Annotated in this window: 47 protein-coding genes, 1 tRNA gene, 1 rRNA gene, 5 pseudogenes and 1 riboswitch (1 of these 55 running past the window's edge); of the genes and pseudogenes, 41 read left to right on the top strand and 13 right to left on the bottom strand. The window is 72.4% G+C overall.

Annotated elements, in window-relative coordinates:
* A 5S ribosomal RNA gene (rrf, locus tag AB0M79_RS32185) occupies positions 1–90 on the top strand; the annotation flags it as partial.
* Between the two features lie 97 nt (positions 91–187).
* Here the strand turns inward: rrf and AB0M79_RS32190 are convergent.
* Positions 188–1645, bottom strand: a complete 1458-nt coding sequence (locus AB0M79_RS32190) for a hypothetical protein (RefSeq protein WP_364221189.1) — start codon at positions 1643–1645, stop codon at positions 188–190.
* A gap of 120 nt (positions 1646–1765) precedes the next feature.
* On the opposite strand from AB0M79_RS32190, the gene AB0M79_RS32195 reads away from it, so the two are divergent.
* Both AB0M79_RS32195 and AB0M79_RS32200 read left to right on the top strand, forming a co-directional pair.
* Positions 1766–2806: a Replicase polyprotein 1ab gene (locus AB0M79_RS32195; protein WP_364221361.1), complete on the top strand. Its 1041-nt coding sequence runs from the start codon at positions 1766–1768 to the stop codon at positions 2804–2806.
* Entirely contained in the window at positions 2803–3852 is a 1050-nt protein-coding gene (locus tag AB0M79_RS32200; protein ID WP_364221192.1) for an HAD-IIA family hydrolase, read from the top strand. Before AB0M79_RS32195 ends, AB0M79_RS32200 begins: the two co-directional genes overlap by 4 nt.
* Before the next feature lie 6 nt (positions 3853–3858).
* Here AB0M79_RS32200 and AB0M79_RS32205 read toward each other — a convergent pair whose 3' ends face one another.
* Positions 3859–4197 (bottom strand): SCP2 sterol-binding domain-containing protein, encoded by a 339-nt coding sequence (locus AB0M79_RS32205; protein WP_357534522.1) that lies wholly within the window; start codon positions 4195–4197, stop codon positions 3859–3861.
* A gap of 184 nt (positions 4198–4381) precedes the next feature.
* Between AB0M79_RS32205 and AB0M79_RS32210 the strand changes: the two genes are divergently transcribed.
* From AB0M79_RS32210 to AB0M79_RS32270, 13 genes and pseudogenes are all read left to right on the top strand, one after another.
* Positions 4382–5068: a hypothetical protein gene (locus AB0M79_RS32210; RefSeq protein WP_364221196.1), complete on the top strand. Its 687-nt coding sequence runs from the start codon at positions 4382–4384 to the stop codon at positions 5066–5068.
* Between the two features lie 74 nt (positions 5069–5142).
* Positions 5143–5418: a hypothetical protein gene (locus tag AB0M79_RS32215; protein ID WP_364221364.1), complete on the top strand. Its 276-nt coding sequence runs from the start codon at positions 5143–5145 to the stop codon at positions 5416–5418.
* 25 nt (positions 5419–5443) lie between these two features.
* Positions 5444–6352, top strand: a complete 909-nt coding sequence (locus AB0M79_RS32220) for a TlyA family RNA methyltransferase (RefSeq protein ID WP_357534526.1) — start codon at positions 5444–5446, stop codon at positions 6350–6352.
* A complete protein-coding gene (locus AB0M79_RS32225; protein ID WP_357534528.1) occupies positions 6349–7233 on the top strand; it encodes an NAD kinase in 885 nt (294 codons plus the stop codon). Before AB0M79_RS32220 ends, AB0M79_RS32225 begins: the two co-directional genes overlap by 4 nt.
* 243 nt (positions 7234–7476) lie before the next feature.
* Positions 7477–9234: a DNA repair protein RecN gene (gene recN / locus AB0M79_RS32230; protein ID WP_364221200.1), complete on the top strand. Its 1758-nt coding sequence runs from the start codon at positions 7477–7479 to the stop codon at positions 9232–9234.
* 119 nt (positions 9235–9353) lie between these two features.
* The gene (gene steA, locus AB0M79_RS32235; protein WP_364221203.1) at positions 9354–10544 is read left to right on the top strand and encodes a putative cytokinetic ring protein SteA; all 1191 of its coding nucleotides are present in this window, start codon (positions 9354–9356) and stop codon (positions 10542–10544) included.
* A gap of 27 nt (positions 10545–10571) precedes the next feature.
* The gene (locus AB0M79_RS32240; protein ID WP_364221206.1) at positions 10572–11510 is read left to right on the top strand and encodes a copper transporter; all 939 of its coding nucleotides are present in this window, start codon (positions 10572–10574) and stop codon (positions 11508–11510) included.
* Positions 11507–12382 (top strand): hypothetical protein, encoded by an 876-nt coding sequence (locus tag AB0M79_RS32245; protein ID WP_364221209.1) that lies wholly within the window; start codon positions 11507–11509, stop codon positions 12380–12382. The genes AB0M79_RS32240 and AB0M79_RS32245 overlap by 4 nt, the downstream gene beginning before the upstream one ends.
* 1 nt (position 12383) lies before the next feature.
* Complete coding sequence (locus tag AB0M79_RS32250; RefSeq protein WP_364221212.1) at positions 12384–14084, top strand: lipid II flippase MurJ; 1701 nt, start codon at positions 12384–12386, stop codon at positions 14082–14084.
* Complete coding sequence (locus tag AB0M79_RS32255; protein ID WP_364221215.1) at positions 14081–15253, top strand: glycosyltransferase family 4 protein; 1173 nt, start codon at positions 14081–14083, stop codon at positions 15251–15253. Before AB0M79_RS32250 ends, AB0M79_RS32255 begins: the two co-directional genes overlap by 4 nt.
* Positions 15253–17349 (top strand): annotated as a pseudogene (locus AB0M79_RS32260) (hypothetical protein); the annotation flags it as partial. The gene AB0M79_RS32255 and the pseudogene AB0M79_RS32260, both read left to right, overlap by 1 nt.
* 299 nt (positions 17350–17648) lie before the next feature.
* A pseudogene (locus AB0M79_RS32265) lies at positions 17649–19322 on the top strand (CTP synthase); the annotation flags it as partial.
* A 149-nt stretch (positions 19323–19471) separates the two neighbouring features.
* On the top strand, positions 19472–20101 hold the full coding sequence (locus tag AB0M79_RS32270; protein ID WP_364221218.1) for an NUDIX hydrolase: 630 nt from the start codon (positions 19472–19474) through the stop codon (positions 20099–20101).
* 67 nt (positions 20102–20168) lie between these two features.
* Here the strand turns inward: AB0M79_RS32270 and AB0M79_RS32275 are convergent, their stop codons facing one another.
* Positions 20169–20435: a TM2 domain-containing protein gene (locus AB0M79_RS32275; RefSeq protein ID WP_212817211.1), complete on the bottom strand. Its 267-nt coding sequence runs from the start codon at positions 20433–20435 to the stop codon at positions 20169–20171.
* 324 nt (positions 20436–20759) lie between these two features.
* On the opposite strand from AB0M79_RS32275, the gene ald reads away from it, so the two are divergent.
* The 9 genes and pseudogenes from ald (at position 20760) to AB0M79_RS32320 (ending at position 29729) form a co-directional block, all read left to right on the top strand.
* Positions 20760–21875: an alanine dehydrogenase gene (gene ald / locus AB0M79_RS32280; RefSeq protein ID WP_364221221.1), complete on the top strand. Its 1116-nt coding sequence runs from the start codon at positions 20760–20762 to the stop codon at positions 21873–21875.
* Positions 21872–22870, top strand: coding sequence for a site-specific tyrosine recombinase XerD (locus AB0M79_RS32285; RefSeq protein ID WP_364221367.1), 999 nt, complete (start codon positions 21872–21874; stop codon positions 22868–22870). The genes ald and AB0M79_RS32285 overlap by 4 nt, the downstream gene beginning before the upstream one ends.
* 295 nt (positions 22871–23165) lie before the next feature.
* Positions 23166–24095 carry an AAA family ATPase gene (locus tag AB0M79_RS32290; RefSeq protein WP_364221224.1) on the top strand — a complete coding sequence of 310 codons (930 nt, stop codon included), beginning with the start codon at positions 23166–23168 and terminating at the stop codon, positions 24093–24095.
* A 41-nt stretch (positions 24096–24136) separates the two neighbouring features.
* Entirely contained in the window at positions 24137–25072 is a 936-nt protein-coding gene (locus AB0M79_RS32295; protein ID WP_364221227.1) for a segregation/condensation protein A, read from the top strand.
* A 515-nt stretch (positions 25073–25587) separates the two neighbouring features.
* A pseudogene (scpB, locus tag AB0M79_RS32300) lies at positions 25588–26313 on the top strand (SMC-Scp complex subunit ScpB); the annotation flags it as partial.
* Positions 26300–27040, top strand: a complete 741-nt coding sequence (locus AB0M79_RS32305; protein WP_364221230.1) for a pseudouridine synthase — start codon at positions 26300–26302, stop codon at positions 27038–27040. The pseudogene scpB and the gene AB0M79_RS32305, both read left to right, overlap by 14 nt.
* A 215-nt stretch (positions 27041–27255) precedes the next feature.
* Positions 27256–27936 (top strand): (d)CMP kinase, encoded by a 681-nt coding sequence (cmk, locus tag AB0M79_RS32310; protein WP_364221233.1) that lies wholly within the window; start codon positions 27256–27258, stop codon positions 27934–27936.
* A 58-nt stretch (positions 27937–27994) separates the two neighbouring features.
* Entirely contained in the window at positions 27995–29410 is a 1416-nt protein-coding gene (gene der / locus AB0M79_RS32315; RefSeq protein ID WP_364221236.1) for a ribosome biogenesis GTPase Der, read from the top strand.
* 245 nt (positions 29411–29655) lie between these two features.
* Positions 29656–29729 (top strand) — tRNA-Pro (locus AB0M79_RS32320).
* A 445-nt stretch (positions 29730–30174) separates the two neighbouring features.
* Here the strand turns inward: AB0M79_RS32320 and AB0M79_RS32325 are convergent.
* A complete protein-coding gene (locus AB0M79_RS32325; RefSeq protein ID WP_364221239.1) occupies positions 30175–33045 on the bottom strand; it encodes a BTAD domain-containing putative transcriptional regulator in 2871 nt (956 codons plus the stop codon).
* 92 nt (positions 33046–33137) lie between these two features.
* Here AB0M79_RS32325 and AB0M79_RS32330 point away from each other — a divergent pair, with 92 nt between their 5' ends.
* The 7 genes from AB0M79_RS32330 (at position 33138) to AB0M79_RS32360 (ending at position 39656) form a co-directional block, all read left to right on the top strand.
* Positions 33138–33857, top strand: a complete 720-nt coding sequence (locus AB0M79_RS32330; RefSeq protein ID WP_364221242.1) for a hypothetical protein — start codon at positions 33138–33140, stop codon at positions 33855–33857.
* 2 nt (positions 33858–33859) lie between these two features.
* Positions 33860–34501: a hypothetical protein gene (locus AB0M79_RS32335; RefSeq protein WP_364221245.1), complete on the top strand. Its 642-nt coding sequence runs from the start codon at positions 33860–33862 to the stop codon at positions 34499–34501.
* A gap of 63 nt (positions 34502–34564) precedes the next feature.
* The gene (locus AB0M79_RS32340; RefSeq protein ID WP_364221248.1) at positions 34565–36331 is read left to right on the top strand and encodes a C39 family peptidase; all 1767 of its coding nucleotides are present in this window, start codon (positions 34565–34567) and stop codon (positions 36329–36331) included.
* Positions 36319–37077, top strand: coding sequence for an SH3 domain-containing protein (locus AB0M79_RS32345; RefSeq protein WP_364221251.1), 759 nt, complete (start codon positions 36319–36321; stop codon positions 37075–37077). The genes AB0M79_RS32340 and AB0M79_RS32345 overlap by 13 nt, the downstream gene beginning before the upstream one ends.
* 274 nt (positions 37078–37351) lie before the next feature.
* The gene (locus AB0M79_RS32350) at positions 37352–37693 is read left to right on the top strand and encodes a metalloregulator ArsR/SmtB family transcription factor (protein WP_364221254.1); all 342 of its coding nucleotides are present in this window, start codon (positions 37352–37354) and stop codon (positions 37691–37693) included.
* Positions 37690–39384: a SulP family inorganic anion transporter gene (locus tag AB0M79_RS32355; protein WP_364221257.1), complete on the top strand. Its 1695-nt coding sequence runs from the start codon at positions 37690–37692 to the stop codon at positions 39382–39384. The genes AB0M79_RS32350 and AB0M79_RS32355 overlap by 4 nt, the downstream gene beginning before the upstream one ends.
* Before the next feature lie 89 nt (positions 39385–39473).
* Positions 39474–39656, top strand: a complete 183-nt coding sequence (locus AB0M79_RS32360; RefSeq protein ID WP_364221260.1) for a hypothetical protein — start codon at positions 39474–39476, stop codon at positions 39654–39656.
* A gap of 22 nt (positions 39657–39678) precedes the next feature.
* On the opposite strand, the gene AB0M79_RS32365 is transcribed toward AB0M79_RS32360, so the two are convergent.
* The 4 genes from AB0M79_RS32365 to AB0M79_RS32380 all read right to left on the bottom strand — a co-directional run bounded on the left by AB0M79_RS32365 (position 39679) and on the right by AB0M79_RS32380 (position 45647).
* Positions 39679–41430 carry an ABC transporter ATP-binding protein gene (locus AB0M79_RS32365; protein ID WP_364221263.1) on the bottom strand — a complete coding sequence of 584 codons (1752 nt, stop codon included), beginning with the start codon at positions 41428–41430 and terminating at the stop codon, positions 39679–39681.
* A complete protein-coding gene (locus AB0M79_RS32370; protein ID WP_364221266.1) occupies positions 41427–44201 on the bottom strand; it encodes an ABC transporter ATP-binding protein/permease in 2775 nt (924 codons plus the stop codon). The genes AB0M79_RS32365 and AB0M79_RS32370 overlap by 4 nt, the downstream gene beginning before the upstream one ends.
* Positions 44201–44827, bottom strand: a complete 627-nt coding sequence (locus AB0M79_RS32375) for a hypothetical protein (protein WP_364221269.1) — start codon at positions 44825–44827, stop codon at positions 44201–44203. The genes AB0M79_RS32370 and AB0M79_RS32375 overlap by 1 nt, the downstream gene beginning before the upstream one ends.
* Before the next feature lie 220 nt (positions 44828–45047).
* Complete coding sequence (locus AB0M79_RS32380) at positions 45048–45647, bottom strand: TetR family transcriptional regulator C-terminal domain-containing protein (RefSeq protein WP_364221272.1); 600 nt, start codon at positions 45645–45647, stop codon at positions 45048–45050.
* A gap of 96 nt (positions 45648–45743) precedes the next feature.
* Between AB0M79_RS32380 and AB0M79_RS32385 the strand changes: the two genes are divergently transcribed.
* The gene (locus AB0M79_RS32385; RefSeq protein WP_364221275.1) at positions 45744–47234 is read left to right on the top strand and encodes a carboxylesterase family protein; all 1491 of its coding nucleotides are present in this window, start codon (positions 45744–45746) and stop codon (positions 47232–47234) included.
* A 263-nt stretch (positions 47235–47497) separates the two neighbouring features.
* Here the strand turns inward: AB0M79_RS32385 and AB0M79_RS32390 are convergent, their stop codons facing one another.
* On the bottom strand, positions 47498–48142 hold the full coding sequence (locus AB0M79_RS32390) for a TetR/AcrR family transcriptional regulator (protein ID WP_364221278.1): 645 nt from the start codon (positions 48140–48142) through the stop codon (positions 47498–47500).
* A 145-nt stretch (positions 48143–48287) separates the two neighbouring features.
* Between AB0M79_RS32390 and AB0M79_RS32395 the strand changes: the two genes are divergently transcribed.
* The 4 genes and pseudogenes from AB0M79_RS32395 (at position 48288) to AB0M79_RS32410 (ending at position 51026) form a co-directional block, all read left to right on the top strand.
* Positions 48288–49067 carry a glucose 1-dehydrogenase gene (locus AB0M79_RS32395; RefSeq protein WP_364221280.1) on the top strand — a complete coding sequence of 260 codons (780 nt, stop codon included), beginning with the start codon at positions 48288–48290 and terminating at the stop codon, positions 49065–49067.
* On the top strand, positions 49064–49540 hold the full coding sequence (locus AB0M79_RS32400) for a nitroreductase/quinone reductase family protein (protein WP_364221283.1): 477 nt from the start codon (positions 49064–49066) through the stop codon (positions 49538–49540). The genes AB0M79_RS32395 and AB0M79_RS32400 overlap by 4 nt, the downstream gene beginning before the upstream one ends.
* Before the next feature lie 244 nt (positions 49541–49784).
* Positions 49785–50069, top strand: a pseudogene (locus AB0M79_RS32405) (transposase); the annotation flags it as partial.
* A gap of 155 nt (positions 50070–50224) precedes the next feature.
* Positions 50225–50373, top strand: a riboswitch (cobalamin riboswitch).
* A 143-nt stretch (positions 50374–50516) separates the two neighbouring features.
* Positions 50517–51026: an acyl-CoA thioesterase gene (locus AB0M79_RS32410; protein WP_364221286.1), complete on the top strand. Its 510-nt coding sequence runs from the start codon at positions 50517–50519 to the stop codon at positions 51024–51026.
* Positions 51027–51074: 48 nt separating this feature from the next.
* Here the strand turns inward: AB0M79_RS32410 and AB0M79_RS32415 are convergent, their stop codons facing one another.
* The gene (locus tag AB0M79_RS32415) at positions 51075–51419 is read right to left on the bottom strand and encodes an FAD-dependent monooxygenase (protein WP_364221289.1); all 345 of its coding nucleotides are present in this window, start codon (positions 51417–51419) and stop codon (positions 51075–51077) included.
* 470 nt (positions 51420–51889) lie between these two features.
* On the opposite strand from AB0M79_RS32415, the gene AB0M79_RS32420 reads away from it, so the two are divergent.
* Complete coding sequence (locus AB0M79_RS32420) at positions 51890–52351, top strand: restriction endonuclease (RefSeq protein ID WP_364221370.1); 462 nt, start codon at positions 51890–51892, stop codon at positions 52349–52351.
* Positions 52352–52936: 585 nt separating this feature from the next.
* On the opposite strand, the gene AB0M79_RS32425 is transcribed toward AB0M79_RS32420, so the two are convergent.
* The 3 genes and pseudogenes from AB0M79_RS32425 to AB0M79_RS32435 form a co-directional block, all read right to left on the bottom strand.
* Positions 52937–53269, bottom strand: a complete 333-nt coding sequence (locus tag AB0M79_RS32425) for a hypothetical protein (RefSeq protein WP_364221292.1) — start codon at positions 53267–53269, stop codon at positions 52937–52939.
* A 193-nt stretch (positions 53270–53462) separates the two neighbouring features.
* Positions 53463–53576, bottom strand: a pseudogene (locus AB0M79_RS32430) (IS3 family transposase); the annotation flags it as partial.
* Between the two features lie 133 nt (positions 53577–53709).
* Entirely contained in the window at positions 53710–55200 is a 1491-nt protein-coding gene (locus tag AB0M79_RS32435; RefSeq protein WP_364221295.1) for an MFS transporter, read from the bottom strand.
* A gap of 183 nt (positions 55201–55383) precedes the next feature.
* Here AB0M79_RS32435 and AB0M79_RS32440 point away from each other — a divergent pair, with 183 nt between their 5' ends.
* The 3 genes from AB0M79_RS32440 to AB0M79_RS32450 form a co-directional block, all read left to right on the top strand.
* Positions 55384–55983: a TetR/AcrR family transcriptional regulator gene (locus AB0M79_RS32440; protein WP_364221298.1), complete on the top strand. Its 600-nt coding sequence runs from the start codon at positions 55384–55386 to the stop codon at positions 55981–55983.
* A 139-nt stretch (positions 55984–56122) separates the two neighbouring features.
* On the top strand, positions 56123–56977 hold the full coding sequence (locus tag AB0M79_RS32445) for an enoyl-CoA hydratase/isomerase family protein (RefSeq protein WP_364221301.1): 855 nt from the start codon (positions 56123–56125) through the stop codon (positions 56975–56977).
* Between the two features lie 5 nt (positions 56978–56982).
* A protein-coding gene (locus AB0M79_RS32450) for an alpha/beta fold hydrolase (RefSeq protein ID WP_364221304.1) crosses the window boundary here: on the top strand, positions 56983–57671 show its 5' portion. The gene runs 103 nt beyond the window's last position; only the first 689 of its 792 coding nucleotides appear in the window; it begins with the start codon at positions 56983–56985; its stop codon lies off the right edge, out of view.

Raw genomic sequence — 57671 nt, forward strand, 5'->3', positions numbered from 1 at the left:
CCCGGTTACATTCCGAACCCGGAAGCTAAGCCCTCCAGCGCCGATGGTACTGCACTCGTGAGGGTGTGGGAGAGTAGGACACCGCCGGACTTCTTATAGTTGAGGGCCGCCCCCTTTCCCGGGGTCGGCCCTCAACTGCGTTAGGCCGCCGTCGACGGACGGCCCGAGGAAGGACATAGCTGTGAGTTCAGGACCGGAGGGCGGCAACCGCCCTCGTCGCGACGACGAGCGACCCGATCGTGGCCGTGACGGGTCTTCTTCGCGGGGCGACCGTCCGCCGTACCGAGGTGACCGGGACCGGGGCGGCTACTCGGGTGGCCAGCGTGGCGGCTACCGCGACGATCGTGACTCCCGGGGCGGAGCCCGCGACGGCGGCCGCCAGGGCGGCTACGGCGGCGGCTTCCGTGGCGGCGACCGCGACCGTGGTCCGCGTGATGGCGGCGATCGTTCCGGTGGCTTCCGTGGTGACCGGGACCGTGGTCCGCGTGACGGTGGTGGGTTCCGGTCGGGGGACCGTGACGGTGGATACCGTTCCGGTCCGCCGCGTGACGGTGCCGACCGTGGCTACCGTGGCGGCGACCGCGACTCCCAGGGCGGCGGCTTCCGCGGCCGAGACCGTGCGGAAGGTTTCCGCTCGGGGCCGCCGCGTGAGGGTGGGTTCCGTTCCGGCGACCGGGACCGTGGCCCCCGTGAGGGCGGCTTCCGGGGCGGGGACCGGGATCGGGACGGTGGATACCGCTCCGGGCCGCGTGATGGCGGCGACCGGTCCGGTGGCTTCCGTGGTGACCGGGACCGTGGTCCGCGTGACGGTGGCGGGTTCCGGTCGGGGGACCGTGACGGTGGATACCGTTCCGGTCCGCCGCGTGACGGTGCCGACCGTGGCTACCGTGGCGGCGACCGCGACTCCCAGGGCGGCGGCTTCCGTTCCGGTGACCGGGACCGTGGCCCCCGTGAGGGCGGCTTCCGGGGCGGCGACCGGGACTCGCGTGGCAGCGGTTTCCGTGGTGACCGCGACCGTGGTCCGCGTGAGGGTGGCTTCCGTGGCGGCGACCGCAAGGACGGCTTCCGTTCCGGGCCGCCGCGTGAGGGCGGGTTCCGTGCCGGCGACCGGGACCGTGGCCCCCGTGAGGGCGGCTTCCGTGGCGGCGACCGGGACTCGCGTGGCGGCGGTTTCCGTGAGGGTGGCTTCCGTGGCGACCGCGACCGTGGTCCGCGTGAGGGCGGTTTCCGCGGTGGTGACCGCGATGGTGGCTTCCGTACCGAACGGCCGCGTGAAGGCGGTTTCCGTGGCGGCGACCGCGACGGTGGTTACCGCCCGGGGCAGCGCGACGGCGGTGACCGGCCGGGTGGCTTCCGGGGCGGCGACCGGGACCGTGGCCCCCGTGAGGGCGGCTTCCGCGGTGGGGATCGCGACCGTGGCCCCCGTGAGGGTGGTTTCCGGGGCGGTGACCGTGAGGGCGGCTTCCGTTCGGAGCGGCCGCGGGGCGGTGACCGGCCGGGTGGCTTCCGTGGCGACCGGGACCGCGGTCCGCGTGAGGGCGGGTTCCGTGGCGACCGGGAGCGTGGCCCGCGTGAGGGTGGCTTCCGGGGCGGGGACGACCGGCGTGGCCGGTTCGACCGTGACGAACGCCGCGACGGCGGGCACCGCGACCAGGGCGAGTACCGCCCGGCCGGCGAGCCGGAGCGGGCCTCGGCGCCGGGCGCTCCCGAGCTCTCCGACGAGATCGTGGCCAGCGACCTCGACAAGGACGTACGCGCCGAACTGCTGTCGCTCGCGAAGCCGGTCGCCGAGACGGTTGCCCGGCACCTCGTGGCGACCGGCCTGCTGATCGACGACGAGCCCGAGGAGGCGCTCGCGCACGCGCTCGCCGCCCGCCGGCTGGCGTCGCGGATCGCGGCCGTACGCGAGGCGGTCGGACTGGCTGCGTACCGGGCCGGGGAGTGGCAGACCGCGATCGCGGAGCTGCGGACGTACCACCGGATGAGCGGGCGGCAGACGCACCTGGCGGTGCTCGCGGACAGTGAGCGGGCGCTCGGCCGGCCGGAGCGGGCGATCGACCTGTTCCGTGGCGCGGACCGGGACGCGCTCGACCCGGCGACCGCGATCGAGCTGCTCATCGTGGCCGCCGGTGCCCGGGGCGACCTCGGCCAGGGTGACGCCGCGGTGGCGATGTTGCAGGTACGCGAGCTGAGCGGCGGGGCCACCGAGCCGTGGGCCGGCCGGCTGCGGTACGCGTACGCGGACTCGCTGCTGGCGGTCGGCCGCCGGGACGAGGCCCGGGAGTGGTTCGCCCGGGCGGTGGAGGCCGACGAGGAGGGCGAGACCGACGCCGCCGAGCGGCTGCTCGAACTCGACGGCGTGCTGATCGAGGGCGACGACGAGGAGTTCGAGGACGGCGCGGAGGAGTCCGACGAGGAGGCCGAGGGGCGCGACGAGCGTTCCGGGTCCGAGGCGTCGGGCGTGGCGACGGACGGCGCGGACGTCGTACCGGCGGACGGCGAGACCGTCGAGGCGGTCGCCGCGGCCCGGGTGGTCGACGGCGGCCGGCGGGAGAGCGACGTCACGGAGGTGGAGGAGTCCGGGTACGCCGACAGCGGCGCTGTCACCGTGCAGGAGGACGAGAAGGACCTCCACGACGACGAGAAGGACCTGCCGGTCGAGGTGGACGACGAGCCGTCGGAGCACCAGAGCGGCCCGGCGGCGGCGGATGCCCCCACCGGCCCGGAGGCGGCCGACAGCGCCGTGACCGGCACCGGGGGCGACGAGGCGGCCGGCGGTGAGCGGCCCCGGCCGGCCGGTTCGTGAGCGGGCGGGGCGCGGGTCGGCTGGTCGACGCGTACGACCTGGTCATTTTTGATCTTGACGGGGTCGTCTACCTGATCGACGAGCCGATCCCCGGCGCGGTCGAGGCGATCGGTCGGCTGCACGACGAGGGGCGGTCGGTGTCGTACGCGACGAACAACGCCTCCCGGCGGGCCGCCGACGTCGCCGAGCTGCTGACCGGGATGGGCGTACCCGCCGGGGCGGACGAGGTGGTCACCTCGGCGGGTGCCGCCGCGGCGGTACTCGCCGGGCGGCTGGCTCCCGGCGACCGGGTGCTCGTCGTCGGCGCCGACGCGCTGCGGGACGAGATCGCCGAGGCGGGTCTCGTCCCGGTCACCCGTGCCGACGAGGAGCCGGTCGCGGTCGTCCAGGGCTACGGGCCGCGGGTCGGCTGGGCCGAACTGGCCGAGGCGGCGGTCGCGGTACGGGCCGGCGCGGTCTGGGTGGCGACGAACACCGACCGCACCCTGCCGAGCCCGCGCGGGCCGCTGCCCGGCAACGGGTCACTGGTGGCGGTGCTGCGTACGGCGCTGGACCGGGATCCGGACATCGTGGTCGGCAAGCCGGCTCCGGGGCTGTTCCGCACCGGTGCGCAGCGGGTCGGTTCGAGCCGGCCGCTGGTCGTCGGGGACCGGCTCGACACCGACATCGAGGGCGCGGTGCGGGCCGGCATGGATTCGCTGCTGGTGCTGACCGGGGTCAGCGACGTCCCGGAGCTGCTCGCCGCGCCGGCGGCGCGCCGGCCCACCTTCGTCGGGTACGACCTGGGTGGACTGTTCGACGTGGACGGTGCGGTGCGGGTGCCGGCGGGGGAGCCGGAAGCCGGTGGCTGGCGGGTGTCAAACGACGGCGGCGGGCTGCGGCTCGACGGGGCCGGTCCGATCCTCGACGCGCTCGCCGCGCTGTGCGCCGCGGCGTGGTCGCCTTCGCCGGACCGCGACGAGGGGACCGCCGGGCAGGCGGTGACGGTGGTCGGCGACTCGGAGCCGGCACGGGCGGCGTTGGGTGAACTCGGCCTGGCCGACTGACCGTCCTCAGAGGAGCTTGCGCAGCTTCAGCAGGTCGAACGGGTTGGCGTTGATCGAGATCCGCCGGGCGCCGAGGGCCTTGGCGACGTCGAGGTCGCCGCGGACGAGGGCGATCAGGTCGTCGCTGGAGGTGGTCAGCGCGACCTTGGCCTTGGGGTCGTCGCCGTCGGCGAGGTCGACGAGGTGGCCGTCGGTGAGCCGGCCGTGGAACGCGGTGCCGAGGTCGGTGATCCGGCAGGCGAGGGTGCGGTCGAGGTCGACCCGGTCGCGCACCTTGGCCGCGTTGGCGGCGAGCCGGGCCGCCAGATCGTGCAGAGCCTGCCGGCACTCGTCAACCGTGGCCACCTGTCGCCTCCATCGTCGTCTCGTCGTCGGGGCCGGAACGGCGCCGGCCGGGCGGGTGGTCGCGCTCCGATCGGCGTACGTCGTCACGGCGCGCCCCGTCCTGCGCACCGTACCGCACCGTCCCGGTGGCGGCGCCCGGTAGCGTGACACCCGAAGGATTCGCCGATCGGGAAGGGGACCGGGCATGCCGGACGCGTGGCGGGCATACCTCGAGCTGGCCCTCGGGCTGACCGAGGCGTCGAAGAAGAAGGCCGAGCGGGTGGCCCGCAACCTCGTCGGCGCCGGTGGGGCGACCGCCGCCCAGTTGCAGGCGATGGCCGAGGAACTGGTGACCACGAGCGCGGCCAACCGGGAGGCGCTGACGAAGCTGGTCCGCTTCGAGGTGGACCGGACGCTGGGCGCGGTGGGGCTGGCCACGGCCGAGGAGGTCGCCGACCTGACGACCCGGGTACGTGACCTGGAACGCGAGCTGATCGAGACCCGGGCCCGCGCGGATGCCGCGGAGGCGGCCGGTGCCGCCCTGCTCCCGGCCGGTGGTGCCCCGCCGTCCGTACCCGGCGAGGCCGGACCGGCGAAGCCGGCGGCCGGCAAGACCGTCGCGAAGAAGACCGTCGCCAAGAAGACGGTGGCGAAGCGGCCCGAGGCGGGCAAGGCGGTGTCGCCGCTGTTCGAGCCGGCCCCGGCCGACCTGGTCACCGAGCCGCCGGTCAGCCGGACGTCCGCCGCCCCGACCCCGGCCGACCAGCCCGCCACCACAAAGGGGGTCGTCCCCAAGCGTGCCGCGGCGAAGAAGGCCGCGCCGGCCAAGAAGGCGGTCGCGAAGAAGGCGGTCAAGAAGGCGGCTCCGCCGGCCGGGAGCGCGGAGGCGTGACCGGGCCCGTACCCGGAAGGCCCGGACTGCCGCCCGGCGGCGCCCGGCCCGGACCGCCGCCCGGTCCCCGTCCCGTGCCGCCGTCCGGTGGGTTCCGGCCGGCCCCGCCGGCCGCCGGTCCGGCGGGCTCCCGGCCCGCCGCGCCGGCTGACGGCGGGTGGCAGTCCGGCCCGGAGGCGCCGGTCCTGCCGACGGTCGCCGGCCCGGGCGGCTCCGGCCATCCCGCCGTCGACGCGGCGATCCAGGCGATGGCCAACGCCGCCGACCTGCCGCCGGCGGACCAGATCGCCCAGTACGAGGCGGCGCACCGCACGCTCCAGGAAACCCTCGCCACCATCGACCACGGCTGACCGCCCGCCCCTCCCGGAGACACCCATGGCTCGCCGTACCCGGCTGGATGCCGAACTCGTCCGTCGTGGCCTGGCCCGTTCCCGCGAGCAGGCCGCCGCCCTCGTCGATGCCGGGCGGGTCCAGGTGCGCGGGGTCGTGGCCCGCAAGGTCGCGGCCATGGTCGACCCGGCCGACCCGGTCCGGGTCGTCGGCGACGACCCGAAACAGGAGTACGTCTCCCGGGGCGGCCACAAGCTGGCCGGCGCGCTGGCCGCGTTCGGGCCGGCCGGGCTGGCGGTGACCGGGCGACGGTGCCTGGACGCGGGCGCGTCCACCGGCGGGTTCACCGACGTGCTGCTGCGCGCGGGAGCGGCCGAGGTGGTCGCGGTCGACGTCGGCTACGGCCAGCTCGCCTGGTCGCTGCGCGGCGACGCCCGGGTACGGGTCTTCGAGCGCACCAACGTGCGGTCGCTGACCCCGGAACAGATCGGCGGCCCGGTCGACCTGACGGTGGCGGATCTGTCGTTCATCTCGCTGCGGCTGGTGCTGCCGGCGCTGGCGGCGTGCACACGTACCGACGGCGACCTGGCGCTGATGGTCAAGCCGCAGTTCGAGGTCGGACGGGAGCGGGTCGGCGCCGGCGGCGTGGTCCGCGACCCGGAGCTGCGGGCCGAGGCGGTACTGGACGTGGCGGCGGCAGCCGCGGCGCTCGGGCTCGGTCTCGCCGACGTGGTGGCCAGTCCGCTGCCGGGCCCGAGCGGGAACGTCGAGTTCTTCGTGTGGCTGCGTCGCGGCGCGGCCGGGGTGGGCGCGGAGCGGGTACGGGCGGTCGTCGCCGCCGGCCCGGCGACGGTGCCCGCCGAACCCCCCGAAGGTGGCGGGCCGGATGGTCCGGACGGCGTCGGTGTCGGGCCGGCGGCCGGTGGTGCGCGTACTGGGGAGGAGACCCGATGAGTCGGGTGGCTCTGCTGGTGACCCACACCGGGCGGCGGCGCAGCACCGAGCACGCCCGGACGGTGGCGGCCGACCTCATGGAGGCGGGCTTCGAGGTCCGGGTGGTGGCCGACGAGGCCGAGGACCTCGACCTGCCGGGGATCGTGCCGGTCGACGGGGACGCCCCGGCCGACGGCGCCGAGATCGTCTTCGCGCTCGGTGGCGACGGCACCTTCCTGCGCGCCGCCGACCTGGCCCGGCCGGCGAAGGCGCCGCTGCTCGGCATCAACCTCGGCAAGGTCGGCTTCCTGGCCGAGGCCGAGATCAACGACCTGGACCAGGCGGTACGTGACGTCGTCGAGCGGTCGTACACCGTGGACGAGCGGTTGACGCTGGACGTGCGGGCGGAGTTCGACGGCGGGCCGACGATCGAGTCGTGGGCGCTGAACGAGGTCAGTGTCGAGAAGGGCGAGCGGGCCCAGATGCTGGAGCTGCTGGTCGACGTCGACGGCCGGCCGCTGTCGAGGTACGGCTGCGACGGGGTGGTCTGCGCCACCCCGACCGGTTCGACGGCGTACGCGTTCTCGGCCGGCGGCCCGGTGGTGTGGCCGGAGGTGGAGGCGCTGCTGCTGGTGCCGATCAGCGCGCACGCCCTGTTCAGCCGGCCGCTGGTGACCGCGCCCACATCGACGTTCTCGATCACCGTCGACCCGTTCACCACGCTGGCCGTGTTGTGTTGCGACGGCCGGCGGGTCTACGACCTGCCGCCGGGGGCGCGGGTGACGGTGCAGCGGGGGGCGGTGCCGGTGCGGATCGTCCGGCTGCGGCCGCGGCCGTTCACCGACCGGCTGGTCGCGAAGTTCGCCCTGCCGGTGGCCGGCTGGCGCGGCAACCGCGGCTGATCCCACCGTCCGGGCCGACTCCCGCCAGGGGCGGCGGTGGTCCGGGCCGCCATGGTCCGGGCTGCGGTGGTCCGGGCGCGGCCACGGTCCGGGCGGCCCGGTCCTTGATCGGCGACACGCCCGGGACCGCCGGGCCGCCGCCGTGGAACCCCCGGTCGGACCCCGGGTGCGGGCGTACGCCGCCGCCGGGTGGCACGCCTGTGGCTGGTCAACCGTCGGACCGCGCCACTACTGTCATTGCCTGTGTTGGAAGAGCTTCGAATCACCGGGCTGGGCGTCATCGAGGACACCACGCTGCCGTTGACCGGCGGTATGAACGTCATCACCGGTGAGACCGGTGCGGGCAAGACGATGGTGGTCACCGGGCTCGGGCTGCTCTTCGGCGGCCGGGCCGACGCCGGCCGGGTGCGCGCCGAGCCGGGGCGCGCGGTCGTGGAGGGGCGGCTGCGGCTGTCCGAGCCGACCGCGACCGGGGTGCACACCCGGGTCGCCGACGCGGGTGGGGAGCCCGACGACGACGGCTGCCTGCTGTTGAGCCGTACGGTGACGGTCGAGGGCCGGTCGCGCGCGCACGTCGGGGGGCGCGCGATGCCGGTGTCGATGCTGGGCGAGATCGGCGAGCAGGTGGTGGCGGTCCACGGCCAGTCCGACCAGTTGCGGCTGCTGCGCCCGGCCGAGCAGCGGGGCGCGCTGGACCGGTTCGCCGGGCCGGAGCACGAGAAGCTGCTGGCGACGGCGCACGAGTCGTACGCGCAGTGGCGCCGGGTCGCCGACGACCTGGCCGACCGGCGGCGCAACGCGCGCGAGCGCAACCAGGAGGCCGACCTGCTGCGGCTGGGGCTGGACGAGATCAGCCGGGCCGATCCGCAGCCGGGCGAGGACGAGGAGCTGAAGGCCGAGGCGCAGCGCCTGGAACACGCCGAGGGGCTGCGTACGGCGGCGCAGGTGGCGTACGTGTCGCTGGCCGGTGCCGGTGACGTCGCCGACGAGACCCCGGACGTGACGAGCCTGCTGGGGATGGCGCGGCGCACCCTGGAGGCGCAGGCGGGGGTGGACCGCAAGCTCGGCGACCTCGGTGGCCGGCTGGAGGAGGCGGCGACCCTGGTCGGCGACGTCGTGGCGGAGCTGTCGTCCTATCTGGACTTGCTGGACGCCGATCCGGCCCGGTTGCAGACGGTCTACGAGCGGCGGGCGGTGCTGCGCGGGTTGACCCGTAAGTACGCCGACGACGTCGACGGTGTGGTCGCCTGGGCCGAGCGGGCCCGCACCCGGTTGTCCGAGCTGGACAGTTCCGACGACGTGCTGGAGGAACTGGAACGCGAGCGGACCCGGCTGGCGGCGGAGGTCGCCGACCTGGCGGTGCGGTTGACGGCGGCGCGGCGGGCCGCGGCGGCCCGGTTCGCCGACGAGGTGACGGTGGAGTTGGCCGGGCTGGCGATGCCGCACGCGCGTATCGAGGTGGCGGTGCTGCCGCGGCCGGTCGGGCGGGGCGAGCCGACGGTGACCGTCGACGGGGTCGAGGTCGGGATCGGGCCCGACGGGGCCGACGAGGTGGAGTTGCGGTTGCTGGCCCATCCGGGGGCGCCGTCGCTGCCGCTGCAACGGGGCGCGTCCGGCGGTGAGCTGTCGCGGGTGATGCTCGCGATCGAGGTGGTCTTCGCGGGGTCGGGCGGTCCGCCGACACTGGTCTTCGACGAGGTCGACTCCGGGGTCGGCGGGCAGGCGGCGGTGGAGATCGGTCGCCGGCTGGCCCGGCTGGCGCGCAGTCACCAGGTGCTGGTGGTGACGCACCTGCCGCAGGTGGCGGCGTTCGCCGACCGGCATCTGGTGGTGGCCAAGGACACCGGTGGGGCGGTCACCACCAGCGGGGTGCGGGTGGTCGAGGACACCGAGCGGGCCCGTGAGCTGGCCCGGATGCTGGCTGGTTTGCCGGATTCCGATCTGGGTATCGCACATGCCGAGGAACTGCTGGCGGTGGCGTCCCGGGAGCGGCGCCACTGAACGTCCTGTGTGACAATAGCCACACTGATTCCCGGTCCGGTGTGCTTCCCTGGAGGTTGCGACTCTGCTCGGGGCATGTCGCAACAGGAAACTGTGCCTCACATGCCAGGATGGTGCCGATGCGTCTACCCACCTTGCGCCGGACCCGGACCGTCGAACCGGGCATCGTCACCGGCACCGCGCGCCTCGACCGGCGGACGAAACGCCTGGTCGGGCGGCTGCGGCCGGGGGACATCGCGATCATCGACCATGTCGACCTGGACCGGGTGGCGGCCGACTCGCTGGTCGCCGTCGGGGTCGCCGCGGTGCTCAACGCCAAGCCGTCGGTCTCCGGTCGCTACCCGAACCTGGGTCCGGAGGTGCTGATCGAGGCCGGCATCCCGCTGCTCGACGACCTCGGCGAGACCGTGTTCCAGGCGGTCCGCGAGGGCGCCAACGTCCGGATCGACGGCAACACGGTGCTGCTGGACGGTGAGCCGGTGGCGCACGGTGTCCGGCAGGACGCCGAGACGGTCGCCAAGGCGATGGCCGACGCCCGGGAGGGCCTGTCGGTGCAGTTGGAGGCGTTCGCCGCCAACACGATGGAATACCTCAAGCAGGAACGCGACCTGCTGTTCGACGGGGTCGGCGTACCCGAGGTCGAGACCCGGATCGGCGGCCGGCACTGCCTGATCGTGGTCCGCGGCTACGACTACAAGGCCGACCTGGACGTCCTGCGGCCCTACATCCGTGAGTACAAGCCGGTCCTGATCGGGGTCGACGGGGGCGCGGACGCGCTGGTCGAGGCGGGCTACACCCCCGACATGATCATCGGCGACATGGACTCGGTCACCGACGACGTGCTGCGTTGCGGCGCCGAGGTCATCGTGCACGCCTATCCCGACGGGCGGGCCCCCGGCCTGGCCCGGGTGCAGCAGCTCGGCCTGTCGGCGGTGACCTTCCCGGCCGCGGCCACCAGCGAGGATCTGGCGATGCTGCTCGCCGACGAGAAGGGCGCGTCGCTGCTCGTGGCCGTCGGCACCCACGCGACCCTGGTGGAGTTCCTCGACAAGGGGCGCGGCGGCATGGCGTCGACGTTCCTCACCCGGCTCAAGGTCGGTGGCAAGCTGGTCGACGCCAAGGGCGTCAGCCGGCTCTACCGGCAGAACATCTCCGGATCGTCGCTGCTGCTGCTGGTGCTGTCGGCGGTGGCCGCCATGGCGTCGGCGGTGGCGGTGTCCACCGTCGGCAAGGCCTATCTCGGGGTCGCCTCCGAATGGTGGGACAATCTGGTCTTCCAGATCGGACAGCTTCTGGGACGGCTCTTCTAGTCCCCCGTTGCTCAAGGGGCTTCAGGCGTGATCAATTTCCGGTACCACGTGGTATCGCTCACCGCGGTGTTCCTGGCGCTGGCCATCGGCCTGGTCGTCGGCACAGCGGCGTTGAACGGACCGGTGGCGGACTCGCTGAAGGACAACGTCAACGCGTTGCGCAAGGACAACCAGCAGCTGCGGGAGTCGGTCAGCAGCCTCCAGCGGGAGGTCGACCTCGAGGAGGACTTCGTCGCCGAGGCCGCCCCGGTGATGCTCGCCGGCAAGCTCACCGACCGGCGCGTCGCGCTCGTGGTGCTGCCGTCCGGCCAGGACCACGTCGAGGGGGTCACCGCGATGCTCGAGACCGCCGGGGCCAGCGTGACCGGGCGGGTCGAGGTGCTGGACAAGTTCGTCGACCCGGAGAACGGCACCGAACTGCTCGAACTCGCCACCCGCGCGCTGCCGACCAGCGTGCCGGCCGCGGACCTGCCCCGCAACAGCGACGGCGTGGAGACATCGGCCGCGCTGCTGGCCAACGTGCTGCTCGAACGCCCGCAGGGCACCCCGCCGGTCACCGAGGCCGACGTCAAGTCGGTGCTCAGCGCCTACCGCACCGCCGGCTACATCAACGCCGACGAGCAGATCGGCACCCCGGCCCAGGCGGTCCTGCTGGTCACCGGCCAGCCGTACGTCGACCGGGACTTCGCCAAGAAGGACTCGGCCGTGGTCACCGTCGCCGTGCAGTTCGACCGGGTCGGGCCGCTCGTCGTCGCCGGCAGCGGTGCCAGTGGCGGCAACGTCGTCGCGGTCGTCCGCGGCGACCCCACCCTCTCCAAGACGATCTCGACCGTCGACCACGCCAACACGCTGCAGGGCCAGTTGGTCACCGCGCTCGCCCTGACCGAACAGTTCATGTTCAACCGGGCCGGCCAGTACGGCGTCAACAGCGGCGCCGCCTCGCTCGTGCCGAAGCTGACCGAGTGAACGCCCGACGTCTCGCCGGCCGCCTGCTGGTGGCCGGCGCCGGAGTGCTCGCCGCCCGGGCCGCGCTGGGGGCCGTGACCGCCACCCCACGGGCGCCGGCCCTGGACCGCACCAACTTCCGTGGCCGTACCGTGACCCTGGCCGCCGGCCCGGCGCTGGCCGTCGGGGCGTCGGTGGCGGCTGCCGCCGGGGCACCCGGCCCCGCGTCCGGTGCCGCCGCCGCGGTCGCCGGACTCGCGTCCGGGGCAGTCGGCCTCTACGACGACGTCGTCGGCGCCCGCCCCGACCAGAAGACGGCCAAGGGCTTCGCCGGCCACCTGTCCGCGCTGCGGGACGGGCGGGTCACCAGCGGCCTGGTGAAGATCGCCGGGGTGGGCGCGGCCGGACTCGCCGCCGCGACCCTGCTCGCCGCCGACCCGGCCGTACGCGGCCACCGGCACCGCCGCGGGCAGCGCCGGGCCGGCCGGGTCGTCGACGTGCTGCTCGGCGCCGGGGTCGTCGCCGGCACCGCCAACCTGGTCAACCTGCTCGACCTGCGCCCCGGCCGGGCGCTGAAGTCGGGGCTGCTGCTCGGCGCCCCGCTGGTGTCCGGCCCCGCCGGCGGGCTGGCCGCCGGGCCGGTCGGTGCCGCCGCCGCGCTGCTGCCCGACGACCTCGACGAGCGGGTCATGCTCGGCGACTCCGGCGCCAACGCGCTCGGCGCGCTGCTCGGGGTGGCGCTGGCCGCGCGCAGCGGGCCGCTGGGCCGGGCCGGGATCCTCGCGGTCGTCACCGCGCTGACCGCCGCCAGCGAGAAGGTCAGCTTCACCCAGGTGATCCAGCGCACCCCGGGACTGCGGGAGCTGGACGCGCTGGGCCGGCGCAGCGCCTGACGTGGGCACGCCGGGTACGGTCACCGGCGCCGGTCGGATCGCCGGCGCCGCCGCGCTGATCGCCGTACTGACCGTCGCGAGCCGGCTGGCCGGGTTCGCCCGTACCGGGGTGTTCACCTGGGTCGTCGGCGGCACCGACCTCGGCGGCGTCTACCTGATCGCCAACACCGTCCCCAACATCATTTTCGAGATCGTGGCCGGCGGGGCGCTGGCCAGTCTCGTCGTACCGCTGCTGGCCGGCGCGATCGCGGCCGGCGACCGGGCCGCGGTCGCGGCCACCACCGGCGCCCTGCTCACCTGGACGGTCACCCTGCTGGTGCCGCTGGCCGTCGTCGTCGCCGTGTTCGCCGGTCCGATCGTCGCCGCGATCGCCAACGACCCGACCCCGGCCGAGGTCGCCGTCGGCGCCCGGATGCTGCGGATCTTCGCCCCGCAGTTGCCGCTGTACGGCATCGGGATCGTGCTCACCGGCGTGCTGCAGGCACACCGCCGGTTCGCCTGGCCGGTCATCGCCCCGCTGCTGTCCAGCGTCACCGTCATGGCCGCCTACCTCGTCTTCGCCGGCACCCAGGGCCGCGGCGTCGACATCGCCGGCGTCGACCTGGCCGGCGAACTGATCCTCGCCGTCGGCACCACCGCCGGGGTGGTCGTACTGTCCCTGTCGCTGCTGATCCCGCTGCGCGCGCTGCGGCTGCGGCCGGCGCCGACGTACGCGTTCGACGCCGACGCCCGGCGCCGCGTCGGCGGGCTGGCGGTGGCCGGCGCGGTCACCGTCGCCGGGCAGCAGGTCGCCCTGCTGGTGTCGCTCAACCTGGTCTCCGGCGGCGCGACCGGCGTCGACGCCGTCGTGCCCTACAACCTGGCCCAGACGATCTACCTGCTGCCGTGGTCGGTGCTGGCGGTGCCGCTCGCGGTCGCCGCCTACCCGGCCCTGGCGGCCGCGCACACCACCGGCGACGAGGACGGCTACCGGGCCACCCTCGCCCCGACGGTCCGGCGGGTGCTGCTGCTGGCGACGCTCGGTGCCGCCGCGCTGACCGCCGTCGCCCGCCTGGTCGCCCAGTTCTTCTTCACCGGGGTGGCCGCCGAACAGGCCGCCGCCGGCATCGTCGGGTTCGCCCCCGGACTGCTCGGTTACGGCCTGTTCGCGGTGCTGTCCCGGGCGCTGTACGCCCGCGGCGACACCCGCGCCGCCGCCGTGGCGACCGGGCTCGGCTGGCTCGCCGTACCGGCCGCCGCCGTGCTGCTGGCCGCGGCCGTACCCGACGACCAGCGGGTGCCGGCGGTGACCGGCGCCAACTCGGTCGGGATGGTGGTGCTCGGCGCGGTGCTGGTCGTCGCCGTCGCCCGCCGGGCCGGGCCGGGCGCCGTCGCCGGCCTGCCCCGGGCGGCCGGCGTCGCCCTGCTGGCCGGTGGCCTCGCCGCGCTGGCCGGTACGGTGGTCGGCAACTGGCTGGCCGGGGCGGGCCTGAGCCTCTGGCCTGCGGCGGACGCCGGCGGCGGCACCCCGGCGCACACCGTCGCACTGCTGCAGGGCATGCTTGCCGGAGCCGTCGTGGCGCTCGTGTTCGCCGGTGTCGCCTACCCGCTGGACCGCCACGACCTGCGTCCGATGGTGGCAGCGGTCGGGCGCCGGCTGCGCGGGGGCCGTCGCGACGGCCCCGACCGGCACGACGACGCAGAGGGGACGGATCCGCGGTGACCGAGGCGGACGCAACGGTTACGCACTTCACGGGCGCGGTGGCGCTCGTCCTCGCCTCCAGCACCGGCGGCGTCGGCCAGCACGTCGCCTCCGTCGCCCGCGGGCTGGCCACCGCCGGCGCCTCCGTCACGGTGTGCGGCCCCGCCGGCACCGAGGAGCAGTTCCGGTTCACCGCGGCCGGGGCCCGCTTCGTCGCGGTGGAGATCCCGGCCAACCCGACCCCGGCCGACGGGCGGGCGGTCGCCGCGCTGCGCCGGGTGCTCGCCGGGCCGGTCGACGTCGTACACGCCCACGGGCTGCGCGCCGGCCTGGTCGCCGCCCTGGCCCGGCCGGCCCAGCCGCTCGTCGTCACCTGGCACAACGCGGTCCTCGCCACCGGCCTGCGCGGGCGGGTGTCGCGGCTGGTCGAGCGGGTCGTCGCCCGCGCCGCCCGGGTCGCGCTCGGCGCCTCGCAGGACCTCGTCGACCGGGCCCGCGCGCTCGGCGCCCGCGACGCCCGGCTCGCGCCGGTCGCCGCGCCGGCCCTGCCCGCGCCACGGCGCGGCCGGTCCGCCGTACGCGCCGAGTTCGGCGTCGCCGCCGGCCAGCCGCTGATCGTCTCGGTGGGCCGGCTGCACCCGCAGAAGCGCTACGACATCCTCGTCGACGCCGCCGCCCGCTGGCGGTCCCTGGACCCGCCGCCGGTCGTGGTGATCGCCGGCAGCGGCCCCAGCTACATCCAGCTCGCCGCCCGGGTCTCCGCCTCCCGGGCCCCGGTCACCCTGCTCGGGCACCGCACCGACATCGCCGACCTGCTCGCCGGCGCCGACCTGGCCCTGGTCACCAGCGACTGGGAGGCGCGGCAACTCTTCGCCCAGGAGGCGCTGCACGCCGGGGTGCCACTGGTCGCGACCGGGGTCGGCGGCATCCCCGACCTCGTCGGCGACGCCGCCGTGCTGGTGCCGCCCGGCGACGTCGACGCCGTCGACACGGCCGTACGCGACCTGCTCGCCGACGACGACCGCCGGGCCGAACTCGGCCGGCTGGGTCCGGAACGGGCCGCCACCTGGGCGCGCGAGGCCGACACCGTCGCGGAGCTCGCGGCCGTCTACGCCGAACTGGTCCCGGCCGGCGGGGGCGTCGCCGACCGGCGGGCCGGCGACGGCGGCACGGCCGGGGGACGCGCCTGATGCTGCGTCGCGTCCTGCCGATCCTGCTGACCGCCCTGGTGGTGGTCACCGCGATCGCGGCCCTGGTGGTACGGCCGGCCACCGGCGCGCCGCAGGGCTCCGCCGACTACGCGGTCGTCGTCGGGGTCGCCGGGCTGCGCTGGGACGACGTCAGCCAGGAGAACACCCCGACGTTGTGGGCGATGGCCGAACGCGGCTCGATCGGCTCGCTGGCCGTACGCTCGGCCCGCAAACCGACGTGCCCCGTCGACGGCTGGCTCACCCTGGGCGCCGGCAGCTACGCCGCCTGGGACGCCGACCCCGTCACCGGCGAGTGCCCGCCGTCGGACGTGGTCGTCGAGCAGCCCGACGGCATCGGCGCCAACCTGCCCGACCAGCGCACCGCGGTCCGTTACAACCAGGAGCGGCTGCCGTGGGGGACCGTGCCGGGGGCGCTGGCCGAGTCGATGCGCTGCACCGTCGCGGTCGGCCCGGGCGCCGCCGTCGCCGCCGCCCGCCCGTTCGGCCGGGTCGACCGGTACGAGCCGGAGCTGCCCGCCGACCCGGGCGACCTGCTGGCGTCGTGCGTACTGAGCATCGTCGACCTCGGCACGGTCAGCGGCGAGGACCCGGCGGAGCGGGCCGCGGCCGCCGCCCGCGCCGACGCCGAGCTGGCCCGGGTCCTCGACGCCCGGCCGGACCGGTCGCTGGTGCTGGTCGCCGGGGTCTCCGACACCGACCAGTCGTCGCGGCTGCACGTCGCGGTCGCCGACGGCCCGGGCTGGGAGGCGGGCTGGCTGACCTCGGCCAGCACCCAGCGCGACGGCTACCTGCAACTGGTCGACATCGCCCCGACCGTCGTCGCCGTGCTCGGCCGGCCGATGCCGGAGCGGCTCTTCGTCGGCCACCCCGCCAGCACCGTCGTCGGCCGCCCCGCCGACCTGCCCGAGGCGGTCGTCGCCCCCAACGACGCCGACCGGGAGGCCCGCGCCCAGCGGACCGTCGCCGACTGGTTCTTCGGCCTGCTCGCCGTCTTCCAGGTGCTGCTGGCCGTCGCCGTGGTGCCGCTGCTGCGCCGGGCCCGGCCGCACGGCGGGCCGCCCGGTCCGGCGCCGGTGCCGCCCCGGGTCGTGGCCGTCGTCGAGGTGCTGCTGGTCGCGGCGGCGCTGGCGATCCCGGCCGCCCTGCTGGCCGACGTCGTGCCCTGGTGGCGGGCCACCCACGCCGGGCTGCTCTTCGGCGCGGTGGCGCTGGTCACGCTGGCGCTGGCGACCGCGGTGGTGCGGCTGAGCCGGCCGTACCCGGCCACGCTCGGACCGATGGGTACGGCGGCGACGATCGCCGCCGTCGTGGTCGGCGTCGACGTGCTCACCGGCGCCCAGCTGCAACTCAACGGCGTCACCGGCTACTCCGCGCTGGAGGGCGGCCGGTACGCCGGTGTCGGCGTGGTCGGCCTCGGCGTCTTCGTCGCCGGGGTGCTGCTCGCCGCCGGCTGCCTGGCCCAGCAGGTACGGCGTACGTGGCGGCCGGCGGTCATGGTCGCCGTCGGCGGGATCGGGGTGGTCGTCGTCGGCAGCCCCTATCTGGGCGCCGACCCGGTCGGCGCGGTCGCGCTGACGGCCGGGGTCGCCATCGCCGCGGCGATCAGCACCGGCGGCTGGCTCAGCCTGGCCCGGGTCGCCTGGGCGACGATGGCCGGGCTGGCGGTCACGGCCGGGTTCGCGGTGATCGACCTGCGCCGGCCGGTCGCCGAGCGGGGCAGCCTCGGCCGGTTCCTCGGCGCGCTCGGTGACGGCACCAGCGGGATGACCGTGCAGCGTACGGCGACCGCGAACATGGAGGCGCTGGTCGGCAGCTCGCTGACGGTGATCGCGCTGGTCGGCGCGGTGCTGGTGTGGTTCGCGCTGCTGCGTACCTGGGGTGGCCTGAAGCGGCTGTTCGGCATCTACCCGGCGGTGCGGGCCGGGATGGGCGGTATCGCGGTCGCCACCGTGATCGGCGGCGTGATGGGCGGTTCGGCGTTCAACGTGGCGGGCGCGGCGGCGGCGACGACGGTGCCGCTGGCGGCGCTGGCGGCGTTGCGGGTGCTCGGCCACTCCGCCGACCGGACGAGGCCGCCGGTGCTGCCGCTGGTCGACGATCCGGCGTCGGCGTCTACGGCCGGCGGGTCCGGTGGCGTGGGCGCGGCGGCCGGGCCGGCGGCGGAGACCGCCGACGGCGGGCCGGACGGGCCCCGGCCCGACGCCCCGACCAGGGACGTTCCGGTCGGATCACCGTGAGCGACGGCCCTGACCTGCCGCGAGGCGGGCGTCGGGGGCCCGGCCCGAGGTGTTAGGGTGGAATCCCGTGGATGGCGTGATCACATTCCTGATCCGCTGGTCTGCACTACTGCAACAGACGACCACGGGAGCAGGCGTTGGCCCCTTCAGCACGGACGACCAGGCACATCTTCGTCACCGGGGGCGTTGCCTCCTCGCTCGGAAAGGGCCTGACCGCCTCCAGCCTCGGTAACCTGCTCACCGCCCGTGGGCTGCGGGTCGTGATGCAGAAGCTCGACCCCTATCTGAACGTCGACCCGGGGACGATGAACCCGTTCCAGCACGGTGAGGTCTTCGTCACCGACGACGGGGCCGAGACCGACCTCGACGTCGGGCACTACGAGCGGTTCCTCGACCGGGACCTGTCCGGCAAGGCGAACGTGACCACCGGCCAGATCTACTCGGCGGTGATCGCCAAGGAGCGGCGCGGCGAGTACCTCGGCGACACCGTCCAGGTGATCCCGCACATCACCAACGAGATCAAGGCCCGCATCCTCGCGATGGGCGACCCGGACGAGGACGGCCGAACACCCGATGTGGTGATCACCGAGGTCGGCGGCACGGTCGGCGACATCGAGTCGCTGCCGTTCCTGGAGGCGATCCGGCAGGTCCGCCACGACCTCGGCCGGGACAACTGCTTCTACCTGCATGTCTCGCTGGTGCCCTACCTGGCGCCGTCCGGGGAGCTGAAGACCAAGCCGACCCAGCACTCGGTCGCCCAGCTGCGCAACATCGGTATCCAGCCGGACGCGATCGTGTGCCGGTCGGACCGGGAGATCCCGGACAAGCTCAAGCACAAGCTGTCGCTGTACTGCGACGTCGACCGGGAGGCGGTCATCGCCGCGCCCGACGCGCCCAGCATCTACGACATCCCGAAGGTGCTGCACCGTGAGGGCCTCGACGCCTACGTCGTACGCCGGCTCGGGCTGTCGTTCCGGGACGTGGCCTGGAGCGGCTGGGACGACCTGCTCGACCGGGTGCACCACCCGCACCACACGGTGACGGTGGCGCTGGTCGGCAAGTACGTCGACCTGCCCGACGCCTACCTGTCGGTCAGCGAGGCGATCCGGGCGGCCGGGTTCCACCACCGGGCGCGGGTGCAGCTGCGGTGGGTGCCCAGCGACGACTGCGTCGACCCGGCCGGGGCGGCGGCCGCGCTGTCCGGCGTCGACGGGATCGTGATCCCCGGCGGCTTCGGCGTACGCGGCATCGAGGGCAAGGTCGGCGCGGCCCGCTTCGCGCGGGAGAACCGGGTGCCGATCCTCGGGCTGTGCCTCGGCCTGCAGTGCATGGCGATCGAGGTGGCCCGCCACGCGGCCGGCCTCGACGGGGCGAACTCGCTGGAGTTCGACGACCAGGCCACCCACCCGGTGATCTCGACGATGGCCGACCAGACCGACATCGTCGCCGGCAAGGGCGACCTCGGCGGCACGATGCGGCTGGGGGCGTACGACGCGAAGCTGGCCGAGGGGTCGATCGTCGCGCAGGCGTACGGCACCACGAAGGTCAGCGAGCGGCACCGGCACCGCTACGAGGTCAACAACGCCTACCGGGACGCGTTGACCGAGGCCGGGCTGCGGATCTCCGGCACGTCCCCGGACGGCCGGCTGGTGGAGTTCGTCGAACTCGACCGCGACCTGCACCCGTTCTTCGTCGCCACCCAGGCGCATCCGGAGCTGAAGAGCCGGCCGACCCGGCCGCACCCGCTGTTCGCGGCGTTCGTCGGCGCGGTCGTCAGGTACGCCTCGGCCGACCAGTTGCCGGTCGACCTCGGCGGCCCGCAGGAGGCCCGGCCCGGCGCCGAGGCACCGGAGCCGCCGGCGGTGCCGGGCGCGGTCGACCCGCACACCGGCGTCGCCGCGGACGGGTCGGTGGAGTTCGCCGGCCGCAACGGCGCCGCGAAGCCGGCGAAGGCCGGCAGGTGAGCACGCCGGACGGCGGGCACGTCTTCGAGGTCCGGTCCAGCGTCGAGCGGTTCGACGGGCCGGTGTTCTCGGTCGTCACCGACGAGGTGACGATGCCCGGCGGCGGGGTCGCGGCCCGTGACTACGTACGGCACGTCGGCGCGGTCGGTGTGGTCGCGCTCGACGCCGACGGCAGGGTGGTGCTGGTCGAGCAGTACCGGCATCCGGTGCGGCAGCGGCTGTGGGAGCTGCCGGCGGGCCTGATCGACGTGCGGGGGGAGGGGCTGCCCGAGGCGGCGCTGCGCGAGCTGGCGGAGGAGGCCGACCTGCGGGCCGGCCGGATCGACGTGCTCGCCGACCTGCACACCTCGCCGGGCTGTTCGAACGAGATGATCCGGGTCTTCCTGGCCCGGGACCTGACACCGGTTCCCGACGGGGAGCGGCACGAGCGGCACGGCGAGGAGGCCACGATGCGGGTGGCGCGGGTGGACCTCGATGAGGCGGTGGCGATGGTCTTCACCGGCGCGGTGACGAACGCGGCGGCGGTGGGTGGTCTGCTGGCCGCCGCGCGGGCCCGCGACGCCGGGTGGGCGCCGCTGCGGCCGGCCGACGCGCCGTTGCCCACGGCCGGCGCCGGCGAGCGGTAGCCGCGCCGGGGGTTTCGCGCCCCCGGGGGTCGACGGGTCGGTCCGTCACCCCCGGGGGCGTTTCGCGTCAGTCCCGCAGGGGGCGTCCCTGCGCGTCGGTGCCGCCGTTGACAAGGATGAGGATGCCGTCGATGAGGCCCCAGAGCGAGCCGAGACCGCAGGTGATGAGGGTGACGACGAGCTGGAGTACGCCGGTCTTGGTGTCGCCGATGTAGAACCGCCCGACGCCGAAGCCGCCGAGGAAGATGCCGAGCAAGCCGGCCACCAGCTTGCTTTTGTCCGAGTAGCCGCCGGCCGCGCCGGGGTACTGACCCGGGTATTGAGGGTTAGTCATGAGGCGGGAGCATAGTGATCTAGCCTCTCCGTGTCAGTGTGGAAATGCGGCACGTTTCCTGAATTGTTAAGAAGATCCCAGTACGGTTCATGTCGGATGGCCGACGCGAATGCCCGTGAGCTGCCGCGAAGGGCTTGCCGACGGGTTGCCCGCCGCCCGGGTGGCGGCACCCCGGCCGGGGTAACAAGATGTCAGGCGACGGGGCGGTTGGATACCAGCCTGATGCCCGACCGGTGCAGGTTATCGGTTCTAGACTGCCGCGGTCAGGTTCGGCGCAGACGGGCAACGAGGCGCGTCCGCCGCACGGATTGAGGGGTGTGCGTTGTGAAGGTCGGAATCCCGCGCGAGATCAAGAATCACGAGTACCGTGTGGCGATCACCCCCGCGGGGGTCCACGAGTTCACCCGCAACGGCCACCAGGTCTACGTCGAGACCGGCGCCGGCCTCGGCTCGTCGATCACCGACGACGAGTTCGCCGCCGCCGGCGCGACCATCGCGCCCAGCGCCGACGAGGTGTGGCAGACCGCCGACCTGGTCCTGAAGGTCAAGGAACCGATCACCGAGGAGCACCACCGGATGCGCCCCGGCCAGGTGCTGTTCACCTACCTGCACCTGGCCGCCTCCAAGGAGTGCACCGACGCCCTGATCGACCGGAAGGTCACCGGGATCGCGTACGAGACCGTCGAACTGCCCGACCGGTCGCTGCCGCTGCTCGCCCCGATGTCCGAGGTCGCCGGCCGCCTCGCCCCCCAGGTCGGGGCGTACCACCTGATGCGCTCCGGCGGCGGGCGCGGCGTGCTCATGGGCGGCGTCCCCGGCGTCTACGCGGCCAAGGTCGTCGTCATCGGCGCCGGTGTCTCCGGCATGAACGCCGCCGCCATCGCGCTCGGCATGCAGGCCGAGGTGCTGCTGCTGGACAAGAACATCGCCCGGCTGCGCGACGCCGACGCCGACTACCGCGGCCACCTGCAGACCGTCGCCTCCAACGCGTACGAGATCGAGCGGGCCGTCATCGACGCCGACCTGGTCATCGGCGCGGTCCTGGTGCCCGGCGCCAAGGCCCCGACCCTGATCTCCAACGAGCTGGTGTCCCGGATGAAGCCCGGCAGCGTACTGGTCGACATCTCCATCGACCAGGGCGGCTGCTTCGAGGACTCCCGCCCCACCACCCACGCCGACCCGGTCTACAAGGTCCACGACTCGCTGTTCTACTGCGTGGCCAACATGCCCGGCGCCGTCCCGCACACCAGCACGTACGCGCTGACCAACGTCACCCTGCCGTACGCGCTGGAACTGGCCAACCGCGGCTGGCGCGACGCGTTGCGCCGCGACCCCGCCCTCGCCCTGGGCCTGAACACCCACGACGGCCAGGTCACCTACGGCCCGGTCGCCGAGGCCCACGGCATGACCACCCTGCCGCTCGCGGAGGTGCTCGCCTGACGGCGTCGACCACGGCCGCGAAGGCCGGTGACCGGCCAGTCCCGGCACCGGCCCTGCGGCGTGCGGTCCGCACCTACCTCGACCACCTGACCGTCGAGCGCGGCCTGTCGGCGAACACCCTCACCTCGTACCGGCGGGACCTGGACCGCTACCTCGACACGCTGGCGGCCGATGGCGTCGACGACCTCGCCGCGATCGGGCCGGCCCAGGTCGCCGCGCACGTCGCCCGGCTGCGCGAGGGCGACACCGACCACCCGCCGCTGTCGGCCGCCTCCGCCGCCCGGGCCGCCAGCGCCGTACGCGGACTGCACCGCTTCGCCGTACGCGAGGGACTCGTCGGCCACGACGCCAGCCGCGACGTACGCCCGCCGGCACCGCCGCGCCGGCTGCCGAAGGCGCTCGACGTCACCGAGGTGGTCGCCCTGCTGGAGGCCGCCGGCCCGGACGGCACCGCCGCCGACGCCGCCCCGCTCGGCCTGCGCGACCGGGCCCTGCTGGAGTTCCTGTACGGCACCGGCGCGCGGATCTCCGAGGCGGTCGGTGCCGCCGTCGACGACCTCGACCTGCCGGCCGGCACCGCCACCCTGCACGGCAAGGGCGGCCGGACCCGGCTGGTGCCGATCGGCGGCTACGCCGTCGCCGCCCTCGACGCCTACCTGGTCCGGGCCCGGCCCGGCCTGGTCGCCGCCGGCCGGGGCACTTCGGCGGTCTTCCTCAACGCCAGGGGCGGGCCGCTGTCGCGGCAGAGCGCCTGGACCATCCTGCGCCGGGCCGCGCAACGTGCCGGTCTGCCCGTCGAGGGGGCCCGGGCGGTGTCGCCGCACACCCTGCGTCACTCGTACGCCACGCACCTGCTCGACGGCGGCGCCGACGTACGGGTCGTGCAGGAACTGCTCGGCCACGCCTCGGTGACCACCACCCAGGTCTACACCCTGGTGACCGTCGACCGGCTCCGTGAGGTGTACGCCACTTCCCACCCCCGCGCCCGCGGGTGACCACCGGCCCGATCCGCCCGGTGACCACGGGCCGGACCCGTTTCACCGGAGTGTCGACACGCCGACCCGGTGCCGGCGGAGGTCCCCGGACGTGGCGTACAGTCGCAGGCGGCGCGAGCGTCGCCGGCGGTGGCAACGGGAGGCTCGCCACGCCGTGAAGGTCACCACCGGTACACGGGTGACACCGGAACGACGGTGGCACCGGACCCGGGGGGTGCGGCCACGGCAGCGGGGTGTTCCAGGGCTCCGGTCGGGTCCGGCGCGCGGCGGTCGTCGGGAGGGGGCGTGACGTTCAATGGCTGGCAACGGTGACCGGGCCGAGGCGTGGACCTCCAGCCTCCGCGAACAGCAGGCCGGCCTGGACCTCGGTGCCGAACTCGGCCCCGCCGACCCGGCCGCCTACACGATGCGCAAACCCATCCCCGAACCGATGCCCACCGACCGGCACGGTCCGGCCCGCATCATCGCGATGGCCAACCAGAAGGGCGGCGTCGGCAAGACCACGACGACGATCAACCTGGGCGCCGCGCTGGCCGAATACGGCCGCAAGGTCCTGCTCGTCGACTTCGACCCGCAGGGCGCGCTGTCCGTCGGTCTCGGCGTCAACCCGCACAACCTCGACCTGTCGGTCTACAACCTGCTGATGCAGGACGACGTCACCGCCGAGGACGTCCTGATCAAGACCGACGTGGCCGGCCTGCACCTGCTGCCGGCCAACATCGACCTGTCGGCGGCGGAGATACAGCTCGTCAACGAGGTCGCCCGCGAGATGGCGCTGGCCCGGGTGCTGCGCTCCATCCGCAAGGAATACGACTACATCCTCATCGACTGCCAGCCTTCGCTGGGCCTGCTCGCCATCAACGCGCTCACCGTCGCCAACGGCGTGCTGATCCCGCTGGAATGCGAGTTCTTCAGCCTGCGCGGGGTCGCGCTGCTGCTGGACACCATCGACAAGGTCCGCGAACGGCTCAACTTCGACCTCGAACTCGAAGGCATCCTCGCCACCATGTACGACAGCCGCACCACCCACTGCCGGCAGGTGCTGCAACGCGTCGTGGAGGCGTTCGGTGACAAGGTCTACCAGACCGTCATCACCAAGACCGTCAAGTTCCCCGAGTCGACCGTCGCCGGCGCCCCGATCACCACGCTCGACCCGGCCTCGTCCGGAGCGCGCAACTACCGGCAACTGGCCCGCGAGGTGATCGCGCAGCAGTCCGCCCGTTGACCGCAGCGGAGGCCCCGATCACAGTGCACTACGGTCAGCAGGTGACCGCCCCCGACGCCGTACCCGCAGCACCGCCGGGCACCGACCCGGCGGCCGGGCCGGGCGGCGACGAGGCCGGCACCGGGTTCACGGTACGGCTGGAGAACTTCACCGGCCCGTTCGACCTGCTGCTGCAACTCATCGGCAAGCACAAGCTCGACGTCACCGAGGTCGCCCTGCACCGGGTCACCGACGAGTTCATCGCCTACATCCGGGCGATGGGCGACGAATGGGACCTCGACGAGGCCAGCGAGTTCCTGCTGGTCGCCGCGACCCTCCTCGACCTGAAGGCGGCCCGGCTGCTGCCCGCCGCCGACGTCGAGAACGAGGAGGACCTCGCCCTGCTCGAGGCGCGCGACCTGCTCTTCGCCCGGCTGCTGCAGTACAAGGCGTTCAAGGAGGCCGCCGCGCACATCGCCGAACTCGAGGCGGTCGGCGCCCGCCGCTACCCGCGGGCGGTCACCCTCGAGGACCGGTACGCCCAGGCGCTGCCCGAACTCGTCCTCGGCGTCGGCCCGCAGCGGCTGCTGAAACTCGCCGTCAAGGCGATGACGCCGAAACCGGTGCCGGTGGTGTCGATCGCGCACATCCACCAGGTCCGGGTCAGCGTCCGCGAACACGCCGCGATCCTGCGCGACCGGCTGCGACGGGCCGGCACCGCGACCTTCGACGTGCTCTGCGCCGACTGCGAGTCGACGCTGGAGGTGGTGGCGAGGTTCCTGGCCCTGCTGGAGCTCTACCGCGAGGGCCTGGTCGACTTCACCCAGGTGCAGGCGCTGGGGGAGCTGACCGTGCGGTGGAACGGCGGCCAGGACGCCGACGCCGAACTGGACATCGACGAGTACGCCGGCACCCCGGCCGCCGGGGACGGCCCGACCGCGGGCGGCGCCCCGGAGGCGGCCGGCGCCGGTGTGCGGGACGGGGAGGAGGCACGGTGAACGGCGACGAGCGCCGGGAGTCACTGGCCGAACAGGCGGCGGCGTGGGTGCCGCCGTGGGAACGGACCGCCGCCCCCCACAAGCCCGACGAGCAAGCCGACCGGGCTCTCGCCGACTCCGGCCCGGACGACCGGGCTCTCGCCGACTCCGGCCCGGACGACCGGGCTCCGGTCGGGACGGTCTCGGTCGACGTCTCCGGCGCCGAGCCGGACGGTGCGGCGCCCGCCGGCGAGCCCGCGGAACCGCTCCCCGGGACGCGCCCGGTCACCGACGTCGACGCCGACCCGACCACCGGCACCGCGACGACGCCCGCCGAACCGGTCGAGCCGTCGACCGAGCCGAGCGGACCGGTCGCGCCGGCCGGACCGACCGAGGCGACCGGACCCGCCGCCCCGGCGGTCCGGGACGAGCCCGCCGTACCGGACGAGCCCACCCCGCCGGCCGTGCGGGACCGGCCCGCCGCCGAGGACCCGCCACCGGCCGGGGAACCGGAGCCGACCGACCCCACGGGCGGGGACGCCGCGACGGCGGAGCCCAACGACTCCGGCCCGCCAGCTTCCGGCGAGCCCGCCGGCTCCGGCCCGCCGGCGCAACCGGCCGCCGGACCGGAGCCGGCGGTGCCCGTACCGGGAAGGAAGGGCAACCGGACCGCGGCGCGCGACCGGCGACCCGAACCCGAACTGCCGGCCCTGACCGACGACGCCGAGCTGCGCGGCGCCCTGGAGGCGATCCTGCTGGTCGTCGACCAGCCGGTCGCCGACGTCGTCCTCGCCCAGGTGCTGGAGCAGCCGACCGCCCGGGTCACCGCGACCCTGGAACGTATCTCGGCCGACTACACCACCGCCGGGCACGGCTTCGAACTGCGCCGCGCCGCCGGCGGCTGGCGGCTCTACACCCGGCCGGAATACGCCGCCTACGTCGAACGGTTCGTCCTCGACGGGCAGTCCGTCCGGCTCACCCAGGCCGCGCTGGAGACCCTCGCCGTGGTCGCCTACAAGCAGCCGGTGACCCGGTCGAGGATCTCCGCCATCCGGGGTGTCAACTGTGACGGGGTGCTCCGTACCCTGGTGACACGCGGACTCGTCGAGGAATGCGGCACCGAGTCCGAAACCGGGGCGTTCCTCTACCGGACGACCGTGCTGTTCCTGGAGAAACTGGGACTCGACACGGTCGACCAACTGCCGCCGCTCGCCCCGTTCCTGCCCGACGACGTGGAAGAGATAGCCGATGCCCAGCGATGAGACCCGCGGCCCCGAACGCCTCCAGAAGGTGCTCGCCGCCGCCGGGGTGGGATCCCGCCGCGCCTGCGAAGACCTGATCTTCCGCCGCCGGGTCACCGTCGACGGGCGGGTCGCGCAACTCGGCGACAAGGCCGACCCCAGGGTCGCCGAGATCCGCGTCGACGGCGAACGTCTGATCACCGACACCCGGCTGGTCTACCTGGCGCTGAACAAGCCCCGCGGCGTCGTCTCGACCATGGACGACGAGAAGGGCCGCACCGCGCTGGCCGACTTCCTCGACCGGGTCGAGGAGCGGGTCTACCACGTCGGGCGGCTCGACGCCGACAGCGAGGGCCTGCTGCTGCTCACCAACGACGGCACCCTGGCCAACAAGCTCATGCACCCGTCGTACGGGGTGCAGAAGACCTACCTGTGCGAGGTGGCCGGCCCGGTGCCGAAGAACCTCGGCAAGCGGCTCATGGCCGGCGTGGAGCTGTCGGACGGGCCGGCGCGGCTCGACGCGTTCCGGGTCGTCGACAGCCTCGGCCGCACCGCCCAGGTCGAGGTGACCCTGCACGAGGGCCGCAAGCACATCGTGCGGCGGCTGCTGGACGAGGTCGGCCACCCGGTGTCCCGGCTGATCCGCACCTCGATCGGCCCGATCCGCCTCGGCGACCTGCGGCCCGGCCGCAACCGCCGGCTCACCAACGCCGAGGTCGCCGCCCTCTTCAAGGCCGTCGGCGACTGACCTCCGCCCACCCCGCCCGCAGGCGTGGCCCCGTCGTGCCCGCTGACGTGCGGCGACGCCTTCCCGCCGGCCCGCGGCGCCGGCCCGGCCCCCGGTTGCCGGTGGCCGGCGTCGGTGCGTTCGGCGTACCGGGGCATGATGGACCAGGGAAACGGGCAGTCCGTGGGTGTCGGAACCGGTGAGTCCGTGGATGTCGAGACCGGCTAGGAGGAACGGTGGCGGAAAAGGTACGGGCCGGGCGATGTGTGATCGCCCTGGACGGGCCGTCCGGTTCGGGTAAGTCCACCGTCTCCCGCCGGCTGGCGGACGCGCTCGGCGCCCGCTACCTCGACACCGGCGCGATGTACCGGGCGGTCACCTGGGCGGTGCTGCGCAGCGACGTCGACCCGCAGGACGCCGACTCGGTGGCGAAGGTGGCCGCCGAACTCGACCTCGACATCGGGACCGACCCGCACGTGGCGCGCGTACGCGTCGACGACACCCCGGTCGAGACCGACATCCGTGGCCCGGAGGTCACCGCCGCGGTCTCCGCGGTGTCCGCCGTACCCGCCGTCCGCAAGCTCATGGTCGCCCGCCAACGGGAGATCATCGCGGCGGCCGGCTGGATCGTCGTCGAGGGCCGGGACATCGCCGCGGTGGTCGCTCCCGACGCCGAGCTGAAGGTCTACCTGACCGCGTCCGCCGACGCCCGCGCGCGGCGGCGCAGCGCCGAGTACGCCACCGACGTCGACGCCACCGCCGCCGACCTGGCCCGCCGGGACCGGCTCGACTCCACCCGGGCCGCCGATCCGCTACGGCAGTCGGTGGACGCGGTGGAACTGGACACCACCGAGATGGGCATCGACGAGGTCGTCGCCTACCTGCGGCAGCTCGTGGCCACCAAGGTGTCGCTGTGAGCGGTTTCGTGGTGTGTGCCGCCGCAGAAGAATCGAGCGAGGGTATGGGTGGGCTCAGGTGACCGACCGGGACGAGTGGGACGAGTGGGTAGAGCTGGAGGAGGAGTCCGAGGCCGACGCCGGTGAGCCGACCGGTCCCGTTCCGGTCGTCGCCGTGGTGGGACGGCCGAACGTCGGCAAGTCGACCCTGGTCAACCGGATCATCGGACGGCGGCAGGCGGTCGTCGAGGACACCCCCGGGGTGACCCGCGACCGGGTGCCGTACGACGCCCAGTGGATCGGCCGCCAGTTCACCGTAGTCGACACCGGCGGCTGGGAACCCGACGCCAAGGACCGGGCCGCCGCGATCGCCGCGCAGGCCGAGATCGCGATCGGCACCGCCGACGTCGTCGTCTTCGTCGTCGACGCCGTCGTCGGCTCCACCGACGTCGACGAGGCCGCCGTACGGATGCTGCGCCGCAGCGCCAAGCCGGTGCTGCTGGTCGCCAACAAGGTCGACAACGCGGCCCTGGAGGTCGAGGCGACGTCGCTGTGGTCCCTCGGGCTCGGCGAACCACACCCGGTGTCGGCACTGCACGGCCGCGGCTCCGGCGACCTGCTCGACGCGATCATCAAGGCGATGCCGGAGGCACCGCCGGTCAGCGAGCCCGGCGTACGCGGCCCGCGCCGGGTCGCCCTCGTCGGCCGGCCGAACGTCGGCAAGTCGAGCCTGCTCAACCGGGTGTCCCGCGAGGAGCGGGCGGTCGTCGACTCGGTCGCCGGCACCACCGTCGACCCGGTCGACAGCCTGGTCGAGATCGGCGGCCAGCCGTGGCAGTTCGTCGACACCGCCGGGCTGCGCAAGCGGGTGAGCCAGGCCAGCGGCACCGAGTACTACGCCAGCCTGCGTACCGCCGGCGCCATCGAGGCGGCCGAGGTCGCCGTCGTACTCCTCGACGCCGCCGAACCGATCAGCGAGCAGGACCAGCGGATCCTGACGATGGTGATCGAGGCCGGCCGGGCCCTGGTGATCGCCTTCAACAAGTGGGACCTGGTCGACGCCGACCGGCGCTACTACCTCGACAAGGAGATCGACCGGGAGCTGAAGCGGATCCCGTGGGCGATCCGGGTGAACATCTCGGCCAAGACCGGACGGGCCGTCGAGAAGCTCGCTCCCGCCCTGCGTACCGCCCTGGAGAGCTGGGAGACCCGGGTACCGACCGGGCAGCTCAACCAGTGGCTGACCGCGCTGGTGCAGGCGACCCCGCACCCGGTGCGCGGCGGCCGGGCACCGCGGATCCTCTTCGCGACCCAGGCCGGGGTGGCGCCGCCGCGGTTCGTGTTGTTCACCACCGGGCCGCTCGACGCCGGCTACCAGAGGTTCGTCGAGCGCAAGCTGCGCGAGGAGTTCGGCTTCGCCGGCAGTCCGGTGGAGGTCTCCGTACGCCCCCGCAAGCGCCTGGGCCCCGGCGGCCGAGGCAAAGCCCACGGCTGACGCTCTTTCGCCTTCTGCCCACCGCCCTGGCCCCTTGATCCGCGTGATCAGGGACCAGGGCGGGCGTGTCTCCGGTGTGTCTGGTCAGGATCCCTGATCAGGCTCTTTCGTGAGTACTAGCCTCCTAGGATGGCCTAGGGGGTGTGGTGGGCGGGTGGCGCGCGGGAGGGGGATACGGATGCGCGTCGTCGAAAGGTCTGCGCTACGCTGTACCGGCTGCCGCAAGGGGGACCATGCGACAGCAACGGGACGTGGCGCAGCTTGGTAGCGCACTTGACTGGGGGTCAAGGGGTCGTCGGTTCGAATCCGGCCGTCCCGACAAACAGAAAGCCCTGACCAGCGGCAATGCTGGTCAGGGCTTTGACTTTCTTCTATGAAGTTTTGAACCGCCCCCCGAATACACCCCGATTACCCGGGGCGGCAACCGGGTTTGTCATCGGTGTGCATCGTCGTGCGGTGCGGGTGTGTGTTGTCCGTCCGGGGCGGCGCCGAGGCGTTCGAGTACGTCGGAGACGTCGGGGGCTTGGATGGGCTTGGCGATGTAGTAGGTGTGGGTGACCTCTTCGCTGGAGTGTCCGGGCTGTGCCGCGGCGCTTTTGGTGTCGGTTTCCTGCTTGATGAGGGTGGCCCCGGTCTTGGGGCGTCGCCATTGACCTGCATGATGTAGGCGACGTCCCATCCAGTGCGGTGCGGAACTGACTGCTGTCGCGGTAGCCTGCGTCAGCGTCCAGCAGCGGCGGACGCAGCCCATGCCCGGCGCCGGGTTACGGCCGGATCGGCCGGGCCGCACGTAGTTCGGCGCGTACCTCGGCCGCTTCGGGTAGCTTCAGGTCGGTGAACAGGGCCAGGGCGAGCCGCAACTGTTCTATCCCGCGTCCCGGATCGCCGTGGGCGCACAGCATCCGGCCGGCCCGGCGCAGCGCGAGCGCCTCGCCGTGCCGGAAGTCCGCCCGGCGCATGGCCTCGACGGCAAGTTCCGCGTATCTGATCGCCGGACCGGGTCGTCCCGCGCCGAGGTAGGCGTCGGCGAGGGTGCCCATGATGCTGCCCCGGTTGCGCTCGTTGGCCGGCACCCCGGCGATGGCCAGGCTGCGCCGCAGGTACCGCAGCGCCGAACTGTAGCGGCCCAGCATGCACTGCACCTCACCGAGATTGCCCAGCGCGTTCACCTCCACCTCGGGGGCGGCGGCCCGCCGGGCCAGGCTCGCCGCCGCCCGGCAGTGCCGCACCGACTCCTCCAGGCGTCCGGCGAGGCGGTAGGCCATGCCGATGTTGCCCTGGGCCGCGGCACAGGACCGCTCGTCACCGAGCTTGCGGCGCAGCCGCAGGCTGTCCTTGAAGAACTCGGCGGCCCGTTCGTAGTCGCCGGCCATCCCGTGCAGCACACCGAACTGGTTCAGCGCCCTGGCCCGGCCCTCGTCGTCGCCGGCGGCCCGGCTGACCAGCAGGCTGTGCTCCAGATGCCGGGCCGCCTCGTCGGGGCGGTGCAAATAGAAGTACGCGACCGCGAGGTCGTGCCGCAGGCGGGCCTCGGTCACCCGGTCACCGAGTCGGACGGCCGCGTCGATGCCGGCCCGGTCGACGGTGAGCCAGTCCGCCACGTGCCCGGACATCTCGAAGAAGAGGAACAGGCTGTCGGCCAGGTCGGCGCCGTGGCGGGCGTGTGCCGTCGAGCCGGCGGCCTGCACGGTGGCCGCCACCAGGTTCGTCCGCTCGGTGGTCAGCCAGGCCAGCGCCGTGTCCGCGTCGGCGAAGCGCGGCGGGCCGGTGATCGGGGGCGTACGGGTGCCGGGCCGCAGCAGGCCCAACGCGTGTCGGGTCAGGTCGAGGTGGTGGGCCAGCATCCGGTCCACGGCCGCGTCCCGGTCGGCGGGTGGTTCGTCGCCGGCGCGTTCGCGGGCGAAGAGCCGGATCAGGTCGTGCATGGCGTAGCGCCCGGTCGCGGTCTCGTCGAGTAGCCGGGCGTCGACGAGTTCGTCGAGCGCGTCCAGGGCCTGCGGCGGGTCGACGTCCAGCAGCACCGCGGCGACCGGTGCGGTGACGTCCGGTCCGTCGACGGCACCGAGTAGCCGGAACAGCCGGGTCGCCATCGGGTCGGCCAGGTGCTGGTAGCTGACGAGGAAACTGGTCCGTACCGCGATGTCGCCCAGGCGCAGTTCGTGCAGCCGGCGCCGTTCGTCGTGCAGCCGGTCGGCGAGCGTGGCCAGCGTCCAGTTCGGCCGGGCGGCGAGCCGGGCACCGGCGATCCGGATCGCGAGCGGCAGGCCGCCGAGCCGGCGGACCAGCAGCGCCGCGGTGTCGGCCTCCGCGGCGACCCGGGGGCCGCCGGCAAGCCGGACGAGTAGTTCGACGGCGTCGGCGTCGGCGAGCACGTCGAGTTCCAGGTGGCCGGCACCGTCGACGTCGACCAGGTTGCGCCGGGAGGTGACCAGGACCGCGCAGCGGGTACCGGCCGGGATCAGGGGTCGTACCTGGGCAGCGTCGTGGGCGTTGTCGAGGACCAGGAGCAGCCGCCGGTCGGCCAGCAGCGACCGCAGGCGGGCCGACGCCTCGGCCACCTCGGCGGGGACCGCGTTGTCCGCCACCCCGAGCACCCGCAGGAACCGGCCGAGTACGTCGATCGGCGCGGCCGGCTGCAGGCCGGCGGTGGCGCCACGCAGGTCGGCGTACAACTGGCCGTCGGGGAAGGCGTCGGCGACCTGGTGGGCTGCCCGTATGGCCAGGGCCGACTTGCCGACCCCGGCCGGTCCGGTGACCACGCACAGCGGGATCGCCGGTCCCCGGCGGTCGGTGAGCCGTTCGCGCAGGACGCCGAGTTCCCGCTGGCGGCCGACGAATGCGGCGACGGTGTGCGGCAACTCCCGCAGCGCCGACCCTCGGGGGCCCGGGGCTGGCGGGTCGGCCGGGCCCCGGGCCAGTTCACCGAGGCGTTGTAGGACCGGGCCGGGCCGCAGCCCGAGTTCGTCGGCGAGCGTCCGGCGGCACCGCAGGTACGCGTCGACGGCCGCACCCCGCCGGCCGAGGTGGTGCAGCGTCGTCACCTGTTGCTCGGCGAACCGCTCGTGCAGCGGATAGCGGGTGACCAGGTCGTCGAGCAGTGGCAACACCGCCTGGTGCCGGTCCAGGTCGAGTTCCACGTCGACGTACTCCTCGTACGCCGCCAGGCGTAACCGGTCCAGCCGGGCGGCGCCGGCGCCGAAGGTGCCGATCCCGGCGACGTCGGCCAGCGGCTCGCCGCGCCACAGGTCCAGCGCCGACCGGTACAGCGCGCCGGCCCGCTCGCAACGGCCGGCCCGGACGGACGTCCGGGCCGCGCGGAGCAGGTCCTCGAACCGGGTGATGTCCAGGTCGGCCGGGTCGACCGCGATCCGGTAGCCGGGCGGGCTCGACACCAGCCGGTCGCCGAGAAGCTTGCGTAGGCGCCACACGTACAACTGGACGTTCTTGCGGGCGGTGCGTGGCGGCCCGGCTTCCCACAGCAGGTCGACGAGCTCGTCGACCGAGGTGACCCGGTTGGCGTGCAGGAGCAGCGCGGCCAGGACCGCACGCTGCATCGGTGGTCCGAGCACGACCGGCCGGTCGCCGGCCCACGCCTGTACGGAGCCGAGGAGACCGAACCGCAGCCGATCCTCCATGGCATCGAAGCATAGCGATCAGGTGCGCATATACCAGCCGTAGAACGGTGCCCGGAACACTCCACGACACCCCCGTCGAAAGGAGAACGTCGATGTCCGACCGACGTGCCCGGCTACCCGCCTGGGTTCCGGCCGTATGGCTCGCCGTGCTGGTCGCCGCACTGCTCGTACCAGCCGGCCCGGCCGCCGCGTCCCACCCGAACCCCAGCTCGCAGCGGCACCTGCACAACATGCACTTCGCCACCGCCGGCTCCGCCGCCGGCACCTACGACGAGCAGTTCTGCGTCGAGTCGCGGGACACGTCCAAGGTCAGCCACGCCGCCGCCCGCTCCTTCGTGAACCAGACCCTGACGCAGATGGGATCCGGCAGGGTCTGGGACGGCCTCGGCGAGTGGCGGATCGACCTGTGGCCGACCGACAGCCACTGCAGCTCGTACCCCGCCGCGACCCGGAACACCATCGAGATCGAGGTCCACTACGCCTGGGACTGGAGCGGCCGGTGCGGCGGCCCGGCCAACTACTACAACTGCGTCGTCCACGACAACCCGGTGTGGAATGCCACCCACGGCCACTACGACAGCCGGTGGGCATACGTCTACCTGGTCTTCAGCTCCGGCGGCCGGCTCGACAACACCGGTCGGGCGTTCATCAACCACGAGTTCGGGCACGTCTTCGGCCTGACCGACGACAACGGGGTCTGCAACCCGCCGAGCCTCATGCACAGCACGATCGTCGGCTACGGCTGCGGCAACTGGACCAACTGGTATCCGAGCCCATCGGACTTCCAGTCCGTACGGAACCTGATGGGCTGACCGTGGACCGGCGCTTTCCACCCACCCGACTCCTGACCGTGCTGACCGGGGCGGTCGTGGCGGCGCTGATCGCCGGCGGGATCGCGGTGGCGGCGACAGGCCGCGACAGCGGCCACGACCACGCCGACCACGCCCACCTCGACACCGCCAGCGGACTGCTCGTCACCACCCGGTCGGACCTGCGGATGTGTGTCGAGGCCGGACCGCGTTCGGACGCGCCGGACAGCGTCCGGACCGTCCTGCTCACCGCCCTGGACCGGGCCCGCCAGGCGCCAGGCTGGTCCGGTGCCTACGGCCGGTTCGGGTACGACCCGGCGACCGCGGTCCACCTCGGTTGCCCCGCACCGGCCCTGCCCGAGCGGTACGACCGCACCGTACTGGCCGGTCCGGGGCTGACCGACGACCCGAGCGCCTACCGGGTCTGGGTCTACGTCCTCGACGACCCGACCGCCGATCGGGTTCTCGGCCCCGACCGCCCAGCCGGGGCTGGCACGGCCGAACTCATGCGGGAGGCCGGCAACCTCTTCCCGGTCTCCACGGCACTGCTGGTACGGCAGAGCCGGTTCGCCGACCCGACCGCCCTCGCCCAGGACCTGCGCGAGGCACTCGGGCTCGAACCCCGGGCACCGGACCAGATCGGGTGAACCCGCTCCCGGCCGGCGGCGCTCCCGGCCGGGAGCCCCGACCAACCTGCGAAGGAGACGCACATGTCCCCACCCCGACCACCCGGACGCGGCTCGCGGGCAGTCCGCCCGATCCTGCTCGCCGGACTCTGCGCGGCGGCGTTGGCCACCACCGGCACGCCGCCGGCCACGGCCGGCGGCGTGCCGGCCGCCCCCGCCGACCACGGCATCCACACCGTACGGACCGCCGCCGGCTACGACGTCCGCGTCGACGGCGTCACCCGCGCCACGGTCGCGGTCAGCGACCCCGGCTTCTCGGTACGGGCCGTGCTCGACCCGACCGGAAGACACGCCGCCGTCATCACCGACTTCGACGGCCGGTACGGAGCCGGCCTGCTCGCCCTCGACGTCGACAGCGGACGGCTCACCCGGGTCGCCGCCGGCCGGGTAACCTCCGCCGCGTACACCACGGACGGCCGGCTCGGCTACGTCCTGGCCGGCACCGACTCCGGGCAGTTGCGGCTGCGCCCGGCGGAAGGTGCCGGCCCGGACCGCGCCGTCGCCCGGCTCACCGGCAGCGACGTACAACTGCTCGGCTGGGGCACCGGCGGGGCGGCGCTGGTCACCCACCGGCTGGCCGGGCCCGGGTCCGGGCCGTCACTGAGCCGGGTCGACCTGGCCACCGGCACCCACCGCACCGTACTGGCCAGCACCGGCGGCACCGTCTACCGCGACCTGCGCACCGTGACGGTCGGCGGGGCGGTGCGGGTGAGCGCGATCGTCGCCGACCACGTCTACCCGTGCGCCGGCACCTCCGCCAGCCTGCTGCTCGCCGACGAGCACGGTACGACGCTGACCCGGACCGGCACCACCACCGACTCCTACCGCGAGGCGGTGTGGAGCGGCGACGGGCGGGTCGCGTACGCCATCCAGGGCTGTGTCTCCCCGGACGAGAAGGCGGCCGGCCGGGGCCGGGCGCTGCAACGGCTCGACGACCTGAACGGCGTCTACGTCCGCGACCTGGAGACGGGCGGTATCGAACGTGTCGTCGCCGGCATCACCGCCAACTACCGCCTCGACGGATTCGCCGGCACCGGACTGCGGCTGGCCTCCGAACGCCTCGGGGTGCGGATCGTGGACGCCACCGACGCGGTGACCGCCGCGCACCTCGACGCCGCCGCCACCCCCACGACGGCCACCGTCACCAGCGGCGGGAAGGGCACCGGCACCGCAACCACCGGCGGTGCCGGCGTACAGGCGAAGATCGTCCCGTCGACCTTCATCCACCAGCTCTGGGACACCGCCGACAACTTCAACGGCAACTCCGCCTGCGGGCCGACCAGCGTGGTCATGGACCTCGCCGGCTACCAACTCGCCAACCAGAACGGCTACTACGTCAGTACCCCGTCACGGCACTGGTCACCGTACGGCGGATACATCACCCACCGGTACACCGCCTACGGCACCACCTACGACGCGGTGGCCCCGGACCCGAACTGGAACTACTTCGCCGGCGCGTACGGCTGGCTGGTGGACACTCCGAGCGTCGGCACCCTGCACCACTGGCTGCGGGACTACCTCGACCGCCACGTCTCGTACACGGTCGCCGAGACCGGCAATGTCACCTGGTCCTGGATCAAGTCCAAGATCGACGCCAACCTGATGGTCGTCGTCAGCGGCAACTTCGCCTACGGCAGGTACGGCCACATCGCCCTGATCACCGGCTACCTCGACGACGGTCGGGTCTACGTCAACGACCCGTACGGCGCCGGCACCGACGGGAGCTGGGACGGCAAGAACACCGCCTACACACTGGACTACATGAGGGGGTGGTACGCGTGGGCCGCGTGATCCGTACCGTGGTCGCGCTGGTGGCCGTACTCGGGCTGAACCTGACCGTGGCCGGGCCGGCCGCGGCGAGCCCGGCCGGGCCGGAGCCGGTCGCGGCCGGTGCCCGGACCGGGGACGGCGTGGGCACGCAGGCCAGCGCCCGTTCCGTACGCTGCGCCCAGCCGGCCCGTGCGGCCGGCTGGACCGGCGAGAACCTGGTCGTCGCGGTCGCCGTCGCCCTGGCCGAGTCCTGGTGCACCGCCGGCGCCCAGAACCGCAACGGCCCGACCGCCGGCTGCCCCAACGGGTCGCTCGACCGCGGCGGCTGGCAGATCAACAACTGCTACCACGCCTGGGTCAGCGACGCCTGCGCCTACGAGTTGTACTGCAACGCCCGTGCCGCCCACGACATCTGGGGCTGGTCCGGCTGGACCGCGTGGGCGACCTACACCAACGGCTCCTACCGCAACTACCTCGCCGAGGCCCGCGAGGGGGTCGGCAACCCTGGTGGCGGGGTCTACGGCACGGTCAACACCGGCGGCGACGCACTGAACGTGCGGTCCGGCCCCGGCACCTCGTACGCCGTGGTCGGCACCGTCGCCCACGGCGCGACCGTGCAGATCATCTGCCAGACCCGGGGCACCCGGGTCTGGAGCGACGTCTACCAGTACTGGACCGACATCTGGGACAAGATCGGCGATGGCGGGTACGTCTCCGACGGGTTCGTCCACACCGGATCGTCCGGCACGGTCGCCCCGAACTGTTGAGCGGAAACCCGGACGGCCTGGTGGAGGAGGACCGGGCCGACCGGGCCGAGGTCCCTCTGACGTGTCAAGTGGTCGAGGTGGGGTTCGCGGCGTCGATGAGGCTCTCGTCTCGATCGCCCAGCGGCCAGGGGAGTTGTCGGTGGGGGTCGCATCCCCGTCCGAATCGAATTAGCAATTGCATAATTTCGCAACTTGATGCACGATGTGGGAGCGTCGGGCGGCAGTGCTTCGGCGGTGGGGGTTTCAGTGATCAGATTTCAGTGATCGAGGTGGCATGCCGGTTCCGCTCTATCAGGCGAAGGCCGAGTTCTTCCGGATGCTGGGTCATCCGGTCCGGATCCGGGTCCTGGAGCTGCTGCAGGAACGGCCCATGCCGGTGCGGGACCTGCTGGCCGCCATCGACGTCGAGCCTCCGAACCTGTCGCAGCAGTTGGCGGTGCTTCGCCGGTCGGGCATCGTCACAGCCAGCCGCCAGGGCTCCACCGTCGTCTACGCCTTGGCCGGTGGGGACGTCGCCGACCTGATGCGAGCCGCGCGGCGGATCCTCACCGAGATGCTCGCCGGTCAGAACGAGCTTCTTGAGGAGCTACGGCAAGTCGGAGTCGACGCGAAGTGAAGCCGATCGGCAGGTCCTGGCGTCAGGTCAGGTCCCTGCTACCCGGTCGCGCAGACCTGGCAGCGATACGCCGTCAGCCGCGCCGCGACCTGCTGGCCGGACTCACGGTGGCCGTGGTCGCGCTTCCGCTCGCCCTCGGCTTCGGGGTCGCCTCGGGAATGGGCGCGGAAGCGGGACTGGCGACCGCGATCGTCGCGGGTGCTGTCGCCGCGGTGTTCGGCGGATCGAACCTGCAGGTCTCCGGGCCGACCGGGGCCATGACGGTCGTCCTGGTGCCGATCACCGCTCAGTACGGCGCCACCGGGGTGCTGACCGTCGGGTTGCTGGCCGGGCTGCTGCTGGTCGCGCTCGCGTTCGCCAGAGCCGGCCGCTACATGCGGTACGTCCCGGCGCCGGTGGTCGAGGGATTCACGTTCGGGATCGCCTGTGTGATCGGCCTGCAACAGATTCCCAACGCACTCGGCGTCCCCAAGCCGGAAGCCGACCAGATCCTGCTGGCCACCTGGCACGCCATGCGAGGATTCGTCGGCGCCCCGAACTGGGCGCCGGCCGGCATCACCGTCGGTGTGGCCGCGGTGATGCTTCTCGGTGCGAGATGGAAGCCCGCCATCCCGTTCTCCATTCTCGCCGTCATCGCCGCGACGATCGTGACCGAGGCGCTCGAGCTGGATGCGCAGACGATCGGCGCCCTACCCGCCGGCCTGCCCGCGCCGTCCCTGGGGTTCCTCGATCCGGACACGCTCACCGCGCTGCTGGCGCCGGCTCTTGCCGTCGCGACCCTCGCGGCTCTGGAGTCCCTGCTGTCGGCATCCGTGGCCGACGGCATGACGGTCGAGCAACGCCACGACCCCGACCGTGAACTGTTCGGCCAAGGACTGGCCAACATCGCGGCTCCGCTGTTCGGCGGGGTTCCGGCCACCGGCGCCATCGCCCGTACCGCCGTGAACGTGCGCTCCGGAGCCAGCTCCCGTCTGGCCGCACTCACCCACGCTGCGATACTTGCGCTCATCGTCCTCGCCGCGGCGCCGCTGGTCTCCCGTGTCCCACTCGCGGCCCTGGCCGGCGTACTGATCGCCACCGCGATCCGCATGGTCGAGGTCGGAAGCCTCAAGGCAATGGCCCGCGCCACCCGATCCGACGCCGTGGTCCTGGTCCTCACCGCTGCCGCGACAGTTGCCCTGGACCTGGTCTACGCCGTGATCATCGGCCTGATCGTCGCCGGCACCCTCGCCCTGCGGGCCGTGGCCAAGGACGCCCGCCTCGACCAGGTCGACGTGACACCGGACCTGCCCGACGCGCACGGCGAGGCCGAACACAAACTGCTCACCGAACACATCGTCGCCTACCGGATCGACGGCCCCCTGTTCTTCGCCGCCGCCCACCGCTTCCTGCTCGAACTGGCCGACGTCGCAGACGTCTCGGTGGTCATTCTCCGCATGTCCAAAGTGACCACCATCGACGCCTCAGGCGCGCTCATCCTCAAGGACGCCATCGAAAAACTCGAGGGGCGCGGCATCACCGTCTACGTCTCCGGCATCCGCGACGGCCACCACCGGCCACTGCAAGCCCTCGGCGTACTCACCCGCCTCGACAACGCCGGCCGGGTCCTTCCCACCACCCCCGACGCCATCAAAGCCGCCCGCGACATGCTCCAGACCAACGGAGCGATACCCACACAACCCCAGCCCTGACCAGGCTCGCGCAGGTTGGTCCCCTCCTCGCCGGACGCCCTTTCCGATCTCGCGCAAAAGCCCGTCTGGTAACGGTTTCAGGTCTTGGTGTGGCCGGCGAGATCGCCCCCCATCTGCATGTTGATGCCGAGACATCCAAGCCGCGCCATATCACGATCACCGCCACCGATGGCCGCCGGCACGAAGTCGTCGAAGTTCCGCGACGCCCGCCCTCACCAAGTCATGACCTGCTCGACGAGATGGCCCGGTTGGCCCGCCGGTGGCGGCGGTGAGTGCGCCGGCGCCGCGGCGGAATCAGCCGGCGGTGCGGCCCGCCGCGATGCGCCACCCGGCTACCGACTCCTGCCGCTGCCAGAACTGGGCGAACCGGCCACCTGCGGCGAGCAGTTCGTCGACGGGCCCGTCCTCGATGACGCGCCCGTTCTCGATCAGGACGACCCGGTCGGCGTGGCGGATGCTGCCGGGCCGGTGGGTGACGATGACCCGGGTGCGCGGCACCGGGTCGTCGGTGAGCGCCCGGACGACCGCGATTTCGTTCTCGGTGTCCAGGGCGCTGGTGGCCTCGTCCAGCAGTAGCACCGGTGCGGGCTTGAGCAGTGCCCGTGCGATGCTCACCCGTTGCCGTTCGCCGCCGGACAGGGCGGTGCCGGCCTCGCCGACGACGGTCTCCTCCCCGTCGGGCAGCCGGGCGGTCAACTCGTCGACACGGGCCAACGCCGCGGCCAGGGCGACGCGGTCAGCGTCGGCCGAGGTCTCGCCGGCGAGGATGTTGTCCCGGACCGTGCCGCCGAACAGGTACGGGTGTTGGAAGACCACGCTGACCAACCGGCGCCTGGCATCCGGATCCAGGGTGGCGACGTCGGCGTCGCCGATGCGGATGGCTCCGCTCGACGGTGTGTGCAGCCCTGCGAGCAGCGCCAGGACGGTGCTCTTGCCCGATGCGGAAGGGCCGACGATCGCGGTGGTGCTCCCCGGTTCGAAGGTCAGGTCCAGGCCGTCGAGGACGGGTGGGCCGTCCGGGTCGTAGCGGAATTCCACTGCGTCCAGCCGGATCCGGGGCGCCCCGGTCGGCGCGGACCCGTCCGCCGTGCCCCCGGTCGGGACCGGTGCGTTCAGGACGGCGTGCATCCGACGCAGGGTCGTCGTGGCGGTCTCAATGCCGGGGGAGAGGCCGCCGAGCGCGGCGAACGGCTCCAGGTAGCGTGCGATGACGACGATCAGCGCGATCGCCTCCGGAATGCCGAGGTCGCCCCGCACCGCAAGCACCGTCGTGGTGCCGGCCAGCAGCACCAGGGCGATCTGGCTTGCGAGGCTGAACAGCAACTGCCCCGGGATCTGCATGAGCACCAGCCGCATGGCCGCACCGTGCTGGGATTCCAGCGTGGCGCCGACGACACTGCGGGCTGGCTCGGCGCGCCGGGCCGCCCGCAAGGCTTGCTGGTTGCGGGCGAACTCGACGATCCGCTCGGTCAGCGAGGTGTTGCGTTCACCTGCGGTGCGGTCCGCGGCCCGGGTGATCCGCCCGGCCGCCCAGAACGCGCCGAGCAGCACCGGCACCCCGGCCAGTGCGGCGAGCCCGAGCGGTACGGAGATGGCGAGCAGCGCCAGCCCGATGATGACGGGCAGGGCGATCGCGCCGATCAGCGGGGTGACCAGGTAGACGATGATGCCGAACAGGTCCGGGCCGGTCGCCGCGATCGCCTGCCGGGCGGTGGCGGTGTTGTCGGCGGTGAACCAGGTCAGCTGGATCCGGGTGAGCCGGTCGGCGATCGTGTGCTGGGCGTTGTTGAGCAGCCCGTACCCGAGGTCGAAGCCGATCCGGGCGACACTCGCGTCGACGACCCATCCCACGACGGTTACCGCGGTCAGGGCACCCACCCACGGCCACGCCCGTCCGGGGTCGGGGCCGAACAGGGCAGCGACGAGCGGCACCAGCAGCACCGCGCCGACCGCGCGCAGGATGACGCCGACGACGGTCAGGGCGGTGTGGCCGGCGGCCCGGCGACGCTGGTCGGGAGGCAGCAGACGCACCAGGGTACGGATCATCGGGCCGCCCCCTCGATCTCGAACGACTGACCGGCCGGACGCGGCTGCCCGTCCGGGTCGGTCGCGGCGTCGTCGGCACTGCGTCCCTGTCCGGCGTCCCAGAGCCGCCGGTACCGGCCGCCGGCCGCGAGGAGTTCGTCGTGGGTGCCGGTCTCGGCGATGCGTCCCTCGTCGAGCACCACGATCCGGTCGACGCCGGTAATGGTGTGCAGCCGGTGGGCGATGACGAGCACGGTGCGGTCGGCGGTGAGCCGGTTGAGGGCCTGTTGCACGAGGTACTCCGATTCGGGGTCGGCGTAGGCGGTCGCCTCGTCGAGGACGAGGACCGGGGTGTCGGCGAGGATCGCGCGGGCGATGGTGAGGCGCTGGCGCTCCCCGCCGGACAGTGCCGCGTCGGGTCCGAGGACGGTGTCGTACCCGTCGGCCATGCGTTGGACGCGATCGTGGATGTGCGCCGCTCGGGCCGCGTCGACGACCTGCTCGCGGGTCGCGTCCGGCACGGCGAGGGCGATGTTGTCGTGCACCGTGCCGTGCACCAGTTGCGTCTGCTGGAACACGAAGCCGACCCGCTCGTACAGCGCGTCGACGCCGAGGTCGCGCACGTCGCGACCGCCGACGCGGATCGCGCCGGAGTCGACGTCGTAGAACCGGGCGAGCAGTGCGGCCAGCGTCGACTTGCCCGATCCGGACGGGCCGACGAGCGCGGTCACGGTGCCGGGGGTGAGGACGAGCGAGACGTCGGAGATCACCGGCACGCCGGGCCGGTAGGAGAACGTGACCCGGTCGAAGGTGACGGTCCCGGTGCGGTGGCGGGTGGAGTCGCCGTCTCCGATGACATCGACCTCCGCTGGGGCGGCGTGGGCGTCCTCCGCGGCGGTCCGCAGTTCGGGGCCGTCGATGGTGTTCTGTACGCGGCGGGCGGCGAGCAGCCCGGCGCGTAGCCCGCTCAGCCCGTAGCCGATGCCGAGCAGCCGGGCGCCGAACGTGGTTCCCAACAGCAGGAACGGCAGCAGCGTCACCGGCTCCATCGATCCGCCGGCGACGAAGGCGGTGCCGGCGGCGGCGATGACGAGCAGGAACGTCCCCGGCCGGGTGGCGAGGTCCATCAAAGTCTTCTTGTTGGTGAACGGCCGCTGCCAGTCGTTGAGGAACTGGATGTACTCGTCGAGCCGGGCGCGGAACGTCGACGCGGCAGCCCCACCGAAGACCCGGATCACCGGCTGTCCCTCCAGGTAGGCGCCGGCCTCAGCGGACATCCGCTCCGCCCACCGCTGGGATTGGCTGATCCTGGGTCCGGATTGGACGATCATGGCGTACATGGTGAACACGTAGACCAGCACCGGTACGAACAGCAGCAACGCCATCCGCCAGTCGACCACGAAGAGGTAACCGAGCACGGCCAGCGGCGCCACGATCGCGGCGACGGCGTCGGGGACGGCGTGGGTCACCAGGTAGTGCACGGCCAGGGTGTCGTCCTGCACCACCTGCTTGACGTGGCCGGAGCCGCGGGCGGTGAACCAGCCGAGCGGCAGCCGGGCCAGTTTGCCGAGCAGTCGCTGCCGCACGCCTCGCGCGAAGCGGGCGTCGACGAGGTGCAGCCACAGGGTGAGTACGCCGCTGAGCAGAGTGCCCACGCCGAGCAGGGCGACCGCCCACAGCCCGACCGTCCACAGCGCGTGGTCCGGCGCGCCGGCCAGCATCCGCCGGGCCAGCTCGACCAGCAGCACGAACGGGGCGAACTCCACCAGGGTCACCACCGCCTGCAACACCCCGGCCAGGATGAGGGTGCGCTTGAGCGGCGCAAGGAGTCGTCCGGCGGCCTGGGCCCGCCAGGCGCCCCGCACGTCCGGGTCGGCCGTGTCCGAATGCACGGACTCGGCCGGTGCTGTCGGGGCCGTCGTCGCGCCGGCCCCGTCCACGACGGGTGCGGCCGAGGCTACCAACGACGCGCGGTCGGCGGGCGTGTCGGCGGGGGAGGCGGTGGCCGCCTCCGCGGCCCGGACAGCCGCCCGTTCCTCCTTGCTGGCGCGCCACTTGCCCATGGAACGGCCGTAGATCCAGTACGACTGGCCGTACACCTCCGACTTCGGGAACCCGAACTCGTCCTTCAGCCGGGTCCGCAGGTGCTTGAGGGAGACGTGTTCGGTGCCGAGCCAGGCATACCAGTCCGACCAGTCACGTGCCTCGATCGCCCCGGCCAGCGAGGCCCCTCCGGCGCGCGGCACCCAGTGGACACGTGCCCGCGGGTGGGTGGCGAGCGGGATGAGCAGGTCCGCCTCGTCGTGCTGCTCGAGGTACACCTCCACCGGGACATCGGCGGGGAGCGCGCCGAGAATGCCGTTGATCGCCGGGATCGACGCCGAGTCGCCGATCAGCAGGTAGCCGGCAGGCAGGTCCTCCGGCACCTCGAACCGGGACGAGCCGAGCGAGGTCGCCATGACGGTCCATCCCGGCTGGGCGTTCTGCGCCCAGGTGGACGCGGCGCCGGCGGGCTCGTGCAGCACCATGTCGATGGCGAACTCGCCGGTCGACGTATCCGCCTCGGCGATCGTGTAGGCGCGTTGGTGCTCGGTCTCACCACCGTCCGGGTCGGGGAACCAGAACCGAAGCCAGGCTGTGGGGAAGACCTCCACCTCGTCGAAGAGCGTCGGCGAGATCAGCCGGATGCGCACCAGGTTCGGCGCACGCTGCTCCCGCCCGACCACGGTCGACTCATGGTCACGGGCGCCGAAGCTGCGCATGACCGCACCCTGGAATCCGCGTCTGCCCATCAAAGTTCCTCTCCGGTCGCGGCGAGGTCCGCGACGATCTCATGGACCGGCCGGCCGGGCGGCGCGACGTGGACCAGGCCACGGATCGCGCCGGTGAGCAGCAGCCGTACGTACTCGGGACGCGCGAACTGGGGCAGGGCAAGGTGCGCCGGCCCGAGGCGGTCGTCGACGGCGAGGTGGGTGACCGCGGACAGACGCTCCCGGTCGAGGCCGTCGGCGTCCTCGTTCTCGGCCGCGATGCTGACCTCCTCGGACGCCGCGAGCGCGATCGTCATCGAGGCGACCGCCCCGCAGACGACGATCGCCGCGTCCGGGGCGTAGCCACGCCGGACGAGCGCGGCGACCTCGTCGGCGAGCACCCGCCGCCCGGAGTCGCCGCGGGGGAAGAGTGTCTGCAGGTAGCTGGCTATGCCCGGGTGGATATGGGTGAAGGCCCGCAGTTGCAGCGCGAACGAGAGCAGGTGCCGCTCGATGCCGTGTGAGGGGTCGTCGGTCAGGGTCAGCTCGGCGAGGATGCTCTCCCCGACGAGTTGTTCGAGCGCCCACCGCCCGTCGACGTAGCGGTAGAGCGCGGTCGGGCTGACCCCGAGCTCGACGGCGACGGCCTTGACGCTGAGGGCGTCCATCCCGAGATCGCGACCGACCCGCACGATGTCGTCAACCCCGATCCGGCGTCGACGTTCGCCTACGCGCGCCACTGCACCTCCACCGCGAGTTATAGGGGGTAACTAAGGGCACCCTAAGTTAGGGCTCGCGGGAAAACAAGATCCCGGGGTCAAAGGTGACGGATCGACTCACGGGCGACCGGCGACGACCGACACACCTGCCCCCGTGTCCGGGGGCAGGTCATGTGCTCCTGAACAGCCGGTCCAGATGTACGTCGATCGCGGCGAGCGCGTCCTGGGGCCCGATCACGTCGAGTTCGATCAGGGAGGTGAAGCCGGTGAGGGCGAGGAGCAGGTTGGTCTCGGTCGCCGGGTCGCGGCCGGAGTCGATGTGCCCGTCGGCGATCGCCTGGCGGACCAACTGCTCGACGAGGGCCCGCCCTTGGACGAGGCCGCGGCGCGCCTGCTCGTGCACGGCCTCGTCGTGCAGCGCCTCCAGGGCGTAGGCGGCGCTCATCCGGCTGGTCGCGCGGGCGTCGGCGTGCAGGGGGAGCATTTCCGCGAGCGTCAGTCGCAGCACGTCACGGGGGTGCGGACGGTCACCGAGCTTTTCGAGCCCGTGGTGTACGCGCGCCGAGGTCTGCTCGGACGCGAAGTCCATGGCGAAGGAGAGCATGGCGGTCCGGGAGGCGAAGTAGTGCTGCAGCTGCCCGAGTGACATGCCCGCCTCCTGCGCGACCACGCGCATCGTCAGCTGTGTGACGCCGCGCTGCTCCACCACCCGCCACAGTGCGCGGGCGATCGCTTCGCGGCGTCCGCGGTGGTCCACCTGTTTCGGCATCGCCGGCCCCTCCCTCGTACCCGGGACTGTTCCAATACAGTTGACATAATACAACTGACCCATAATCCTGGGTTCCACTCGAGGGAAGGAATCGTCATGTGCGAACAGCCAAGGGTACGGACCACGGAAGGCGTGGTGCAGGGGCGCCGGCGGCAGGGGCACGCGGTGTTCCGCGGCATCCCCTACGCCCAGCCCCCGGTCGGAGCGCTCCGATTCGCCGCGCCCGCGCCGCCGCACCGCTGGGAGGGGACGAGGCAGGCGGTCGAGTTCGGCCCCGTGGTGCCGCTGTCCCTGCCGATCGACGTGCCGCCGCAGGGCACCGACTGGCTGACGCTCGACGTCGGCACTCCGGATCCCGGCGCGGCGGGACTGCCGGTGCTGGTGTGGATCCCCGTGGGCGGCTACCTCTCGGCGGCGTCGAGCGACCCGATGTACGACCCGGCAGCGCTGGCCGAGGCGGGAGTCGTCGTGGTGACCATCAACTGCCGCGTGGGCGCGGAGGGATTCGCGTTCCTCGACGACGTGCCGCCCAACCGCGGATTCCTCGACCAGATCGCGGCGCTGGAGTGGGTGCAGCGCAACATCGCCGCCTTCGGAGGCGACCCCGGCCGGGTCACCGTGGGCGGGGTGTCCGCCGGGGCGGGCTCGGTCGCCGCCCTGCTGACGATGAAGTCCGCGCGCGGCCTGTTCCGGTGGGCCATCGCCCATTCGGTGCCGGGGCTGCACAGCACCCCCGCGCTGGCACGGCAGGTCACCGCCGCGTTCGCGGACCGGCTCGGCGCGGCGGCCCCCACCGCCGAGGCCCTGCGCGACATCGACCCATGGCACCTGGCCGCCGCGCTCACCTCCTTCAACGCCGGCCTCCACGCGCACCGGGAGAGCTGGGGACGCCTCACGGAGACTGGCACCGCGCTGTGCCCCGTCGTCGACGGCGAGGTCCTCCCGGAAACGCCCTGGCCCGCGCTGACCGGCGCGCGCGCGAGCGGGACCGAACTGCTCGTCGGCCACACCCGGGACGAATTCCGGTACTTCAGCGTCATGAGCGGACGGTACGGCACCTTCGCCGAGGAGGACGCCCACGCAGCCCTGGAACTGCACGCCCCGCAGCCGGACGGCGCGCGGGCCTACCGTGCCGCGTTCCCGCAGGCAGGCCCGGAGGAGTTGGTGGAGACGGTGTACTCCGACGCCCTCTTCCGCATGCCGTCACAGAAGCTGGCCGAGGCGAACGCCGCAGCCGGCGGCACCTCATACCTGTTCGAACTGTGCTGGGTTGCCCCGGCCCTCGGCGGCATCCTGGGCGCCTGCCACAGCCTCGACGTGCCCCTGGCGTTCGGCACGCTGGACAGCCCCGTCGGCACCCAGCTCATCGGCGGGGAGCCCACTCCCGAGGCCGTCGCGCTCTCCCGCGAACTCCAGGAGGCATGGGTCCGCTTCGTCACCACCGGCGACGCGGGCTGGTCCGCTCACCGGCCCGGCGGGCACCTCACCCGCGTCCTGGACACCGAGTCGAAGACCCTGCCCTACCCCGAACAGGCATCCCGCCAGATCTGGGAAGGCCACTTCCCCGCCCCCTTCGATCTCTCGTAATTGTCCGGGTCGGCTCCTACGACTGCGACGCCGCCACTCACCTGCCCATCGGGGACAGCGCGAACTGACGTACAGCCCGCATCCACGATGTGATCACCACCGCGCGATGGGCGGACTTGGAACTGCTGGCTGACAAGGCTGATCGAGGTGGTCAACACATCGACACTCCCTCCTTCGGTGTCCGCCCCGGGATGCCCCGCGAACGCCCTTGGTGCCGACGGCCTCGATTGTTTAGGCATCAGCTCCTTTGGTGGCGGCGGGACTCAGTCGTTGGTGGACGCCCCTGGTCCAGTCGCGGCGTACCGGGCGGCGATGGTGCGGACGGCCTCGTCGACTACCTGCGCGACGCGTTCGGCGCTCACCTCCCAGCCCGGCACCAGGAGTGTTGGCCAGAAGACGTAGTTGGAGATCATGCCCAGGAACTGGGTGGCTGCGAGGTTTACGTCCTCGACCCGCACCGTTCCCGCCTCGTGCTCAGCCAGGAGGTAGCTGCGTACGGACTCGAAGTAGGGCATCTTCCCGTGCGAGAACTGCGCATGGGCCAGCTCCGGGAACCGCGGCAGCTCGGCGATGACGATCCGGAACAGGTCGGTCATCTGGGGCCGGCTCAACAGCTCGGCGTAACGGCGACCGATGGCGCCGAGCCCGTCGACGACGTCGCCTGCCGGCGGAGGATCCTCCTCGTCAGCGGTTGACCAGGACTCGGTGACGATGGCGTCGAACAGGGCAGCCTTGCTCGGAAACTGCTTGAACAAAGTGGCCCGCGAGACACCCGAGCGCTCTGCGATCCGCGCCAGCGATGTCCGGTCGTATCCCAACTCGAGGAACAGTGCGGTCGCGGCGGTCACGATCAGCGCGCGCTTCTCCTGGGCGACGCGCTGGTGGTACGTCGGTACGACCCTGCTCATGGACTGAGCATACGAGGTGAGTGGCTTGACTCGCCACTGCCGCCAACCTAGTGTCGAGGCAGTGGTGAGTCGCTTGGCTCGCCATCGGCCGGCCGTTCATCGCCGATGATCCCGGTCAGCCACCCACGCACCGAAGGAACATCGGATGAACCGCTTCGACAACCAGACCGTGCTCGTGACCGGTGGGACCGGTGGCCAGGGATCGAGCCACGTACGCGCCTTTCACGCGGAGGGAGCGAACGTGGTGATCGGCGACATCGACACCGAACGCGGCGCCGCTCTCGCCGACGAGCTCGGGACCCGCGCTCACTTCACCCGCCTCGACGTCACCGACGAGAGTTCGTGGTCCGCTGCTGTGCTAACCGCCGAGAGCGCCTTCGGCGCCCTGAACGTGCTCGTCAACAACGCGGGCGTCCAGAACCCGCCGGCGCCGATTGAGAACACGGACCAGGCCACGTGGTCGCGCATCCTCGACATCAACCTCACAGGGACCTTCCTCGGCATCAAGGTCGCCGCCCCCGCTCTGCGCCGCGCGACAGGGGGAGCCATCGTCAACATCGCCTCGACGATGGGCCTGGGCGGCACGGCGCACTACGCGCCGTACGTCGCCAGCAAGTGGGCCGTGCGAGGCCTTACCCGAACGGCAGCGCTCGAACTCGGCCGGGACCACATCCGCGTCAACACCATCCACCCCGGCGTGATCGCGACCCCCTTCATCCAAGAACCAGCAGCCGGCGCCACCGCGGCAATCGCCGACTTCTACTCACCCGAGCCGTTCGCCATCCCCCGACTTGGAGAGCCGACCGACGTCACCCGGCTTCTCCTGTTCCTCACGTCATCAGACGCGTCGTTCATCACGGGGTCGGAGTACGTCATCGACGGTGGACTCCTCCTCGGGCCCGCCCTTCAGACCGAGACCGCATGAGCAGTCCAGACACGACCGGATGGAACGACTCCGCACGTGACGCGTCTCTGTCGCACCTGCCCGATCACATCCGGCGAGCCATCGAGATCACACCCGCCGCAGGCACCAGCGAACGGATCATCGACATCACGACGCTGGGGCGCCGCACCGGCCGGCCACGCCGCATCGAGATCTTCTTCTACCGAGCTGCGGGCACCACCTACCTGTGTAGCGGCGCCGGCGGTGCCGCGACCGACTGGCACGCGAACCTTCTCGCCAATCCCAACTTCACCTTCCACCTCAAGAACGGGATCCGCGCAGATCTGCCCGCACGGGCCACGCCTGTCACCGACCCAGCTGAACGTCAGGCCGTGCTGGCGGAGATCGTCGCCGATCTCAACCAGCCCCACGACCCCGGCACCATCCGGCCGACTCGGCTCGAAGACTGGGCTGACAGTCGGCTGATGCGCATCAGCTTCCGCCATCGGCCGTGATCGCGGATCCCTCGACAGATGACCTACTCCCAGGCGCTGGGGTGTAGTCGCGGCCAGAGCAGCTCTTCGCCAGATGAGGGTGTAGCTGGCGCGGCGGTCCCAGATGGATGTCGAGGTTTCCAGAGGGAAAGGCTCCTACACGCTCATCCTGAAAGAACCGCCACGTGCCCGACGCTACCGTCGGCGACCGCTCGCACGCGTTCGCCCACCCCGATCTAACGACCTTCTGCAGACTCGACGAACTCGTGGCCGCGTGTTGATGACCGCGCTGATCGACTCGGTCAGCGCCGGCGTCCCGGCCGTGCTGAGCGAGGTCATCACGCTGGGCCGGACGTTGAAGAAGCGTGCCGACGACGTGCCGGCCTACTTCGACCGGCCCGGCACATCCAACGGCCCGACCGAGGCGATCAACGGACGGCTCGAACACCTCCGCGGCTCCGCGCTCGGATTCCGCAACATCACCAACTACATCGCCAGGTCCCTGCTCGAGACCGGCGGCTGCAGGCCACGACTACACCCTGGTCTGTGAAGAGCCGGTAACCGGCGGAACCTGTCGGGTCTACGACACGTACTGGCACCCGGCCTCGCTCTTTCCCGGTGTGCCCGGCGCCACGGCACACCGGCCCGTACCTGGTTATGCTCGCCCGTGGCGCTGGTGCGCCCGTCCCACCGGGGCGGGCGTCGTAAGAGGGAACCCGGTGCGAGACCGGGACTGCCCCGCAGCGGTGAGTGGGAACGAACGCCGTCAACAGAGCACTGGACCGCAACGGTCCGGGAAGCGACGGCCGGTAGGAGACCGGTACCCCCGGTCGTGCCCGCGAGTCCGAAGACCTGCCCGCGCCGCGCACACGGTCGGCGTGTGCGCTGCCGACGGCCTCGCGGGTGGGCCGGACGCGCGTCCCGCCACGGCCCCTGGCAGCGGTGGCGTTCGCCGTCCCGTCCGTGACGCCACCTTTCTGGAACGGACGAGACAGCGATGACACCACCGGGGCGACCGCCGTCGGCGTCGCAACTGACCCTGTCGCAGATCATGGACCAGCACCACACCAACCTGATGGGTACGGTGCACGGCGGACGCATCCTCAACCTCATCGACTCCGTCGCCGGGGTCGTCGCCGCCCGGCACTCCGACGGCCCCGCGGTCACCGCCGCCATGGACGAGACCGTCTTCCTGCAGGCCGTACGCGTCGGTGACGTCGTGCACGTACAGGCCAGGATCACCTGGGCCGGGCGCAGCTCGATGGAGGTCGCGGTCAAGGTCACCGCGGACCGGTGGGACCGCGCGGTCCCGGCCACCACCGTCGCCACGTCACACCTCGTCATGGTCGCCGTCGACGACAACGGCAAACCACGAACGGTGCCGGCGCTGCTCCCCGAGACGCCCGGCGACCACCAAGCGTTCCGGCAGGCCGAGATCCGGCGACGGCACCGACTCGCCCTACGCGACGCCCTCGCCGGCCACGGCCCGGACCAGGTGGCCGTCTGATCCCGTCACCGCGATCACAGGTACGTGATCAGCGGCCCGGCAGCCGGTTCAGGACGACCTCCGGGGCGATGTCGGGTGTGTGTGCCGGCTCCGCCAGCCGACATGTCCGTCCGGCCGGACGGAAACGACCCCGAATGCCGTCACGTCGAACACGCTGGTGAACGAGTTGTCCGGGCCGCGGAGCACGTCGGGACCGACCGGGTGTGCGCAGCGGCATCCGTCGTTCGGCGGCGACCGCGGCTGCCTTGTCGGCCCAGGCCGCCCTGGCCGGTGTGGCGAGCAGGGTCGGCCTCGGCCCGAGCAGGTCGAGGGTGGAGACCCGCCGGCCCAGCCGTGGTGGACGGCGGCGAGTTTCCAGGCGAGGTTGTCGGCGTCGGCGATGCCGCAGTTCATGCCGTACCCGGCCCGTCGGGGCGCGGACGGCCGTGTAGACGATCGTGGCCGCGTCGGGCGGCCGTCGACATGCTCATCATCGACCGTGCGACCCTGCGGTCGGCTTCGATTGAAATGTCGTACCCCGCATCTACAGTGATCACTCGCTGTTCACTGACAGCCAGTGTTGGCTCAGGCTTGGGGAGGTCGTGGGCATGGCCCGACGTCAGCGCCGTACTCGTCGCAAGTACTCAGGTGAAATGCTGTTGCTCACCGGCATGTTGCTGCTTGTGCTGGTCTGGTTGGTGATCGAGTTCGTCGAGCGGCACCCGGTCCTTGCCGCCCTTCTTGCTTTTGTAGTGGTCGCTGGCGCGGGCTTCTGGCTGTGGACGCGTGTACAGCGGGCACGGCGATTGGCGGACTGGGAACGCAATATCGCCGTCACGGACTCGATGACCGGTCCTCAGTTCGAGCGGTATGTTGCACGGCTGATGCGCGTGAGCGGGTTCCGCGAGGTCAGCGTGTGCGGCGGCGCCAATGACATGGGAGCCGACGTGATCGCCTACACGCCCGATGGGCGGCGGGTAGTCGTGCAGTGCAAGCGATACAAGGGCAAACTGGGTAGCCCGGATGTGCAGCGCTTTGCCGGCACCGCTCGTGACGTCCACAGAGCGGACGTGGCGTTGCTGGTGACGACAGGGACGCCGACGCGGCCGGCGCGGGAGGTTGCACGACACTGCCGAATCACGTTGGTGGACCGACCCATGTTGACGGAATGGGCCGCCACGCAGGTCGCGCCGATCCCCAGCTTGGGCGCTCCCGCCACCACACGGCCACCTGCGCCACCAGCAAGCCCAGGACTCCTTCGCCAGCCCTCGCCAACCCCCTCGGGGGGAAGTCCCTGTCCGCCTCCCACATACAACGAGATGTTGGAGGCGGACACGTCCGGGTAGCCGGAGAACGGCGCCGTCGGCCGGATGGCACCGTCACCTGTCAAAGGCACGGGCACGTTACCAGCCGACGTCCCCATGGAGTCAACCGTCGTCTCCCCAACTCGACCTGTGGCTGCGTCTGGCAGAGGTCCTCGACGTCGATCCGGAGTACTTCGCCGACACCGACGCCGAACGGGTCGGCGCCGACGTACGCACCGCGCTGGCCGACGAGGCAGCGGCGTGCGAGGCCAGCGGCGTGACAGTCGACCCCGCGGAGGTCACCGAACTCGTGCGTGACTACCCGGCCGCCGCACGCACCCTGGTCGCACTGGACCAGCGCTACCAGACGCCGCTGGCCGCGTTGCCGCACTCGCCGACCCCACCGACTTCCCGCCCGGTCTCGGCGAACCGCACGACGCCGTGCGGACTTCTTCTACGAGCACGACAACTACTTCGACCGACTGGACGCCGCCGCCGAGCTGCGGGCGCGTGCCGTGCGTCTGTATCGCGAGTTGACGGTGGGTCCGCAGCGATCAGCCGGCTGCGGTCGCTGGTGTCCATGCCCAAAGGCGCGGCTTTTCGTGGCTTGGTGGCGGTGTCGGCGTATCAGCCGGGCCGAGGCGGACATTCCAGGACTACGATCGAGTTTCCGGCGAATAGCTGCAGGTGCGGATGCCCAGCGAAGATCTGAACTGCCTCGTCGTGCGAGTCCGCCTCCACAATGGTGTAGCCGGTCATGGCGTCGGTAAGGTCCTCGACCCCTTGCGCCGTGATCAGCTTCTTCGCGTTCAATGGAGCGCCGGGGTCGATGAGAGCTTTCTCGTTGGCCTGCGCCCATGACGCCCAGGCGTGGATGAACTCACTTTGGCGCTGTTCGGTGAGTTCGGCCTTGCCGACCTCATCAGCCGCGCCGTTGAAGAGTGCAAGAAATCGACCCATCCCAACATGATATCTGGCGGCCTGCTCATGCTGCCGAGCCGTGATCACGCTGCCCGGCTGGAGTACAAGCGCGGCCAGCTGACGCAACAAGGATCCGTAGCCGCGAGCATCACCGCCAGTAGGTAGGGTGACCTGCTGAAATGCGCCCGATGCGAGGGCAGGGTGCGGTAGCTTCGCTGTGTTGGGGTAGCTGGACCTCCAACTGCTTACACACCTCCGGCACGGCGGCGCCGTGGCCGATCAGCTTCTCGCCCTCGCGCAGCTTGCGGATGATCTGCTCCGGCGTGTGTCGTCGTCGGGTACCCATCGTGATGATTCCTCCTGGCCCCATCCTGGGCATCGGGCTCTCACAACAGGTTGATCACTTTACGGGGACCCAGTCACAACGTCCCGGCGTCCTACGGGTTCCCCTGTCCGCTTCATGACATCGGCGGCGCGGCTCAGGCCACGGGCACCCGCCGGGCGCGACCCGCGATCCATGCGGCCACGACCGTGGCTACAGCGAAGGCGACGAGCATCACGACGACGTAAAGGTTGACGCCCGCCGACGAGGGTGCGGAGCTGCCGGTGATCGCGGTGGCGCTCAGCACGCTTCCACCGACAATGTTCAGCACGACCGCGCCGACGCCCAGCATTACCTGCACGAGGGCGGCGACGACGCCCTGCTTTTCCTCGCTCACGAGCGTCGTCGAGAGGTTGAAGCCCGAGGTCACCACCGCGCCTGTGGTGAATCCGAGGAGACCGGCGCAGATGACGGCGGGCACGAACGATGCGGTCGAGAACAGGAGGCCGAGGGCCGAGATCGTGCCGATGAGCACGCCGCCGACGAGCGTGCGCGCGGGGCCGATGTGACCTCCCAGCCATCCCGCGAGTACTCCGCCGGTCGCGGCACCGAGCGCCGGCGCCGCGAACAGGAGGCCGAGCGTACCGCTCTCACCCGCGAGACCGTAGCCGAGGCCGTTGGCCGGCGACGTCTGGCCGATGATGCCCATCAGCTGCAGAAGTGCCTGGTAGGCGCCGGCGCCGAGCATCACGACGAGCAGTGTCGCGATCACGGGGCGCGTCAGCATGCGCAGATCGACGGCAGGCTCGGGGATCCGCAGTGCCGTGAACGCCCATGCCACCAGCAGCACGGCGCCCAGGACGAGAAGGAGGATCAGTCCGATGTTCGTCCAGCCCACGGCGGGGCCGAGACTGATATAGGAGAGTGCTCCGGCGAGACCGAGTCCGAGCAGGAGGGTGCCCGCGACGTCGACACGACCACGTGCGTGCACGGGCGACTCGGGGAGGAACATGCGCACGGCGGCCGCGGCCACGAGTGCGAGCGCGGCGGACAGCACGAACACCGCGCGGAAGTCGAACGCCTCGACCACCGCTTCGAAGAGGAAGGGGGACGCGATCCCAAGGATCGCCGACCCCGAGGTGACGATGCCGACCGAGGTCATACCCACGCGGGCGGGAAAGACCTGGCGGATGTACACGACAGTGATGAACACCGAGCCCACGGCGGCTCCCTGAATGACCCGGCCGAGCAGGAAGATTCCCACGTTGGGCGCGACGAGGCACACGAGTGCGCCGACGCCGCCCACGAGGAGTGCGAGCACCAGCACGCGACGTTTGCCGTAGACGTCAGCGCTCTTGCCCAGGAGCGGCGCCCACATCGCGCCGGCGAGGATCGCGCTGGCGTTGAGCCAGGCGCTCTGGTCGGTGCCGAAGAACTCCGCCATCTGTGGCAGCACGAGCAGCGGCGCGACTATGACGGTGTCGACGAGCGTGTTCGCGACGATGAGGATCGCGACCCACCACACGATCCGGGCGCTCCATCGACCGTCGTCTCGGGCCGGGAACTGATGGGTGCCCGCGGTTGTTTGAGTCATTGTCCACTTCCAGGAGTCGGGTACGACGCCTTCTGCGCCGAAGATTTCGGTCATTGTTGTGTGCAGTAGTTCCGGTGCGTCGAAGATGCAGGAACTGGGCACTCATCACCTACGTGGCGCAGTAATCCTTACTCTCACCCAAAAGCGCGAGCGAAAAGGCAATTGTTGGCTGCGGGTTTTCGGAAGCCGTCGCGCGACGGATAAGGTCGGGAGGCGTCGAACGGAGGGCCAGGGCGCATGGCTGGGGACGGATCACGGGCGCGTCGCCCCGGCGGGCGAACGCGTCAGGTCACCGAACGGCTGTCGGCTGCAGCGCTCGACATCCTCGCCGAGAAGGGCGTCGACGGACTGCAGTACGAAGAGCTCGCCGCCCGCGCAAAGGTCGGACGCGCGACGGTCTACCGACGGTGGCCGAACCGAGACGATCTCCTGCGCGACGTGCTCGCCCGGTTCGCCGAGGCGTCGGTGCCGATCGCCGACACCGGCGACGTCGTCCACGACCTCACGACATTCCTGCATGCGTTCGCGGAGGCCTCTGCCACGCCGACGGGTCGTGCAGTCCTGCAGATCCTCCTCCGACGCGTCGACGAGGGAGACGGGCTGCACCGCATGGGGCTCGAACTCCTCGATCGTCGCACCGACGACCTGCAGCGGCGCCTCGACCGGGCAACCGAGGCCGAGCAGCTACCGCCCGTCGAGGCGCCTTTCGTCAACATGATGCTCGCGGGCCCCGTGCAATGGTTCGTCCTGCGCCGGTCGCGCCCCTTCACGCTCACCGACGCACGCGAGATCGTCGAACTCGTCGTAGCCGGATTGTGGCGGGATCACCGCGACTGAGCCTCGTAATCTTCGTCGACCGACCAGTCAGCGTCCATTCCCTGCGATGTTCGTCCGGAGGCGCACGGTCGCTCCTCTTAGAGAGATAAGTTGTCCCATTAGCGGGCGGGAACGGCTCGCTCCGACGAAGGGACTCACCATGGTGGACACGTCGAGCTTCGGATGGGACGGCCACGTGGCCCCCACGCCCCTCGAGGAGTACTCCCGGCGCTACGCCGACTTTTTCGAGATGCGCCGAGAGGACGGCATCCTCGAACTACGCCTGCACACCGACGGCGGACCGTACGTGCACAACTGGGCCGCCCACAACGCTTGGAACCGCGTATGGCAGGACGTGGGGAACGACCCCGAGAACCACGTGCTTATCATCACGGGCACGGGAGAGACCTGGTTCCGGGGCGACCCGCGACAGACCTGGCCCAAGCCGCTCGTCGAAGAGACGCCGGACTACATCTTCCAGCAGACGATCGACGCGTGGAAGCTGATCGAGAACTTCGTCAACAACATCGACATCCCCACCATCGCGGCGGTGAACGGGCCCGGGATCCACACCGAGTTCGCGCTCATGTGCGACGTGACGCTCGCGGCAGAGGACGCCGACTTCATGGACCCCCACTTCATGGTCGGTACGGCACCAGGTGACGGTCTCGCACTCGCGCTGCAGCACCTCATGGGCACGAAGCGCGCCGCGTACGCCATCTACGGCGGGACATCGATTCCCGCACGGAAGGCGCTCGAGTACGGGCTCGTCAGCGACGTGCTGCCCCGTGAGGAACTTGTACCCAAGGCATGGCAGCTCGCGCGCGACATCATGAAGCGCCCTCGGTTCGCGCGCTGGGCGACGCACAACATCCTCAACCGCCCGTGGCGCAAGCTCGTCGCCGAGGACTTCGGCTTCCACTTCTCGCAGCAATCGCTCGCCACGGTGGCGTCGAAGGCGCTCATTCCCGACCCCGACCTGGTCGCCGACGCCCGCCAGCGCAAGGTCTGGTAACGCGGATGACGGGAGGCGAAGCGTCGCGTGTCTCCACCGGCGACGGAGTGACATCATTCCGCGTCGAGGGCGCCGGGCCTCCCCTCGTCCTCGTTCACGGGCTGCAGGTGGGGCAGGAGCTCTTCGCCGAACTGCGGCCGCACCTCGTGTCCGCTTTCACCGTGATCACGTATGACCAGCGGGATCGGGGCGAAACCGTCTTCGCGCCGGTGCCCTACACGACCGACGATCTGGCCGATGATCTCGCCGCGCTGATCACGGCGCTCGGATTCTCGCGCGCGCACGTTCTGGGAACGTCGTTCGGCGGGATGGTGGCGCAAGTCTTCGCGCTGCGTCATCCCCACCTTCTCGACGCTCTCGTGCTCGGCGCGACCTCGCAGGCCCCGTTCCGACCCGAACGGCTTGCGGGCCCCGTGGCGGGGCTTCTGGGCGCGCTCGAGGCCGGCGACGGCGAGAAAGCCCGTGCTCTCCTCGCGCGGATGGCGCCAACGGTCGCCTCCGCCACGGGGGATGGCGGCCTCCAAAGCGAGCCCGCCCGCAACGACGCGCTCATGCGTCGCTTCACGGCGACGCGTGCCTTCGACACCCGCGGGCGTCTGGCTGCGATCGTTGCGAGAACCCTTGTCGTGCACGGACGCGACGATGCGATGGTGCCGATCCAGGATGCGCTGTCGATGGCGGGGGAGATCGCACA

The organism is Polymorphospora sp. NPDC051019, assembly GCF_040683055.1.
Classification (GTDB): domain Bacteria; phylum Actinomycetota; class Actinomycetes; order Mycobacteriales; family Micromonosporaceae; genus Polymorphospora; species Polymorphospora lycopeni.

Excerpts from the sequence above, each read along its gene's own strand:
- AB0M79_RS32410 (WP_364221286.1), top strand. The coding sequence starts at position 50,517 with ATGACACCACCGGGGCGACCGCCGTCGGCGTCGCAACTGACCCTGTCG.
- steA (WP_364221203.1), top strand. The coding sequence starts at position 9,354 with ATGCGTCTACCCACCTTGCGCCGGACCCGGACCGTCGAACCGGGCATC.
- AB0M79_RS32395 (WP_364221280.1), top strand. The coding sequence starts at position 48,288 with ATGAACCGCTTCGACAACCAGACCGTGCTCGTGACCGGTGGGACCGGT.
- AB0M79_RS32305 (WP_364221230.1), top strand. The coding sequence starts at position 26,300 with ATGCCCAGCGATGAGACCCGCGGCCCCGAACGCCTCCAGAAGGTGCTC.
- AB0M79_RS32375 (WP_364221269.1), bottom strand. The coding sequence starts at position 44,827 with ATGGACGCCCTCAGCGTCAAGGCCGTCGCCGTCGAGCTCGGGGTCAGC.
- AB0M79_RS32425 (WP_364221292.1), bottom strand. The coding sequence starts at position 53,269 with ATGGGTCGATTTCTTGCACTCTTCAACGGCGCGGCTGATGAGGTCGGC.
- AB0M79_RS32440 (WP_364221298.1), top strand. The coding sequence starts at position 55,384 with ATGGCTGGGGACGGATCACGGGCGCGTCGCCCCGGCGGGCGAACGCGT.
- AB0M79_RS32220 (WP_357534526.1), top strand. The coding sequence starts at position 5,444 with ATGGCTCGCCGTACCCGGCTGGATGCCGAACTCGTCCGTCGTGGCCTG.
- AB0M79_RS32325 (WP_364221239.1), bottom strand. The coding sequence starts at position 33,045 with ATGGAGGATCGGCTGCGGTTCGGTCTCCTCGGCTCCGTACAGGCGTGG.
- AB0M79_RS32400 (WP_364221283.1), top strand. The coding sequence starts at position 49,064 with ATGAGCAGTCCAGACACGACCGGATGGAACGACTCCGCACGTGACGCG.
- AB0M79_RS32445 (WP_364221301.1), top strand. The coding sequence starts at position 56,123 with ATGGTGGACACGTCGAGCTTCGGATGGGACGGCCACGTGGCCCCCACG.
- AB0M79_RS32365 (WP_364221263.1), bottom strand. The coding sequence starts at position 41,430 with ATGATCCGTACCCTGGTGCGTCTGCTGCCTCCCGACCAGCGTCGCCGG.
- AB0M79_RS32290 (WP_364221224.1), top strand. The coding sequence starts at position 23,166 with ATGGCTGGCAACGGTGACCGGGCCGAGGCGTGGACCTCCAGCCTCCGC.
- AB0M79_RS32385 (WP_364221275.1), top strand. The coding sequence starts at position 45,744 with ATGTGCGAACAGCCAAGGGTACGGACCACGGAAGGCGTGGTGCAGGGG.
- AB0M79_RS32210 (WP_364221196.1), top strand. The coding sequence starts at position 4,382 with ATGCCGGACGCGTGGCGGGCATACCTCGAGCTGGCCCTCGGGCTGACC.
- AB0M79_RS32350 (WP_364221254.1), top strand. The coding sequence starts at position 37,352 with ATGCCGGTTCCGCTCTATCAGGCGAAGGCCGAGTTCTTCCGGATGCTG.
- AB0M79_RS32390 (WP_364221278.1), bottom strand. The coding sequence starts at position 48,142 with ATGAGCAGGGTCGTACCGACGTACCACCAGCGCGTCGCCCAGGAGAAG.
- AB0M79_RS32275 (WP_212817211.1), bottom strand. The coding sequence starts at position 20,435 with ATGACTAACCCTCAATACCCGGGTCAGTACCCCGGCGCGGCCGGCGGC.
- AB0M79_RS32340 (WP_364221248.1), top strand. The coding sequence starts at position 34,565 with ATGTCCCCACCCCGACCACCCGGACGCGGCTCGCGGGCAGTCCGCCCG.
- AB0M79_RS32435 (WP_364221295.1), bottom strand. The coding sequence starts at position 55,200 with ATGACCGAAATCTTCGGCGCAGAAGGCGTCGTACCCGACTCCTGGAAG.
- AB0M79_RS32225 (WP_357534528.1), top strand. The coding sequence starts at position 6,349 with ATGAGTCGGGTGGCTCTGCTGGTGACCCACACCGGGCGGCGGCGCAGC.
- AB0M79_RS32330 (WP_364221242.1), top strand. The coding sequence starts at position 33,138 with ATGTCCGACCGACGTGCCCGGCTACCCGCCTGGGTTCCGGCCGTATGG.
- AB0M79_RS32420 (WP_364221370.1), top strand. The coding sequence starts at position 51,890 with ATGCGCGTGAGCGGGTTCCGCGAGGTCAGCGTGTGCGGCGGCGCCAAT.
- AB0M79_RS32370 (WP_364221266.1), bottom strand. The coding sequence starts at position 44,201 with ATGGGCAGACGCGGATTCCAGGGTGCGGTCATGCGCAGCTTCGGCGCC.
- AB0M79_RS32380 (WP_364221272.1), bottom strand. The coding sequence starts at position 45,647 with ATGCCGAAACAGGTGGACCACCGCGGACGCCGCGAAGCGATCGCCCGC.
- AB0M79_RS32415 (WP_364221289.1), bottom strand. The coding sequence starts at position 51,419 with ATGAACTGCGGCATCGCCGACGCCGACAACCTCGCCTGGAAACTCGCC.